This is a genomic window from Streptomyces incanus (genome assembly GCF_042656345.1).
Lineage (GTDB): Bacteria > Actinomycetota > Actinomycetes > Streptomycetales > Streptomycetaceae > Streptomyces > Streptomyces incanus.
Map to the genome: position 1 here is coordinate 1 of NZ_JBHSPC010000086.1, position 56960 is coordinate 56960.

Annotated in this window: 49 protein-coding genes, 1 tRNA gene and 3 pseudogenes (1 of these 53 running past the window's edge); 23 read left to right on the forward strand and 30 right to left on the reverse strand. The window is 69.5% G+C overall.

Translation table 11 applies throughout. The annotated features are described in order from the left end of the window. Positions 1-73: 73 nt before the first annotated feature. A complete protein-coding gene (locus tag ACFP2V_RS26070; RefSeq protein WP_055592324.1) occupies positions 74-472 on the reverse strand; it encodes a hypothetical protein in 399 nt (132 codons plus the stop codon). A 325-nt stretch (positions 473-797) separates the two neighbouring features. Beyond that, positions 798-2039 (reverse strand): hypothetical protein, encoded by a 1242-nt coding sequence (locus ACFP2V_RS26075; protein ID WP_055592325.1) that lies wholly within the window; start codon positions 2037-2039, stop codon positions 798-800. A 283-nt stretch (positions 2040-2322) separates the two neighbouring features. On the opposite strand from ACFP2V_RS26075, the gene ACFP2V_RS26080 reads away from it, so the two are divergent. The 3 genes from ACFP2V_RS26080 (at position 2323) to ACFP2V_RS26090 (ending at position 5619) form a co-directional block, all read left to right on the forward strand. After that, entirely contained in the window at positions 2323-2919 is a 597-nt protein-coding gene (locus tag ACFP2V_RS26080; RefSeq protein WP_055592326.1) for a hypothetical protein, read from the forward strand. A 481-nt stretch (positions 2920-3400) separates the two neighbouring features. Then, positions 3401-4171 carry a methyltransferase domain-containing protein gene (locus ACFP2V_RS26085; protein WP_381217316.1) on the forward strand — a complete coding sequence of 257 codons (771 nt, stop codon included), beginning with the start codon at positions 3401-3403 and terminating at the stop codon, positions 4169-4171. Between the two features lie 62 nt (positions 4172-4233). Further along, positions 4234-5619, forward strand: coding sequence for a serine hydrolase domain-containing protein (locus ACFP2V_RS26090; RefSeq protein ID WP_381217319.1), 1386 nt, complete (start codon positions 4234-4236; stop codon positions 5617-5619). A gap of 95 nt (positions 5620-5714) precedes the next feature. On the opposite strand, the gene ACFP2V_RS26095 is transcribed toward ACFP2V_RS26090, so the two are convergent. Further along, positions 5715-6167 (reverse strand): GNAT family N-acetyltransferase, encoded by a 453-nt coding sequence (locus ACFP2V_RS26095; protein WP_381217322.1) that lies wholly within the window; start codon positions 6165-6167, stop codon positions 5715-5717. Positions 6168-6205: 38 nt separating this feature from the next. Then, positions 6206-6670, reverse strand: a complete 465-nt coding sequence (locus ACFP2V_RS26100) for a MarR family winged helix-turn-helix transcriptional regulator (RefSeq protein ID WP_381217325.1) — start codon at positions 6668-6670, stop codon at positions 6206-6208. 142 nt (positions 6671-6812) lie between these two features. Between ACFP2V_RS26100 and ACFP2V_RS26105 the strand changes: the two genes are divergently transcribed. Together ACFP2V_RS26105 and ACFP2V_RS26110 are read left to right on the forward strand one after the other, a co-directional pair. Beyond that, complete coding sequence (locus ACFP2V_RS26105) at positions 6813-8021, forward strand: MFS transporter (protein WP_381217328.1); 1209 nt, start codon at positions 6813-6815, stop codon at positions 8019-8021. A 161-nt stretch (positions 8022-8182) separates the two neighbouring features. Next, the gene (locus ACFP2V_RS26110) at positions 8183-8602 is read left to right on the forward strand and encodes a GlcG/HbpS family heme-binding protein (RefSeq protein WP_381217331.1); all 420 of its coding nucleotides are present in this window, start codon (positions 8183-8185) and stop codon (positions 8600-8602) included. Between the two features lie 74 nt (positions 8603-8676). Here ACFP2V_RS26110 and ACFP2V_RS26115 read toward each other — a convergent pair whose 3' ends face one another. The 6 genes from ACFP2V_RS26115 to ACFP2V_RS26140 form a co-directional block, all read right to left on the reverse strand. After that, positions 8677-9549: a GNAT family N-acetyltransferase gene (locus ACFP2V_RS26115; RefSeq protein WP_381217334.1), complete on the reverse strand. Its 873-nt coding sequence runs from the start codon at positions 9547-9549 to the stop codon at positions 8677-8679. Positions 9550-9699: 150 nt separating this feature from the next. Beyond that, on the reverse strand, positions 9700-10182 hold the full coding sequence (locus ACFP2V_RS26120; protein WP_381217336.1) for an NUDIX domain-containing protein: 483 nt from the start codon (positions 10180-10182) through the stop codon (positions 9700-9702). A gap of 87 nt (positions 10183-10269) precedes the next feature. Next, complete coding sequence (locus tag ACFP2V_RS26125; RefSeq protein ID WP_381217339.1) at positions 10270-11172, reverse strand: LysR family transcriptional regulator; 903 nt, start codon at positions 11170-11172, stop codon at positions 10270-10272. Between the two features lie 226 nt (positions 11173-11398). Then, the gene (locus tag ACFP2V_RS26130; protein WP_381217342.1) at positions 11399-12571 is read right to left on the reverse strand and encodes a cystathionine gamma-lyase; all 1173 of its coding nucleotides are present in this window, start codon (positions 12569-12571) and stop codon (positions 11399-11401) included. Then, complete coding sequence (locus ACFP2V_RS26135; protein ID WP_381217345.1) at positions 12568-13059, reverse strand: low molecular weight protein-tyrosine-phosphatase; 492 nt, start codon at positions 13057-13059, stop codon at positions 12568-12570. The genes ACFP2V_RS26130 and ACFP2V_RS26135 overlap by 4 nt, the downstream gene beginning before the upstream one ends. A gap of 5 nt (positions 13060-13064) precedes the next feature. Then, positions 13065-13442 (reverse strand): phage holin family protein, encoded by a 378-nt coding sequence (locus tag ACFP2V_RS26140; RefSeq protein ID WP_381217348.1) that lies wholly within the window; start codon positions 13440-13442, stop codon positions 13065-13067. Positions 13443-13501: 59 nt separating this feature from the next. On the opposite strand from ACFP2V_RS26140, the gene ACFP2V_RS26145 reads away from it, so the two are divergent. From ACFP2V_RS26145 to ACFP2V_RS26160, 4 genes are all read left to right on the forward strand, one after another. After that, positions 13502-13819, forward strand: coding sequence for a cupin domain-containing protein (locus tag ACFP2V_RS26145; protein WP_381217481.1), 318 nt, complete (start codon positions 13502-13504; stop codon positions 13817-13819). 150 nt (positions 13820-13969) lie between these two features. After that, on the forward strand, positions 13970-14182 hold the full coding sequence (locus tag ACFP2V_RS26150; RefSeq protein ID WP_381217351.1) for a DUF5326 family protein: 213 nt from the start codon (positions 13970-13972) through the stop codon (positions 14180-14182). 302 nt (positions 14183-14484) lie between these two features. Further along, positions 14485-15210, forward strand: a complete 726-nt coding sequence (locus ACFP2V_RS26155; protein ID WP_381217484.1) for an IclR family transcriptional regulator domain-containing protein — start codon at positions 14485-14487, stop codon at positions 15208-15210. Between the two features lie 98 nt (positions 15211-15308). Further along, positions 15309-15743 carry an SsgA family sporulation/cell division regulator gene (locus ACFP2V_RS26160; protein ID WP_042163260.1) on the forward strand — a complete coding sequence of 145 codons (435 nt, stop codon included), beginning with the start codon at positions 15309-15311 and terminating at the stop codon, positions 15741-15743. 207 nt (positions 15744-15950) lie between these two features. Here ACFP2V_RS26160 and ACFP2V_RS26165 read toward each other — a convergent pair whose 3' ends face one another. After that, on the reverse strand, positions 15951-17306 hold the full coding sequence (locus ACFP2V_RS26165) for a YibE/F family protein (RefSeq protein WP_381217354.1): 1356 nt from the start codon (positions 17304-17306) through the stop codon (positions 15951-15953). Between the two features lie 739 nt (positions 17307-18045). Here ACFP2V_RS26165 and thiC point away from each other — a divergent pair. Both thiC and ACFP2V_RS26175 read left to right on the forward strand, forming a co-directional pair. Next, positions 18046-19860, forward strand: coding sequence for a phosphomethylpyrimidine synthase ThiC (gene thiC / locus ACFP2V_RS26170; RefSeq protein ID WP_381217357.1), 1815 nt, complete (start codon positions 18046-18048; stop codon positions 19858-19860). An 89-nt stretch (positions 19861-19949) separates the two neighbouring features. Next, a complete protein-coding gene (locus ACFP2V_RS26175; protein ID WP_381217360.1) occupies positions 19950-21461 on the forward strand; it encodes a VWA domain-containing protein in 1512 nt (503 codons plus the stop codon). A gap of 190 nt (positions 21462-21651) precedes the next feature. Here ACFP2V_RS26175 and ACFP2V_RS26180 read toward each other — a convergent pair whose 3' ends face one another. From ACFP2V_RS26180 to ACFP2V_RS26190, 3 genes are all read right to left on the reverse strand, one after another. Continuing rightward, positions 21652-22515: a hypothetical protein gene (locus ACFP2V_RS26180; RefSeq protein WP_381217363.1), complete on the reverse strand. Its 864-nt coding sequence runs from the start codon at positions 22513-22515 to the stop codon at positions 21652-21654. Positions 22516-22698: 183 nt separating this feature from the next. Continuing rightward, positions 22699-23790, reverse strand: coding sequence for a metallophosphoesterase (locus ACFP2V_RS26185; protein ID WP_381217487.1), 1092 nt, complete (start codon positions 23788-23790; stop codon positions 22699-22701). Between the two features lie 458 nt (positions 23791-24248). After that, entirely contained in the window at positions 24249-25361 is a 1113-nt protein-coding gene (locus ACFP2V_RS26190) for a LacI family DNA-binding transcriptional regulator (protein WP_381217366.1), read from the reverse strand. A 547-nt stretch (positions 25362-25908) separates the two neighbouring features. Here ACFP2V_RS26190 and hisC point away from each other — a divergent pair. From hisC to ACFP2V_RS26215, 5 genes are all read left to right on the forward strand, one after another. After that, positions 25909-26988 carry a histidinol-phosphate transaminase gene (gene hisC / locus ACFP2V_RS26195; protein ID WP_381217368.1) on the forward strand — a complete coding sequence of 360 codons (1080 nt, stop codon included), beginning with the start codon at positions 25909-25911 and terminating at the stop codon, positions 26986-26988. Between the two features lie 251 nt (positions 26989-27239). Next, positions 27240-28745: a cytochrome ubiquinol oxidase subunit I gene (locus tag ACFP2V_RS26200; RefSeq protein WP_381217371.1), complete on the forward strand. Its 1506-nt coding sequence runs from the start codon at positions 27240-27242 to the stop codon at positions 28743-28745. 21 nt (positions 28746-28766) lie between these two features. Then, positions 28767-29771, forward strand: coding sequence for a cytochrome d ubiquinol oxidase subunit II (gene cydB, locus ACFP2V_RS26205; RefSeq protein WP_381217374.1), 1005 nt, complete (start codon positions 28767-28769; stop codon positions 29769-29771). Between the two features lie 12 nt (positions 29772-29783). Beyond that, on the forward strand, positions 29784-33335 hold the full coding sequence (gene cydD, locus ACFP2V_RS26210) for a thiol reductant ABC exporter subunit CydD (RefSeq protein WP_381217377.1): 3552 nt from the start codon (positions 29784-29786) through the stop codon (positions 33333-33335). Between the two features lie 199 nt (positions 33336-33534). Then, the gene (locus tag ACFP2V_RS26215; protein ID WP_381217380.1) at positions 33535-34599 is read left to right on the forward strand and encodes a M23 family metallopeptidase; all 1065 of its coding nucleotides are present in this window, start codon (positions 33535-33537) and stop codon (positions 34597-34599) included. A 98-nt stretch (positions 34600-34697) separates the two neighbouring features. Here the strand turns inward: ACFP2V_RS26215 and ACFP2V_RS26220 are convergent, their stop codons facing one another. The 5 genes from ACFP2V_RS26220 to ACFP2V_RS26240 form a co-directional block, all read right to left on the reverse strand. After that, a complete protein-coding gene (locus ACFP2V_RS26220) occupies positions 34698-35624 on the reverse strand; it encodes an HAD hydrolase family protein (protein ID WP_381217490.1) in 927 nt (308 codons plus the stop codon). A 151-nt stretch (positions 35625-35775) separates the two neighbouring features. After that, positions 35776-36669, reverse strand: coding sequence for an LLM class flavin-dependent oxidoreductase (locus ACFP2V_RS26225; protein ID WP_381217383.1), 894 nt, complete (start codon positions 36667-36669; stop codon positions 35776-35778). A gap of 114 nt (positions 36670-36783) precedes the next feature. After that, the gene (locus ACFP2V_RS26230) at positions 36784-37146 is read right to left on the reverse strand and encodes a hypothetical protein (RefSeq protein WP_381217385.1); all 363 of its coding nucleotides are present in this window, start codon (positions 37144-37146) and stop codon (positions 36784-36786) included. Positions 37147-37226: 80 nt separating this feature from the next. Further along, positions 37227-38459 carry an SWIM zinc finger family protein gene (locus tag ACFP2V_RS26235; RefSeq protein ID WP_381217388.1) on the reverse strand — a complete coding sequence of 411 codons (1233 nt, stop codon included), beginning with the start codon at positions 38457-38459 and terminating at the stop codon, positions 37227-37229. Beyond that, positions 38456-41305 carry a DEAD/DEAH box helicase gene (locus tag ACFP2V_RS26240; protein WP_381217391.1) on the reverse strand — a complete coding sequence of 950 codons (2850 nt, stop codon included), beginning with the start codon at positions 41303-41305 and terminating at the stop codon, positions 38456-38458. The genes ACFP2V_RS26235 and ACFP2V_RS26240 overlap by 4 nt, the downstream gene beginning before the upstream one ends. A 64-nt stretch (positions 41306-41369) precedes the next feature. Here ACFP2V_RS26240 and ACFP2V_RS26245 point away from each other — a divergent pair, with 64 nt between their 5' ends. Further along, positions 41370-41777, forward strand: coding sequence for a hypothetical protein (locus tag ACFP2V_RS26245; RefSeq protein ID WP_381217394.1), 408 nt, complete (start codon positions 41370-41372; stop codon positions 41775-41777). A 162-nt stretch (positions 41778-41939) separates the two neighbouring features. On the opposite strand, the pseudogene ACFP2V_RS26250 reads toward ACFP2V_RS26245, so the two are convergent. The 6 genes and pseudogenes from ACFP2V_RS26250 to ACFP2V_RS26275 all read right to left on the reverse strand — a co-directional run. Beyond that, positions 41940-42158 (reverse strand): annotated as a pseudogene (locus ACFP2V_RS26250) (LLM class flavin-dependent oxidoreductase); the annotation flags it as partial. A gap of 10 nt (positions 42159-42168) precedes the next feature. Beyond that, a complete protein-coding gene (locus ACFP2V_RS26255; RefSeq protein ID WP_381217397.1) occupies positions 42169-43041 on the reverse strand; it encodes a DUF72 domain-containing protein in 873 nt (290 codons plus the stop codon). Between the two features lie 340 nt (positions 43042-43381). Continuing rightward, positions 43382-43618, reverse strand: a pseudogene (locus ACFP2V_RS26260) (LLM class flavin-dependent oxidoreductase); the annotation flags it as partial. A 107-nt stretch (positions 43619-43725) separates the two neighbouring features. Further along, a complete protein-coding gene (locus tag ACFP2V_RS26265; RefSeq protein WP_381217400.1) occupies positions 43726-44184 on the reverse strand; it encodes a hypothetical protein in 459 nt (152 codons plus the stop codon). A gap of 32 nt (positions 44185-44216) precedes the next feature. Next, positions 44217-44765: an RNA 2'-phosphotransferase gene (locus tag ACFP2V_RS26270; RefSeq protein WP_381217403.1), complete on the reverse strand. Its 549-nt coding sequence runs from the start codon at positions 44763-44765 to the stop codon at positions 44217-44219. Positions 44766-44976: 211 nt separating this feature from the next. Next, positions 44977-45534 (reverse strand): annotated as a pseudogene (locus ACFP2V_RS26275) (SDR family NAD(P)-dependent oxidoreductase); the annotation flags it as partial. Between the two features lie 391 nt (positions 45535-45925). Between ACFP2V_RS26275 and ACFP2V_RS26280 the strand changes: the two are divergent. The 6 genes from ACFP2V_RS26280 to ACFP2V_RS26305 all read left to right on the forward strand — a co-directional run bounded on the left by ACFP2V_RS26280 (position 45926) and on the right by ACFP2V_RS26305 (position 50436). Then, positions 45926-46945 (forward strand): ABC transporter ATP-binding protein, encoded by a 1020-nt coding sequence (locus tag ACFP2V_RS26280; RefSeq protein ID WP_381217493.1) that lies wholly within the window; start codon positions 45926-45928, stop codon positions 46943-46945. Beyond that, complete coding sequence (locus ACFP2V_RS26285) at positions 46935-47852, forward strand: ABC transporter permease (protein ID WP_381217406.1); 918 nt, start codon at positions 46935-46937, stop codon at positions 47850-47852. Before ACFP2V_RS26280 ends, ACFP2V_RS26285 begins: the two co-directional genes overlap by 11 nt. Next, entirely contained in the window at positions 47849-48760 is a 912-nt protein-coding gene (locus ACFP2V_RS26290; protein ID WP_381217409.1) for an ABC transporter ATP-binding protein, read from the forward strand. Before ACFP2V_RS26285 ends, ACFP2V_RS26290 begins: the two co-directional genes overlap by 4 nt. A gap of 11 nt (positions 48761-48771) precedes the next feature. Then, positions 48772-49491 carry an ABC transporter permease subunit gene (locus tag ACFP2V_RS26295; RefSeq protein WP_381217412.1) on the forward strand — a complete coding sequence of 240 codons (720 nt, stop codon included), beginning with the start codon at positions 48772-48774 and terminating at the stop codon, positions 49489-49491. Between the two features lie 315 nt (positions 49492-49806). Further along, positions 49807-50037: an SGM_3592 family protein gene (locus ACFP2V_RS26300; RefSeq protein ID WP_381217415.1), complete on the forward strand. Its 231-nt coding sequence runs from the start codon at positions 49807-49809 to the stop codon at positions 50035-50037. A 314-nt stretch (positions 50038-50351) separates the two neighbouring features. Continuing rightward, positions 50352-50436 (forward strand) — tRNA-Ser (locus ACFP2V_RS26305). A 65-nt stretch (positions 50437-50501) separates the two neighbouring features. Here the strand turns inward: ACFP2V_RS26305 and ACFP2V_RS26310 are convergent. The 5 genes from ACFP2V_RS26310 to ACFP2V_RS26330 form a co-directional block, all read right to left on the reverse strand. Further along, complete coding sequence (locus ACFP2V_RS26310; protein WP_381217418.1) at positions 50502-51305, reverse strand: HAD family hydrolase; 804 nt, start codon at positions 51303-51305, stop codon at positions 50502-50504. Then, entirely contained in the window at positions 51302-52579 is a 1278-nt protein-coding gene (gene serS, locus ACFP2V_RS26315; protein ID WP_381217421.1) for a serine--tRNA ligase, read from the reverse strand. Before serS ends, ACFP2V_RS26310 begins: the two co-directional genes overlap by 4 nt. Positions 52580-53176: 597 nt before the next feature. Further along, complete coding sequence (gene pheA / locus ACFP2V_RS26320; RefSeq protein WP_381217424.1) at positions 53177-54109, reverse strand: prephenate dehydratase; 933 nt, start codon at positions 54107-54109, stop codon at positions 53177-53179. A gap of 91 nt (positions 54110-54200) precedes the next feature. Next, the gene (gene efeB, locus ACFP2V_RS26325; RefSeq protein ID WP_381217427.1) at positions 54201-55493 is read right to left on the reverse strand and encodes an iron uptake transporter deferrochelatase/peroxidase subunit; all 1293 of its coding nucleotides are present in this window, start codon (positions 55491-55493) and stop codon (positions 54201-54203) included. 6 nt (positions 55494-55499) lie between these two features. After that, positions 55500-56960: the 3' portion of a copper resistance CopC/CopD family protein gene (locus ACFP2V_RS26330; RefSeq protein WP_381217430.1), read on the reverse strand. The gene runs 642 nt beyond the window's last position; only the last 1461 of its 2103 coding nucleotides appear in the window; the start codon falls outside the window, past its right edge; it ends in the stop codon at positions 55500-55502.

Below are 56960 nucleotides of genomic sequence, written 5' to 3' on the forward strand. Positions count from 1 at the left end.
GAACTACAGCTGCCGTGTCAGAAGCCCGACCCTCAGACGCCGGGCCCGCCTGTTGCGGCATCGACGCCGTCAGTCACTGAAGCTCCTCACCCGGCGGTATGAAGGCGTCGGCGCTGTCGGCGTCCTCCACATGCCCCTGAGCATCGACCGTGATGGCAGTCGCCCGGCCCTGCGAAGTGATCAACCAGGCCAGCACCTGCTCCGTGAGAGGTGATCCACCCGGCCCTTCATCCGTCCAGTGTGCCCGCCATCCCCCACCGGGTATCGCGGCAACGACCTGATCGGCCCGCTCCAAGTGGGAGAAGTCCACGTAGTCCGTGACCTGGCGCAGTGCCCCTCGCTGCGGGTCGACCACCAAGGCTGTCCCGGTTGCGGGATCCCATCCCTCCACACGCACCATGCGACCGATCTCCGTCTCAGTGCCATTGAAGATGGCGGTCCATCCGGTCTGATTGAAGTATCGGAGTTGCATGGCGTCATGATCCCGGAGGTCCGGCGACCTGCTCGACCTCCGTGTCGTGGAAGCCGTGGTTATCAAGAAACCGGCAGGCCGGTGATGCTGATGACAAAGACCCGACGGACTGTGGAAGCGGACCCAGACATTCCTGTAGGGCTCACGGAGCTTGTGACCGACCGGCGGGCAGCCGGGCCAGCGTTGCTGCCACAGATCCGTCAGAAGCACCCGCACATCTCCAGTCAGTGGAGCCGCGACTGGCTCCCCAAGCAGGGGAGGCCGCCGAGTAGGCGGGAGAGAGCGCGGTCAGTGGATTGATGCTTTTCTATGCTGGTGCCCACGTTCACTCGTTGGGGGACTCCGTTGCCAGTGGGATACCGCACCGCCAGCAGTCGTTCGCGTGGTCGTCCTGGCAGACGTAGCGGATGGCACCATCCACGCACCATTCGGCGGCCTCCTCGGACAGCAGGTCGGGCCCGGCAAGGAGTAGCCGACGAAATTCCGTGGTGTCCGCAATGTCGGCCGGGCGGTTGGTGAACCACTCGTCGAACCAAGGCTTGTCCCGGTGCATGCGCCAGTGCGCATTCTCCCGGTCGTCGACAGCCGTAAGGAACCGATCGACGATGCGCCCCCAACTCGGAGCTCCGAACCAGCCGTTGTCGGACGCGCAGAAGGATTCGATCAGGGTTCGCAGGCCGAATTCCTTCTCGTGAAGGCAGTACCTTCGCCCCCATGAGATCGCGACCTGTGCCATCTCCGCGAGTTCTTCTCGCGGATCAACCTCGTGCGCCGGGTCGTCAGCGTTGTGGCAGGCCAGCCCGAGCTCGAGCACGGACTGCCCTGTCGGTAGAACCCGAGACGGGTTGACGATCGCGAGACCGACAGCGATCCAGTCGACATGGTCGAACGACAGCATCGAGCGCACGAGTCGGGTGGTTGCCACGTTGATCCGCATCATCGTGCCGTCGTGGAGCGGACTCATACCGGCATGCCAGTTCTCGACGGGTGTGTTGCGCCACACGGCGAGCGTGATGCGGGTGGCAGCCAGCCACAGCAGGGCGTCGTCGTCAAGGTGCCCGAACCGCTTGGCACACTCCTGGGCCCCGTAGGGGATCAACTCTCCCGGTTTCGGCCACCTATGGCTGTCAGGCCCTTCAGGCGCGTACTCGTAGTCGCCGGCGTACTCGTCGAGGATCTCGCTCAACTCGGCTGCGCTGTAAGCCTCGCTGTACTCGGAGCCGTCCGGCCCCTCGACGGTGTACATGTCGTGGTCCCATGACACATACACGTCGTCCCAGAGCACGACGTCGTCGCACTCGATGGCGTTATCCGTCACAACCGGCCTGATGGTGATCGGCGCAGTACGCCCGTCGGTTCGCTCGCCGTCCTTCTTGGCGGCCCATGCGGTGATGATCCCGAGCGGCTTCGGAAGGAGAGGGCCGACCTCGGTGATGCTGAACGGCTCGTCGTCGTCATCGGTGTCGAACCGGCTGTTGACGAACGCGACCGCCTCGGAGGGCGTGCTGACGATGGACTGGGTACCACTCTGGTTGTCAACCACTCGCCACAACGCGCTGTTCTTCATGATGCTCTCCGATCGCGGTGAATGCACCCGGGGCGGGTGCGATGCACCGGGTCGCTCGATACTGACTCCGATTAGGTGCTCAAAGGGGCCGGGCTGACAGGCTGCACTCGTGGCTCTTAACGATGCCTGGACGCCGGTTGGGCCGAACCACCCCCGAGCAGACCAGGGAAGCCGCCGTTTTCCGGTGCTGGCGGTCTCGGGGCCGGCCCCGTCTCGCCGAACTCTAGGCGCAGGGTCTGACATTCGAACCGGGCAGCACGTTCATGTGGTCGACAATGAGCCCATGGACGTTCCTGAGTTGCTCGAAGCAGCTTCTCTGCTGGTTCCGGAAGAGACCGCCACCGAGAACGACATCACGGTGCGAGACATCTGGGACTACCTCGTCCACGACGAGTGGGAGATCGCCCTGGACCTGCTGGAGGAGCTCGGGGACGCCTGCTCGCTTCCTCTGGCCTTCTGGGAACAGCTCGCCGAAGCCGCTGAGCAGCTTCGGCTGGAGCGGAGCGCGAGGTGGTGCCATTGGCGATGCTCCGAACTCCGCAACGGTGCGATCAGGGCGGATCTGACGCTCCGCCCCGCCGCCGAGGCGCGACGCACGGCGCCGATCCCCGGCGCCGGTGTTCTGCGACCCATGTGGGACATCGGACACTTCTCACCCACCGGCGGACGCGCGGTGAGCATCGCTGGGCTCTGGGTTGAGAACACGCCTGTGCTGGAGCCCGGAGGACGAGCCACGGTTCGCCTTGTGCCCCTCATTCCCTCCCACTGGACGCACGTCCAGCCCGGCCAGCAGATCACCATGCACCAAAACAGAGCCGTGGCCGGCACCGCAGTCATCTTGGAGGTCCGGCGCCCTGCCACGACCATGCCCGCGCGATGACATGAGCCGCTGGTGCACGTATCTCCGTACGTAGTGGTGCACCCGGACCGGGTAGTCGGACAGGCGGTGCAGCGTGCTGGACAGCCTGAGGAAAGTGACACCGATCTGAGACAGCCGTCGGCCGACACCGCGTGAGACTGAAGAGGGACATCCAGGTCACAGCGTCGGCACATGACACCGAAAGTGAGAACCTACATTCCTGTAGGTTCTCAAATTTCGTGTCGGTGCCCCACCGCGATGTCGGATGGAAGCCGGATCCGACATCGTGGTGGGACACCGCAGTTCAGCGGATCGAGCCGCGGTCACCGATCGGTGGCGCTGTCGGCTCTCCGGCACGAAGCTGAGACGCAGGGCGTCCGACGCGTCGTGAGACTCGGGAGAAGCGGCCGGCCTCGGAGGCCGCATCCGACACGAGCTGCGAGACCCTACATCCCTTCCTGCCGAATAGCATCGCTGTCAGCCACGGTGTTGACTCTCCCGTATGTCAACGACTCTCGGTGTGTCCCGACCTGATCAGGCCGCCTACATGCTCCGAGCAGCAGCCGGCGCCGGCCGCGGCTACAAGCGGGAATTGATGAATCTGCTGGACGTCCGGCCGGGGCAGACGGCACTCGACGTGGGATGCGGCCCAGGTACCGACCTGTCGGCGCTGGCCGAACGCGTCGGCGTCAGCGGCACGGTGATCGGAGTCGACCGTGACTCGGTCATGCTCACCGAGGCCCGCCGGCGTACGAAGGATCTGTCGGCAGTGGAGATCCGGGAGGGAGACGCCCACTCCCTGCCCGTCGCGCCGGGGTCAGTGGACCGGGCCAAGATCGATCGGGTTCTCATGCATGTCGCCGAGCCCGCCGATGTCCTGGCACAACTCCGCTTGGTCACCCGGCCAGGTGCGCGGATCGGTCTCGTCGAACCTGATTGGGACACCCTGACCGTTGACGCGGAGGATCTCGACACAAGCCGCGCCTTCACGCGCTACACCACCTCGGAAGTGGTTCGTCAGGCCACCATCGGCCGCAGCCTCGCCCGGCATGCCGAGCAAGCCGGCTTCACCGTCGAGACGGTGATCGCCACGACACCGGTCTTCCTCGACTTTCAGGACGCGGATCACACACTGGGACTGGGCCGCAACATGCAGCAGGCCATCCAGGATGGTCACATCGACCAAGAACGTGGTCATCGCTGGTTCACCTCTCTTTCCGAGGGAACCTTCTTCGCTTCCTTCATGCTCGTCAGCGTGATCTGCACCCGCTGACGAGCATGAAGGACGGCCGCCGACTTCGTACGGACGGAGCCCTCACCTGGTGAACTGAGGGTATGACGACACATCAGGAAGATCTGCTGGCCGGTACGCGGCGGGCATTGCTGCACCGGATCGCCGTTGCCCAGGCGGAGGAGCGTGCTCCGTCGCTCGTCGCGACCGTGGTGCGAGGTGGAGAGGCCGTATGGACAGGGGCGCGGACGTCGGTGGAGGGGCATGCGCCGGACGAGGACGTGCAGTACCGCATCGGCTCCATCACCAAGACGTTCACCGCCGTACTGGTTCTCCAGTTGCGCGATGATGGGGTGATCGACCTCGGGGACCCGCTGGAGAAACATCTGCCGGGTACGGGCGTGGGGGAGGCGACCCTTGCCGAACTGCTCTCGCACGCCGGCGGTCTGGCGGCCGAGACGCCGGGGCCCTGGTGGGAGCGCACCCCCGGCTCACTGCGGCCCGACCTGGCCGATGTCCTGGGCGAGCAGCCCCTGGTGCACCCGGTCGGCCGGCGGTTCCACTACTCCAACCCCGGATACGCGCTGCTCGGCGCGCTCGTGGAGAAGCTGCGCGGTGCCACGTGGGAGGAGGTGCTCCGACGTGACGTGCTTGAGCCCTTGAGCCTGCGCCGGACGAGTGTGCGTCCGAAGGCGCCGCATGCGGGTGGCTGGGCGGTGAATCCATGGGCCGACGTGATGCTGCGCGAGCCGGCCGAGGACCTCGGGCGGATGGCGCCGGCGGGACAACTCTGGTCCACCACAGGTGACTTGGCGCGCTTCGCGACCTTCCTGGCCCACGGGGACGCACGCGTACTGAGTATCGAGTCGTTGCGGGAGATGAGGAGGCCTGCGGCGCCGGTGGAGGCGATGGACGTGGCGTGCGGCTATGCCTATGGCCTGGGGCTGGAGTTGCGTCACCGGGACGGGCGGGCTCTCCTCGGGCACACCGGATCACTGCCGGGCTTCCTCGCCTGTCTTGCGATCGGCATGGAGGACGACGTGGCCGCGGTGGTCCTGGCCAACTGCACTTCGGGGCCAATGCTGTTCCCGGTCGCTGCCGATCTCGTCCGGATCGTTGCCGAGGCGGAACCGCGTATCCCTGCTCCCTGGCGACCGTTGAGGGAGTGTGATTCCACGGTGCTGGAGCTGGTGGGTCAGTGGTACTGGGGGACGCAGGGCTTCGCTCTGCGGCTGCCGGCCGATGGGTTGCTGTCGTTGGAGCCGCTGTCCGGCACGGGCCGTCGTGCCCGCTTCCGCTCGAACGGCGACGGAACCTGGACCGGACTGGAGGGTTACTACGCCGGAGAGCTTCTGAGGCCCGTACGGCGGCCTGACGGATCGGTGAGCCATCTGGACCTAGGGTCCTTCGTGTTCAGCCGTCAGCCGTACGAGGACGGGGCTTCCGTGCCGGGCGGAGTGGACCCTGAGGGATGGAGAGGGATCGGTTAGGGCTCGCACATCCGGCCTGCCCGGGGTATCTCGGAGGGCTCAGAGGTCTCCGTGGGCCCAGGGCTGTTTCACGTGAAACAGCCCTCCGTCCGTCCTTACAGCGCCAGTTTGAAGCCCACATGGGAAGCCGAGAAGCCGAGCCGTTCGTAGAACTGGTGGGCATCGGTGCGGGTGTTGTCGGAGGTCAGCTGGACCAATTGGCAGCCCTGACGGCGGGATTCGCCGATGGCCCACTCGATGAGCCGGGTCCCCAGACCGCTGCCGCGCTCGTTGGCGTGGATGCGGACCCCTTCGATGATCGATCTCGTGGAGCCGCGGCGGGACAACCCGGGAACGATCGTGAGCTGGAGCGTGCCGACGACACGGTCCTTGTGGACTGCGACGACCAGGTGCTGGTTCGGATCGGCGCTGAGCCGCTCCAGCGCGGCCAGGTACGGACCGAGGTCGTCCGGAGACTCGCGCTGCGCCCCCAAGGTGTCGTCCGCGAGCATACCGACGATCGCGGGGACGTCGTGGGTGGCCGCGGCACGTATTTCAAGATCTTCCATGGCGGTACCTTACGCAGCTACGTGCCAACGCGGTTGGTTCATGTCGGTACGGACGCCTTCAGTGTCTCCACCGCGCGGACCAGCGGGGCCAGGTCGGGGTTCTTCGCCGCCGCGTCGAGCGCCTCACGCAGTGCGGAGTCGTTGGTCGGCCGTGCCCTCTCGAGAAGAGCGAGGCCGGCCTGCGTGACGTTGGTGTAGATGCCGCGCCGGTCCGTGGGGCACAGGTAACGCTCCAGCAGGCCACGGTCCTCGAGCCGGGTGACCAGGCGGGTGGTGGCGCTCTGGCTGAGTACGACCGCGTCTGCCACCTGTTTCATCTGGAGATGCCCCCCGTCGCCGTCGTGCTGTCGGCTCAGCACGTCGAGCAGGGAGTACTCCCGCACGCTCAGATCGTGCTGGGCCTGGAGAGCCCGCTCGACGTGGGCCTCGATTCTCCCGTGCAGCAGGGAGAGTGCGCACCAGCCCTGCGCAAGGGCGGTGAGTGTGGGGTCCGTGGCTGTCACTGGCGTTCCCTCCGTCCAGGAGTTGCTGGAACCAGGGTAGAGCAGTAGCGAAATAAGCCGCGCTTGCATTTAGCCCGCGTCTGCAATTATTGTCAGAGCGCGCAAAGCGATTCTGCAATCATTCGGGAAGGGCTGTCTCCTCATGCCTCTCGCGCTTCTGGCCCTCGCGATCGGGGCCTTCGGGATCGGAACGACCGAGTTTGTGATCATGGGTTTGTTGCCCGAGGTCGCCGGCGACTTCGGCGTCTCCGTCCCCACGGCCGGTCATCTGGTGACCGGCTACGCCCTGGGCGTCATGCTCGGCGCCCCGCTGATGACCGTGCTCGGCACCAAGATCTCCCGCAAGCGAATGCTGATGCTGCTGATGGGCCTGTTCATCGCCGGGAACCTGCTCTCGGCCCTGGCCCCGGTCTTCGGTCTCATGCTGCTCGGGCGGGTGATCGCCTCGCTGGCCCACGGCGCCTTCTTCGGAATCGGCTCGGTGGTAGCGGCCGGTCTGGTCGCCCCGCACAAGAAGGCCGGAGCCATCGCCCTGATGTTCACCGGGCTGACCGTGGCCAATGTCGTCGGTGTCCCTCTGGGCACCCTCGTCGGCCAGTCGGCCGGTTGGCGCATCACGTTCGGGCTCGTCGCCGTGCTCGGTGTCATCGGACTGGCCGGCATCGCCGGGCTCGTTCCCGACCTTCCCGCGCCCGGGGGCGTACGGCTGCGTCATGAACTGGCCGCCTTCAAGAACATCCAGGTACTGCTCGCCATGGCGATGACCGTCCTCGGATTCGGCGGTGTCTTCGCAGCCATCACCTACATCGCGCCGATGATGACGCAGGTCGCCGGCTTCGCGGACGGATCCGTCACCTGGCTGCTGGTCCTCTTCGGCCTGGGCATGGTCGGAGGCAACCTCGTCGGCGGCAGGTACGCGGACCGCGCCCTGATGCCCTTGCTGTACGTGTCCCTGGGCGCTCTCGCCGTCGTCCTCGCTCTCTTCACCCTGAGCGCGCACCACAAGGTCCTGGCGGCCGTCACGATCACCCTGATCGGCGGCTTGGGCTTCGCCACCGTTCCGCCTCTGCAGAAGCGTGTTCTCGACCAGGCCCACGGTGCCCCCACGCTGGCCTCTGCCGTGAACATCGGCGCCTTCAACCTCGGCAACGCCCTGTCAGCCTGGCTCGGTGGCCTGGTGATCACGGCGGGCCTCGGCTACACAGCGCCCAACTGGGTCGGCGCCGCCCTCGCCGCGAGCGCTCTGGTGCTGGCCTTCGTCGCCGCCGCCCTCGACCGTCGTGACAAGTCCCTCAGCACCGTGGACGCCGGCCAGGTGCTCGCCGAGCGGCAGGCCGCGGCCCTCCACTGACCGGGATGCCTGTGGACACGGAGGGTGCAGGGACCGACCCCCTCACCTTTACGCGGGACCCCTTGCCGCCCCAGCCGCCAGCACCTTCACCACCGGCATTACTTCCCTCACGGACCTCGCCGCTTCAAGCGGTATCACTCGTACACCGAGGAGTGTTTTTCATGAGCACCACCGCTGTCGCTTCGCTCACCACCGCTGACGCCGAAGCCCTCGTCATGGCCGCGCACCAGGCCGCCGAGGCCGCCGGGGTCACGGTGAGCGTGACCGTCCTGGACGCGGGTGGGCATCTGCTTGCCTTCCGGCGGGACGACCGTGCCGTGCTGATCTCCGGCGAGACCAGCACCCGCAAGGCATACACCGCTCTCCAACTGAACGCGCCCACCGCCGACCTCGTCGACGCCGTACAGCCGGGAGGGATCTTCCACACCCTGCCCACCGCACTGGACCGGCCGTTGCTGTTCATTGCTGGGGGCGTGCCCGTCCGGCGTGGCGGCCGTCCGATCGGCGCGATCGGCGTCGGCGGCGGTGCACCGGAGCAGGATCACTCCTTCGCCACGGCCGCCGTGGACACCCTCGTCTAGGGCCTGCGGTTCCCATGGTGTGTACGCCGGTTCCCGACGCTTCCGGGAACCGGCGTCGCCGTGCCCGGAAGGCGTCAGCCTGCCGCGACCGTCACAGGGGCGAACCTTCGAGTCCAGTCGCCGGGTAGCTCCGTGATTCCGTACGTCATCACGGCGTTGAAGGCGATGGACTCCAGACCGTGGCCCTTTGCCCAGGCCAGCAACTCTTTGTGCCGCACGTCGATGTCGGTGCGCAGCGGCCGGTCGGTGTGGGCGGCGAGCGAGGCGAGGAGCGCCGTGGCCGTGAGGGTGTCGCGGGCGATCAGCGGTCCCACGACGTGGGTGTCCATATTGGGCCACGCGGCGGTGTAGCCGACGATCCGGCCGTCCTCCTCGGCCACGCGCAACTGGTCGGCGAATGCGGGCAGCCGGGTGACGATGTGTGTGCGGTCCGTCCCGAACACCTCCTCGTCGAGTCGAAGGAGGGTGGGCAGATCCCCGGCGGTCGCGGCTCGGGTGGACACCCCCGCTACGGGTTCGCCCGCGCCCGGGACGAAGTGCCCACGGAGCATCTCCGCCCGGCCGGTGACCTTGAAACCGAGCTCTTCGTAGAGCGGGCGGCCGTTTGGCGTCGCGTGCAGTGTCAGTGGCGTGGAGTCCATCGCCGAGACCACGTGGCGCATCAGATGACGTCCGACGCCCTGCCGGGCATGCTTTTCCGCGACCAGAACCATGCCGATGGCGCCGAGTGTGGGTTGTTCCTGAGGCCCGTACTCGGTGACGACGCAGGCGGAGGTCAGCCCGCCGTCGGGATCATCGATGCCGTAGCCCTTCCCGGCGGAGAGGAGGAGTCCCCACTTGTGCTCTTCGCGTGGCCACCCCCGGTCCTCGGACAAGTCGGCACAGGCCGAAAGATCGCGGAATGTCAGGCGACGGATGGGCAGAGAAGCAGGGGGAGGTGTCGGCACGCAGGTCAGGCTGTCCGACGTCGACTGGCGGCGTCCACTTGTTTCCAAAGATCGAGGCGACCTTTCGGTCATGTAGAGGCCGGTGCGGGACATGGTCGCAGGCATGGGATGTTTCACGTGAAACGCGCGAAACCGGCGAATTGCCGGGGGTCAACCCAGGTCGGGGGCCTGCAGGGCGCGCACACCCTCGATGTTGCCGTCCAGATAGTGCCGCAGTGACAGCGGGACGAGGTGGACGGAGGCGATGCCCACGCGGGTGAACGGTACGCGGACGATCTGGTACTCGCCGGCGGGCTCGTCGACCTCTGGGCCATGCCGCAAGGACGGGTCCATGGACTCGAGGTGGCAGACGAAGAAGTGCTGCACTTTCACACCGGTGGCTCCGCCGTCCGCGCCGATGTGCTCCACCGTGTCGACGAAGCAGGGCACTACATCGGTGATCTTGGCGCCGAGTTCCTCGTACACCTCTCGGTGGAGAGCGTCGACGACGGTCGAGTCCTCCGGCTCGACACCGCCACCCGGGGTGACCCAGTAGGAATCCACGCCGGGCTTGGTGCGTTTGATCAGGATCAGGTGGTCGCCGTCCAGCAGAACGGCTCGAGCGGTGCGCTTGACCACGGGTCGAACGGTCATGGAGGAAATGTGGCCCAGCTTGTTCCACGTGAAACATCACGGCACATTACCGGCCGGATTTCCGGCGTGGGCCGCCCGGCCGGAGGGTCAGCACCAGTCGGTGGCCGCCTGCTGCAGCGCCTCATGTGCGCGTGCGACATGTGGCATGGCCAGGGTGCCGTTCCGGACCACCAGGAAGTACGTACGCAACGGCGGCACCGCAGGCTCGTGCAGGGCGGTGACCTCCCCCCGCTCGAGTGCGGCCGTACACAGATACCGGGGCAGCACAGCCAGACCGGCACCCGCGACGGTGCAGGCCAGCACCGCGCGTAGATCTGGGACGACGACAGCGCCCGCGGTGACAGGTTGGGAGTCGAAGACGGAGGCCCAGTAACGGGAGACGAGAGGGAGCGACTCGTGCACCTCGATCACCGGGATCTGTTCCAGGGCGGACACCTCGGTGGGGTGAACCCTGACGGCATCGAACCGCTCGGCCCAGCGGGGCGCGGCGACCAGGACGTGTTCCTCGTCGCAGAGCGGAGTCGCCGAGAGCAGTGCGCCGCGTGGCCGGACCGTACTGATGGCCAGATCGTTTCGCCCGGCGGCCAACCCTTCCAGCGTTTCCTCGGCGGTCCCGAAGGAGGCGCGCAGGGCGAAGCTCTGGCTGTTCCGGGTCAGTGCGGTGAGCGCGGGCACTGCCCGCTCGGACGTGAACTCCAGAGGTCCTGCCAGGTGCAGCGTCCGCGAGGAGGATTCCTCGTCGAGCCCGGTCTCGGTGATTTCCACCAGGGCGTCAAGGTGGGGCGCGGCTTTGTGGGCGAGTTCGTCCCCGATGGTCGTGGGTGTCACGCCGCGGGCCTTCCGCAGGAACAGCGGACGCCCCAGCTGCCGCTCCAGGGTCCGGATCTGGGAGGTCACGGCCGGCTGGGAGAGGCCGAGCAGGGCGGCGGCACGGGTGAAGGAACCGGCTCGGTGCACGGTCACGAAGGTCCGCAACAAGGCCAGATCCACAGCACACCCTCCCGTTTTGTCGGCCCCGCTGCCGCTCCGGCACGACTATAAATATGTCGATAGGCCGCTGTCGCTACAGTGATTGGACACTGACACTAAGTCAACTAGCCTTGGTCACGCGGTTCTTCGCACGCGTAGAACCGGGACGGTCCGAGCCACGAGGGGGGAGGCTCGGACCGTCCGTCGCCGGGATCCGGGTGCCTGACGGCCCGCCCGGGCGGACCGGTCAGCCGGCCGACTCGTCCAGTGCGCGGAGTACGTCCGCCACCAGATCGGCAGGGTCCTCGGCACCGACGGAGAAGCGGACGAAGCCCTCCGGCACCGCGTCCCCACCCCAACGACCCCGTCGCTCTGCTGTGGACCGCACACCGCCGAAGCTCGTCGCATCGTCCACGAGCCGCAGCGCGTCGAGGAAACGGTCCGCACGCGCCCGTGAGGCCAGTGTGAAGGACACCACGCATCCGTAGCGCCGCATCTGCTGCGAGGCGATCTTGTGGGAGGGATCGTCCGGCAGGCCCGGATAGCGTAGCCCCGTCACCTCGGGCCGTTCCCGCAGCGCCTGGGCGAGCGTCAGAGCCGTGGCGTTCTGCCGGTCGACCCGCAACTGGAGTGTGGCGATCGAACGGTGCGCGAGCCAGGCCTCCATGGGGCCGGTAATGGCACCGGCGATCTTGCGCCAGCGGCGTACGGCGGCCATCGCCTCGGCGTCGTGGCCTGCGACGTATCCCAGGAGGATGTCGCCGTGTCCGGTGAGCTGCTTGGTACCGCTGGCCACGGTGAAGTCGGCACCGAGCTCCAGCGGACGCTGGCCGAGCGGGGTCGCGAGAGTGTTGTCGACGGCGACCAGTGCCCCACGTGTGTGTGCCGCCTCGGCGAGCCGCCGCACGTCGCACACGTCGAGCCCGGGGTTCGACGGAGTTTCGATCCACAGCAGCCTCGCGCCGTCGAGGAGATCGAGCTGGGCGTCGCCCCCGGTCGGTGCGGTGCGCACCTCGATGCCGTACGCCTCCAGTTGGGCGCGCACCAGGGGCAGTGCCTGATAGCCGTCGTTCGGCAGGACAGCCACGTCCCCGGCGCGGAGCTGGGAGAAGAGCACCGAGGAGATCGCGGCCATGCCTGAGGGGAACACCAGGGTTTCGACGCCGTCCTGCCCCGGCGCCTCCAGCTCTCCGATGGCCCGCTCCAGCAGCGTCCAGGTCGGGTTCTCGTCCCTGCCGTAGGTGTAGGGGCCCGTGGGGTCGCCGGGCAGGTGGAAGTGGGCGGCGAAGACGGGTCCGGGCAGGGTCGGTTCGTGCTTGACCGGCTCGGGCAGCCCGGCCCGCACCGCGCGCGTGCCCTCACCGGGAGACGCTCTCCCCGCGCTCGCCCCGTAGCCGCCCGTCGTCCTCGAATCGCTCATGCCGCCCGTCCTTCCACTTGCTCACGTACCGAGGAGAGCAGTCCGACGCTCGCCGCCTCCACCATCTCAAGACATGCGTAGAAGCCGTCCGCCTCCCCGTAGTAAGGGTCCGGTACGTCCAGATCGTCGCCTGCTGCGGGGTCGTACGAGCGCAACAGGTGCACCTTGCCCGCGTCCCGTGGGGTGGGGGCCAGGCGGCGCAAAGTCCTGAGGTGGCCCGTGTCGAGGGTGATGACCAGATCGAGGCGGGCGAACCAGGAGGGGTCGAACCGCCGGGCGGTGTGGTCGGCGGCGTAGCCGTTCTCCTCAAGGACGGCCACCGTGCGTGGATCGGCGCCGTCGCCCTCGTGCCAGCCGTCGGTGCCGGCGCTGTCGGCCTTCACCACGCCGTCGAGGCCGGCCTCCGCGACGCGCGCGCGGAAGACGGACTCGGCCATCGGGGAGCGGCAGATGTTGCCGGTGCAGACAAAACAGACACGGTAGACCATGGTGCTCAGTCTCCGTCGGGCAGGACGACGTTGAGGGCCCAGGAGACGACCGAGATGACCAGACCGCCCAGCACGGCCGTCCAGAAGCCCTCCACATGGAAGCTCAGGTCGAACACGTCGGCGAGCCAGGAGGTGAGCAGCAGCATCAGAGCGTTCACCACCAGCGTGAACAGCCCGAGGGTCAGGATGAGCAGCGGGAGGCTGAGGAGCTGCACGAGCGGCTTGACCAGGAAGTTCACCACGCCGAAGATCAACGCGACGAGTATGAGGGTACCGATCTCCTTGCCCCTGCTGTCGCCGGTCAGGGTGATCTTGTCGATCAGCCACACCGCGACCGCGAGGGCCGCGGCGTTGGCGATCGTCTTGACTACGAAATTCTTCATGTGTCTGATCGTGGCAGACAGGACCGGACATGAGCAGTGAGGCAGAGGCGGACAAGGCTATGAAGGCATTCCGGCTGGACGAACTGGAGGCCGAACGCGCCGCCAACGAGGGCGCCTACCTCCAGTTCCTGCGGGAGCGGAACATGTCGGTCGGCCTGTACGCCCTGGACGCGGGCGAACAGGATCCACAGCAGCCGCACGGCCAGGACGAGGTGTACTTCGTCGTCAGCGGCAGGGCGGCGATCACCGTCGGCATGGAGACCACGCAGGTGGCCCGCGGTAGCGTCGTGTACGTGCCGGCCGGGGTCGCGCACAAATTCCACCACATCAGTGAGGACCTGAGGGTCCTGGTGGTGTTCTCTCCGCCCGAGAGCTGAGCCGCGGTCTCCGGGTTCCCTAGGGGACCGTTCAGGGGAGGACAAGGGATCAGAGGGCCCCGGCAGGGCTCCTGCAGCCCTAGCATCGAGTGCAGGACATCATTCACGCGACCCGGTACGAGACGGGCGGAGCAGGTAAGGACGAAGGCGATGCGAGAGATCTTCATGGGACTGCCGTGGTGGGTGAAGTGGATCGCGGTGCCGATCATCGCCCTGGTCGTGTTCGGCGGCCTGATAGCCAGCGTGGTCGGCTTCGTGATCGGGCTGCTCTTCAAGGTATTGGTCTTCGTCGCCTTGGTCGGCGGACTCATCTACGTCGTACGGAAGTTCACGTCGAGTTCGACGTCGCGCGGCGACTGGTGAGCCTCACGGGGAGCCGGTGAAGCGGTAACAGCCGGCGCCGGTTCCCTCGGGCGGGGGAAGTTTCCCGGACGGACCGTCTGTCTGCGGTGACAGACGGTTAGAGTCCGGAAGGCCATGCGGGGACGATCCCCGCGAGCGGCGTACACCCCCACCCGTGTTCCCCCGCACGGGCTGCCCCCTCGCTCCGGGAGTGACCCTTGGCCACGGCTGCCACCGTCCCCGCACATCTGTCCGCCGTTCCCTGCCAGCCCCATGCGCGTGCGGCGTCCGAGCCGGCGCCCACCGCGACCCTCATCGGCTCGGTGCAGCGCGCGATGCGTCTACTGGAGTCCGTCGCGGGACACGAGTGTGGGGCCCCGGCCAAACAGCTGGCCCGCGAGACCGGGCTGGCGCTTCCCACGGCCTACCACCTGCTGCGCACCCTTGTACATGAGGGCTATCTGCGCCGCGACAAGGGACTGTTCTTCCTCGGCGACGCGGCCGAGCGGCTGGCCAGCAGTGGAGCCCCGCAGAAACGTCGCAGCACGGTCGTCGCCGCGCTCGCGCGCTGGCGTGACGCGATCCGGGCTCCCGTGTACTACGCGGTGTACCGCGAGGGCGAGATCGACCTGGTGTGCGTTTCCGACACCCCGGGCAATCCCGCGGTCCAGGAATGGGCCGACTTCCGGGCGACCGGCCACGCGCACGCCATCGGACAGTGCCTGCTGTCCCAGCTCGACGAGGCCGCCCGCCGGGACCACCTCGACCGCTACCCGGTGCAGCCCGTCACGCCGTACACCGTGCGCGACGGGCACAGCCTGCTCCGGCGCCTGGAGCGGACGCGTCGCATGGAACCGGTGTTCGCGCGTCAGGAGTACGCGCTGGGGACGGTGTGCGCGGCCGTCCCGATCACGGCCGGTGCCACGGCCGCGACGATCGCCGTCTCCCTGCCGGTGCATCAGGTCCACCGGCTGCACCCTGCCGCCCAGCAGTTGCAGGCGGAAGTGGGCCGCCTGCTGGGGCCGTTGGCGCTCTCTATCAGTATCTGAAAACTCACTCCTTGTGATTCGTTGTGTACGTTGAGCAAGATTCACCCAGTGTCAGGGGTCCATTCCCGGCCGGTCCGTAGCGAATGACGGGGTAGGCGATGCGCGAGTCCGTGCAGGCAGAGGTCATGATGAGCTTTCTCGTGTCGGAGGAGCTGTCCTTCCGTATCCCGGTGGAGCTCCGCTACGACACCTGTGATCCCTACGCCGTACGGCTGACCTTCCATCTTCCCGGTGACGCGCCGGTGACCTGGGCGTTCGGCCGGGAGCTGCTGATCGACGGCGTGGGCAGACCGTGCGGCGAGGGCGACGTACGCGTTTCCCCGGTCGACCCCGATGCCCTGGGCGAAGTGCTGATCCGGCTTCAGGTCGGAGGCGACCACGCGTTGTTCCGTTCGTCGACGGCGCCGCTCGTGGCCTTCCTCGACCGCACCGACAAGCTGGTGCCGTTGGGCCAGGAGGGTGCGCTCGCCGACTTCGACGCCCATCTCGACGACGCGCTGGACCGCATTCTGGCGGAGCAGAGCGCCGGGTGAAGCGTTCCGCATCCGGGCCGCCTGTGGCGAAACGCTTCACGGTGTTCCGCCACACCGGGCAGGAGCGCTTCCGCAGTGGCGGCAGAGCGGCTCCGGTGCCGGATTGACCAGCAGTCGGTAGCCGGCAGCCGATTGCCGGAGGGCGGGTTGCCGGGAGAGCGGCCGCGGACGGTCAGAAGTCGGCGGCGCGGTCCGGCGCCGGCGGGGTCAGCGCTTCCGGCGCCTGCCCCGCCCGCCGCGTGCCGGAGCCGATCGGACGCCTTCCTCGGCCACCGCCTGCGCGGTCGGACGGTCGGCCGAGACCACCAGGGCGGCCAGCACCGTGGTGACCGGCACCGAGGCGACCAGGCCGATCGAGCCGATCAGCGTACGCACGATCTCCTCCGCCACCAGCTCGCTGTTGGCGACCGTCCCCACGCTGCTCTGCGCGATGGAGAACAGCAGCAGCAAGGGCAGCGCGGCGCCCGCGTAGGCGAGGACCAGGGTGTTGACGACGGACGCGATGTGGTCGCGGCCGATACGGATACCCGCGCGATACAGCCCGCGCCAGCCCATCGTCGGGTTGGCCTCGTGCAATTCCCACACGGCCGACGTCTGCGTGACCGTCACGTCATCGAGTACACCGAGCGATCCGATGATGATGCCGGCCAGCAGCAGACCGCTCATGTCGATATCCGGGTAAAGACCGTGGATCAGGCCGGTGTTGTCGTCGGTGTCGCCGGTCAGCGCCGCCCAGCTGATGAAGACCGAACCCAGAACGCCGATCAGCAGCAACGAGATCAGGGTGCCGAGCACAGCCACGGAGGTGCGCGCTGACAGCCCGTGGCAGAGATACAGAGCTTGCAGCATGATGGCGCTCGCCCCCACCACCGCCACGACCAGAGGGTTCGAACCCTGCAGGATCGCGGGCAGGATGAAGAAGTTCAGCACCAGGAAGCTGACCGCCAGCGCGACCAGCGCCATCACACCGCGCAGCCGTCCGACAACGACGACGGCGACCGCGAAGATGCCGGCGAGCAGGGTCAGCGGTACGCGCCGGTTCACATCCGCCACCGAGTACTGGAGGTCCTTCGGAGCGGAGGGCTCGTAGGCGACCACGACCCCCTGACCCTCACTCAGTTGCCTTGACTGGTCCGGCTGCACGATCTCGGTGAAGGTACGGCCCGCATCGTCGCCGGTGTCGACCCGGATCGTCGCTTTCTTGCACGTGCCGTCCGCCTGCTGCTGCGCGGAGGACCCCTCGGCCGTCGAGGTGTCACCGGTCGGGACGCCTCCGGACCCATTGACGGACGAACAGCTCACCTCGACCACCTTGGCGACCGTGGCCTGCTGCGTCTGCCGGTCGAAACCGACGCCGGTCCGCTCGTGGCCGGGTGTGCCGCCCGGCCACAGCACCGCGAGGCCGATCAGCACCGCCGCGCCGAACGGGATGAGGACCGCTGCGATGACCTTGCGCAGGTGCTTCGAGACGGGGGCGGCCGGGCCGTGGCTGTGACTGTGTCCGTGCGCGTGGCCGTGCCCGCCATCGGCGCTCGGACCATGTTCGTGCCTGCCGTCATCCAAAAGCGGACCGCCGTGCCCGCCGCCCGAGTTCGGACCGCTGCCGAAGTTCGGGCCACGCCCGCGGCTGCCGTCATCGGGGTCCGAACTGCGGTCATGACCCGGACCGTGATCTTGGCCGCGGACTCGACCCTGCCTTTGCCCTCCTTGCCCCTGCCCGTAGCCCTGGCCCGGGCGTCCCGCGCCGGGTCCGGGAGTCCGACCGGGAGGTCCGAAACCCTGGCTTACGGGTCCCGGACCAGCGGGCCTATCGGGACTTCTGGGGCCAGGGTCTCCAGGGCCGGGCAGATGGCTCTGTGCCGCCGGTGCCTCGCCGGGGCCGTGCCCATGCCCGAACCAGTCTCCGGAGCCGGGGCCGTCTCCCCGAACATCCCCACGGCCCCGGTCGGTGCCGGCTGCGGATCCTCTGCCACGGCCGTCGCCGATTCGGGCGCCGGAGCCACGGGATGGTTCGGGTGGCGGGTACGGAGGAGGTTGCGTCGAGGTCACCGCCTGATCATCGCAAGAACAACGAGGGCCCTCTGTTCACCGCGCCAGAATTCCCGCTAGCGTGGAGGCACCTTTTGTACACGCGGGAGCTCGGAGCACCGGGCTGAGAGGGCGCTGACCTCCGTCCCAGCGACGTTTCACATGAAACATCACTTGTCCGAGTGATGTTTCACACGGAACGCCGGTAGACGGAAGCCGCTGCGTCGACCGCTGAACCTGTTACCGGGTAATGCCGGCGTAGGGAGTAGGTCTCATGACCAACAAGGACGCACGCACGCCTGTCTCCACCCAGAATCCGACGGAAGCGTCGGTGTGGGAGGAGGCCGGGAAGCCCATCGGCTGGCACAAGGCGTACGTCGAGGGCACACGCCCCGACCTGCGGGTGCCGGTCCGCCAGGTGCACCTCACCACCGGGCAGTCGGTCACGCTGTACGACACCTCGGGCCCGTACACCGACCCCCTGGTCGACACCGATGTGCGCAGAGGGCTGGCGCCGGTGCGGGAGAGCTGGATCATCGCGCGCGGTGACACCGAGGAGTACGCGGGCCGTCCGGTCCGCCCCGAGGACGACGGGATCAGGCACATCTCGCCGCGCGGTGGACTGCGCAATCTCGACGCGGTGTTCCCGGGCCGACCCCGTCAGCCGCGCCGGGGCCGCGCGGGCGGGGCGGTCACGCAGCTGGCGTACGCACGCCGCGGTGAGATCACGCCCGAGATGGAGTACGTGGCCATCCGGGAGAACGTATCGCCGGAAGTCGTGCGTGAGGAGATCGCGGCAGGCCGCGCGGTGCTGCCCGCCAACGTCAACCACCCGGAGACCGAGCCGATGATCATTGGCAAGCGGTTCCTGGTGAAGGTCAACGCCAACATCGGCAACTCCGCGGTGACCTCCTCCATTGAGGAGGAGGTGGAGAAGATGACCTGGGCGACCCGCTGGGGCGCCGACACGGTCATGGACCTGTCCACCGGCCGCAACATCCACACCACCCGGGAGTGGGTGCTGCGCAACTCCCCCGTCCCCATCGGCACCGTGCCGCTCTACCAGGCGCTGGAGAAGGTCGACGGCAGGGCCGAGGAGCTGACCTGGGAGATCTACAAGGACACCGTCGTCGAGCAGGCCGAACAGGGCGTGGACTACATGACGGTCCACGCGGGCGTACGGCTGGCGTACGTGCCGCTCACCGCCCACCGCAAGACGGGCATCGTCTCGCGCGGCGGTTCGATCATGGCGGCGTGGTGCCTGGCGCACCACAAGGAGTCGTTCCTGTACGAGAACTTCGAGGAACTCTGCGAGATCCTCGCGGTGTACGACGTCACGTACTCGCTCGGTGACGGTCTCCGGCCGGGCTCGATAGCCGATGCCAACGACGAGGCGCAGTTCGCGGAGTTGCGCACGCTCGGGGAACTCAACCGGATCGCCAGGCGTTTGGAGGTGCAGACCATGATCGAGGGCCCGGGGCATGTCCCGATGCACAAGATCAAGGAGAACATCGACCTTCAGCAGGAGATCTGCGATGAAGCCCCGTTCTATACGCTCGGCCCGCTGACGACGGACGTCGCGCCCGCGTACGACCACATCACCTCCGGTATCGGTGCGGCGATGATCGCCTGGTGGGGTACGGCCATGCTCTGCTACGTCACGCCCAAGGAACACCTGGGCCTGCCGGACCGCGACGACGTCAAGACCGGCGTCATCACCTACAAGATCGCAGCCCATGCCGCCGACGTCGCCAAGGGGCACCCGGGGGCGCGGGAGTGGGACGACGCCCTGTCCGACGCGCGCTTCGAGTTCCGGTGGGAGGACCAGTTCAACCTGGCTCTCGACCCGGACAGGGCAAGGGAGTTCCACGACGAGACGCTTCCGGCGGAGCCCGCGAAGACAGCTCACTTCTGCTCGATGTGCGGGCCCAAGTTCTGCTCCATGAAGATCAGCCGGAGCATCACGGAGCGGTTCGGCGGGACCTCGGCGGAGGGTATATCGGCCGAGGAGATCGCTGAGGGGATGCTGCGGAAGTCGAAGGAGTTCGCTGAGGCGGGCAACCGTGTGTACCTGCCGTTGACGGACTGAACGAACAAGCGGACCGAATGAACAAGGGGGCGGGCCGTTCGGGCCCGCCCTCTCCCCTCCTGGGAGGACGGGTCGGCAGACTGGATGTCATGACAGCGAGATCAATGAGCAAGGGGTCCAACCTTCCCGTCGACGCCCGGGCGGTGCGCGTCGAGCTCGCTTGGGCCGCTGGGGCCGGTGTGCCCGACATCGACGGGTCGGCTCTGCTGCTCACGGAGAACGGGCGGGTGCGGGACGACGGTGACTTCGTCTTCTGCAACCAGCCGCGTCACACCTCCGGCGCAGTGACGCACCTGGGGAAGCAGAGCGCCGCCGGCGCCGCGACCGACACGGTCGAGGTGGACCTGTCCCTGCTGGAACCGGCCGTCGAGCGGGTCGTGCTGTGCGCGTCGTCCGAGGGCGGAACGTTCGGCCAGGTGCCGGGACTGGTGCTCAGGCTGCTCGACGCCGGTACGGGGGCCGAGATCGCGCGGTTCGACATGGTGGCCGGGACGGAGACCGCTTTCATCGGCGGCGAGCTGTACCGGCGTCAGGAAAAGTGGAAGTTCCGCGCGGTGGGGCAGGGGTACGCTTCGGGGCTCGCGGGGCTGGCCACCGACTTCGGGATCACCGTGGACGACGCTCCCCCGGCTGCAGCGGACTCCACGACGGCATCCGGCTCCACCGTGGCATCTGGCGCGACGACCCCTCCTGCCGCGACCGCAGTGCCGCCGGTCCCGCCCGCGGTACCCACCGCCCCGCCCCAGCCCTCGGTCGCGCCGGCCGCCTCGGCCCCGGCGCCCGCTGCCCCCGTCCCGTCGTCCGTCCCGTCGGCAGCCCCGCCGGCCGCTCCGCGGCTCACCAAGGGTGAGGAGCGGCTGCCGGTGGACATGCGCAAGCGGCTGTCACTGCGCAAGGAGCAGGTGGCGGTCAGCCTGCGCAAGCACGGGGCCGCCGAGGTCACCGCGCGCGTCATCCTCGTACTGGACGCCTCCGGTTCCATGTCCTTCCTGTACTCCAAGGGAGTGGTGGCGGACGTCGTCGAACGTATGGCCGCGGTTGCCGCGCAGCTGGACGACGACGGTGAGATGCAGGCCTGGGCGTTCGCCTCGAATCCGGCGAGGCTGCCGGACCTGCGGCTGGGCGAGCTGCCCGAATGGCTCCGGCTGCACATACGGGTGGGAGAGATGAGCCTCTTCCGGCGCGGGCGGAAGAAAGGGCTGGACCCGCGCCAGGTCGACATGCGGGAGGTCGGTATCCAGAACGAGGAACAGAAGGTCATCGCCGAGGTCCGCTCGTTCGTCAGGAGCAGTCCTGCGGCGGCCCCGACGCTCGTGCTGTTCTTCTCCGACGGCGGTGTCTACCGGAATGCCGAGATCGAGCGGGAGCTCCGCGAAGCGGTGGAGGAACCGATCTTCTGGCAGTTCGTGGGCCTTGGCCGGGCGAACTACGGCGTGCTGGAGCGGTTCGACACGCTGCCCGGACGCCGCGTCGACAACGTCGGGTTCTTCGCCGTCGACGACATCGGCACCGTGCCGGACCCGGAGTTGTACGACCGTCTGCTGTCCGAGTTCCCCCAGTGGATCGCCGCAGCGGACCGGGCGGGCATTTTCCGCCCCTGATGACCACTACCCAGGCCTGTACGGGCACAGGGCGGCGAGCACCGGGCACCAGGCTCACGCCCCTCGGCTCGGAGCCTCTGGGACGGGCTCCGCCGGTGAGGGAGCGCAAGCCGACGGCCGGGCCGTCGCGTGCTTCGGCGCATCTGGTGGGGCCGGCTCCGGTCGGGCCGGCTTTATTCGGTTGTTCCGGCTACTCGGGCTTGTGTTCCGGCCCTCCGAAGTCCGGGCTGCTGTAGTCCGGGCTCGAGTAGCTCGGCCGCCGGCCGCGGTTCGTACCCTCGCCGGGGCTGGTGAATCCCGGCCGGTCGTAGCCGAGATGTGGGATGCGGCCGGCCGGTTCGGACGGTGGCGCGTAGTGCAGTGCGGTCGCCCTGCCCGGGTCGGCGAGCGCGTCCCGCAGGAACGGGATGATCCCCTGTTCCCGCAGTGCCTCGTGCCAGGCTTCCCTGGCCAGGGTCAGCTCCTTGTCGGCTTCGCCGTACGGCCCGCTTCGGGCCGAGGGCTTGTTGCGCAGTGCGGTCAGCAGCAGGCCCACCGCGGCGACCAGGATGGCGACCGCGGTCACGGCACCGAATGTCCAGCCCGTGATGAGCATGGTCCGGGCGAAGGCCGCGCTGGGGCCGAGCATGCGCAGGATGTAACCGACGAGCAGGAATATCGTGGCCGCGGTTCCGGCCAGAACAGGTGCCAGAACGGCGACGATGGCGACGGCGCCCGCGCCGGCGGTCTCGGCGACCTCTCCCATGGTGGTGGCGAGCCCCGCCGTCTCCGGCTCGGAGGAGCCGGACGCCCGAGTGGACGGGGTGGACGACGCCGGTGGCCGGCGCAGTTCCTCGCGGACCTTGGTGTAGTGCTGGTACTCGGTTGCCGCGGCCGCCGTGATGGTCGCGGTGGCGTGGAGCGCCATCGTGCGCAGTTGTTCGGAGGTGAGCCGCTGTCCGACAGTGGTCAGTTCAGGGTGTTGTGGTGCGGAGCGCAGCACCTCATCGAGAATCCGCACGTAATCCTGGCGGTCCTCGGTCAACAGATGCTGCGGAACGCTGTTCATGTGCATCCCCCGATGCTCCGTAGGGCTTGTGACTCGGCATGCCGACGAGCCGTTGGGCAGAAACGGAGGGGAGCCTGCTACGGATAAGCCGATGGTAGAGCGCCAAGGGCGCGCCGTGACAGGGGGTTTACCGAAATTGGCCTCGGTTCGGTGCGGTGCCGGGCCGCGGGTGCCGGGCCCGGCACCCGCTCACTGGGCGAGCGGCAGTCGCTGGACCAGCAGCTTTCCGTCCATCGTCACGCCACCGTCCATCGCGATGGCCAGTCCCTCGGCGTAGACGTGCGGACCCTCGACGACGGGACCGTTGTCGTCCTCGCCGTCCTCGGAGCCTACTTCGCCCAGCAGATACGGAATGGGGCTGTGTCCGTGAACGACCCGGGTGCCGCCGTACGTATCCAACAGTGAGCGCACCGCTTCGGCGCCGCCCTCGTCGCGGAAGGAGAACCGCTTGGTGAACTTGCGGAACAGGTCCCAGACCTCGTCGGCGTCGTTGCGGGTGAGCGTCTCGCGGACGGTGTCGTTGACTTCCTCGATGGAACGGCCGTAGTCGAGGTAGGCGGTGGTGTCGGAATGCAGCAGCAGATGGTTGTCGACGGCCTCGACGGCGTCCAGGCGGGCCATCCACTGCAGGTGGTGGTCCTGAAGGCGGTCCATGTCGGTCTTCTGCCCACCGTTGAGCAGCCAGGCGGCCTGGAAGGTGGCGGTGCCCGCGCCGGAGTTGACGGGGGTGTCGCCGAACCGCTTGGCGCCGAGCAGCAGCAGTTCGTGATTGCCCATCAGGGCCTTGCAGTAGCCGCCGGCCGCGGCGGCCTCGGCGGACAGCCGCATCACGAGGTCGATGACGCCGATGCCGTCCGGACCGCGGTCGGTGAAGTCGCCGAGGAACCAAAGCCGCGCGGGGCCGGCGCACCACTGGCCCGCGGAGTCGATGAGGTCCTGCTCCTGGAGGGCGGCCACCAGTTCGTCGAGGTAACCGTGGACGTCACCGACCACGTACAGCGGGCCGGGTCCGGTGGCGGGCTGCGGTGCGGGTACGGACGCGGGGTCGACGGTCACCTGCACAGTGTCACCCCGATTGATGACCGGGAGGTCCCGTTGCGTGGGCGTGTATCCCTCCGGGTGGCTCGCCTCGGAGGGCGGGGCCGCGTCGCCGGGGTGCATGCTGTGGGCGTACGGACCGGTCTCGTGGACGTAAGCGGGCACCCGAAAGTCGCGCACCGTCGCCGTGCGCTCCACCGCGGGTCCCTGACCGGCCCCCTGAGTCATCGACCCCTCCACCATCAAGCCGCAACTGCACCGCGTCGGACTGCCTGGTCGCAGCGGCCCGCGGTGTCGTGGGCCCATCATAGGAATGCGGATCGCGCCGTGTGATGACCCAGGGGTGGTGAATCGGCGTACGAGTCCAGATCGCTGCGGCCTTCGTTCTGTTTTGGTCAGATCCTCGGCTTTTGTTCAGAGCCTCGGCCGCCCGGGTGCCGTCCGGAGGCGCGGGCTCCTCACGGGACCGCGGACGCTGCCTCCGGGAGGCCGCCGTTTCCGCGGAGGAGGGCTCCGAGGGGGCCGGAGGAGCGGCGAGGGGAGCCGGAAGAGCGGGGGAGGCGCCGCCTCACCCCCGCGGGGGCAATGGCTTTACCCCCGGGAGCCGCCGCCTCACCCTTTGTGAACCCTGCCGGGTCGTCCCCTCCGGGAGTCGCTGCCACGGAGTCCCCTCCGCCCCGCTGCCGAGCTCTCGCCGTCCGTCAGGTCTGTTCCGGTGACCGCGGCGGGCTGACCGTCGTGCGCGGCGGGCGGCGCTGCGACGAGGTGCGCACGATCAGCTCGGTGGGTATGACCTGCGTCACCGTGTGCTCGGGGTCGAGGCCCTCGATCGCGTCGATGAGCAGCTGAACCACGGCCGTGCCGATGCGGCGCGGTTTGAGCGAGAGCGTGGTGACGGGCGGCTCGGTGTTGGCGTAGACGGTCGACTCGCTGCAGCAGACCAGCAGCAGGTCGTCCGGGACGCGCAGGCCGTAGCGGCGGGCGGCGGCGAGCAGATCGGCGCCGTTCGGATCGAACAGGCCGTAGACGGCGTCCGGGCGGTCGGGGCGGGCGAGGAGCCGGTCGGCGGCGACGGCGCCCGCGCACGGATCGTGCGCTGGATAGGCCTCGTACACCGGATCCTGGCCGACGCGTTCGCACCAGTGCAGATATGCGGTGGTCGACAGGTGGGTGTACGTGTCGGTCGTGGTCCCGGTCAGCAGGCCGATACGGCGGGCGCCGGCGTCGGCCAGGTGGTCGAGGATCCCGAGGACCGCTGCTTCGTGGTCGTTGTCCACCCAGGCCGTGACCGGGAGCGATCCGGCCGGGCGGCCGTCGGAGACGACCGGTAAACCCTGCCGGACCAGTTCGCTGACGACCGGATCCTGGTCCGAGGGGTCGATGACGACCGTGCCGTCCAGAGCGACGTTGGACCACACGTCGTGGCGGGAGGTCGCGGGGAGGATCACAAGGGCGTAGCCGCGGGCCAGGGCGGCGGAGGTGGCGGCGCGCGCCATCTCGGCGAAGTACGCGAACTCGGTGAAGGTGAAAGGTTCTTCCCCGTACGTGGTCACGGTCAGGCCGATGAGCCCCGACTTGCCGGTGCGGAGCGTACGGGCGGCGGCCGAGGGACGGTAGCCCAGTCTGTCGGCGACCTCACGGACATGGCGCCGGGTGGCGTCCGGGAGTCTGCCCTTGCCGTTGAGGGCATCGGAGACGGTCGTGATGGATACTCCGGCTGCGGCGGCCACGTCCCTGATGCCCGCCCGGCCCGGCCTGCTGCTTCGGCGTGAGGTTTCCGCGCGGCTCACCTGGTGCTTCCCTGCTGCTGTCATGGCGAGCCGATAGTAGGGCTCATGCGGTGGGGTAGGGCGGACGCATATGCGCGCATTGACAGACACGTTTTTGCATGATCATTAAGCGGTAACCTCCTTGGAAAACAAGAGTGTTGAACGTTTCAATGCCAGGATCTGACGTGTCGGAGCGCGTGGGCCTGCTGGCGGGGTGATGTTGCGAAGAGGTCTCAACTCACCTGCACGAGGGATGCGCGCCACGGCGCGAGCCACCGGCGCGTAGATATATGTGTGGCGCGCCCCCTGCTCGGACACCCTTTGCGTGCCTTCGTAGGGTGATGCCCCTGATGCTGAAGGGGCCGATGTGGCTCGTGGGGCTGATCGCCCTGGCGGTTCCACGAGGCGGGCACGCCCCGCGACGTCCCCGCCCACGCGCATCCGCGGCCCACACCTCGGTCCGCACCGCATCAGGTCCTTCCTCGCCACTGCCGCTGTACGCGTATACGCAGTGACGCCGAATCCTCATATGGTGAGCAGTATTGGATGTCGGCGGCGGTCAAGGGCCGCCGGTCTTCGGAGGAGGACTGCGGTGAGTGAGACGAGCCCCAAGCTGCGCGCCGAGCTGGAGGGTATCCCCACGTACAAGCCGGGCAAGCCGGCGGCGGCCGGAGGGCCGGTGGCCTACAAACTGTCCTCCAACGAGAACCCCTATCCACCGCTGCCGGGGGTGATGGAGGCTGTGACGTCCACGGCGTCCTCCTTCAACCGCTACCCCGACATGGCCTGTACGTCGCTGATGGCGGAGCTGTCCGAGCGCTTCGCCGTCCCGGTCTCCCACCTGGCCACCGGCACCGGCTCGGTCGGCGTCGCCCAGCAGCTGCTGCAGGCCACCTCGGGCCCCGGCGACGAGGTGATCTACGCGTGGCGTTCGTTCGAGGCGTACCCGATCATCACCAGGATCAGCGGTGCCACCGCCGTGCAGGTGCCGCTGACGCCGGGCGATGTGCACGATCTGGACGCGATGGCCGAGGCGATCACCGAACGGACCCGGCTGATCTTCGTCTGCAACCCCAACAACCCGACCGGCACGGTGGTGCGGCGGGCGGAGTTGGAGCGTTTCCTCGACCGGGTGCCCCGTGATGTCCTGGTGGTGATCGACGAGGCGTACCGCGAATTCATCCGCGACCCCGAGGTGCCGGACGGCGTGGAGCTCTATCGGGATCGGCCCAACGTCTGCGTCCTGCGGACCTTCTCCAAGGCCTACGGTCTGGCGGGGCTGCGGATCGGCTTCGCGATCGCCCATGAACCGGTGGCCGCGGCGCTGCGCAAGACGGCGGTGCCGTTCGGTGTGAGCCAGCTCGCGCAGGACGCCGCGATCGCCTCGCTGCGCGCCGAGGACGAGCTCATCGGCCGGGTCGGTTCGCTGGTGTGTGAGCGCAACCGCGTCATGGAGACGCTGCGCGCCCAGGGCTGGAAGGTGCCCGAGAGCCAGGCCAACTTCGTGTGGCTGCGGCTGGGGGAGCGCACGACGGCGTTCGCGCAGGCGTGCGAGCAGGCGGGTGTGGTCGTCAGGCCCTTCACCGGTGAGGGCGTTCGGGTGACGGTCGGCGAGGCCGAGGCCAACGACATCTTCCTGAAGGTGACGGAAGCCTCCCGCAAGGAGCTGTAGCCGCACACGGCCAGGTGCAGGTTCAGGAGTGCCGGGCGACGGTCGACCGTCGCCCGGCACTCCTGTGCTTCGACCGTTACCCACAAGGGGTTGACCTCACAGGGGACCCCCCTTCCGGATATGAAAAGCGGTAGGTCATAATTGCTTGTGAATGTGAACGCGTTCACAAGCACGTCCTGCTTCTTCCGAGATGTGGGGGATGAACAGGATCAAGCGGTCGTTGTGACCACGGCGATGTAAGGAGCGACGACGTGGACCTGGCTTTGGCGCCGGAGACACTGGCGCGATGGCAGTTCGGTATCACCACCGTCTACCACTTCCTCTTCGTTCCCCTGACGATCTCGCTGGCCGCCCTCACTGCCGGGCTGGAGACTGCCTGGGTGCGCACCGGGAAGGAGAAGTACCTCAGGGCGACGAAGTTCTGGGGGAAGCTCTTCCTGATCAACATCGCGATGGGTGTGGTCACCGGCATCGTGCAGGAGTTCCAGTTCGGCATGAACTGGTCCGACTACTCACGGTTCGTCGGTGACGTCTTCGGTGCCCCGCTCGCCTTCGAGGCCCTGGTCGCCTTCTTCTTCGAGTCCACCTTCATCGGCCTGTGGATCTTCGGCTGGGACAAGCTGCCCAAGAAGATCCACCTGGCCTGTATCTGGATGGTCTCCCTCGGCACGCTGCTGTCGGCGTACTTCATCCTGGCAGCCAACTCCTGGATGCAGCACCCGGTCGGCTACCGGATCAACGAGGAGAAGGGCCGGGCGGAACTCACCGACTTCTGGCTGGTGCTCACCCAGAACACCACGCTCAACCAGGTCTTCCACAGCTTCTCGGCGTCCGCGCTGACCGGTGGCGCCTTCATGGTCGGCATCGCCGCCTTCCACCTGATGCGCAAGAAGCACATCTCGGTCATGCGGACGTCGCTCCGGCTCGGCCTGGTCACCATGGCGGTCGGAGGCATGTTCACCGCGATCAGCGGAGACACCCTCGGCAAGGTCATGTACGAGCAGCAGCCCATGAAGATGGCCGCCGCCGAAGCCCTGTGGGACGGCGAGAGCCCGGCGCCGTTCTCCGTGTTCGCGTACGGGGACGTCGACAAGGGGCACAACGAGGTCGCCCTGGAGGTCCCCGGGCTGCTGTCCTTCCTCGCCCACGGCGACTTCGAGTCGTACGTGCCCGGCATCAACGACACCAATGAGGCCCTGCAGGAACAGTTCGGCCCCGGTGACTACAAGCCCATCGTGCCGGTCGCCTACTGGGGCTTCCGCTGGATGATCGGCTTCGGCATGGCCTCCTTCTCGCTCGCGCTGCTGGGGCTCTGGCTGACGAGGAAGAGGTTCCTGTTGCCGGCCGCCCTGCGTACCGGGGAGGACGAGGTGCCGCATCTGGTACTGCTGAAGAAGCCGCTGGGCGCGAGGCTCAGCCGGCTGTACTGGCTCCTGTCGCTCTGGACCATGGCGTTCCCGCTGATCGCCAACGCCTGGGGGTGGATCTTCACCGAGATGGGCCGGCAGCCCTGGGTCGTCTACGGCGTGATGCAGACCCGGCACGCGGTCTCCCCCGGAGTGTCCCAGGCCGAGGTCATCACCTCGATGACCGTCTTCACCCTGCTGTACGCCGCTCTGGCCGTGGTGGAGGTCAAGCTGCTCGCCAAGTACGTCAAGGCGGGCCCGCCCGAGCTCACCGAGGCCGATCTCAACCCGCCCACGAAGATCGGTGGCGATCCCCGTGACGCCGACAAGCCGATGGCCTTCTCGTACTAGGCCCGAGGGAGCCGCAGAGTCATGGAACTGCACAACGTCTGGTTCGTTCTGATCGCCTTCCTGTGGATCGGCTACTTCTTCCTGGAGGGCTTCGACTTCGGGATCGGGATTCTCACCCGGTTGCTTGCCCGTGACCGCGCCGAGAAGCGGGTGCTGATCAACACCATCGGTCCCGTCTGGGACGGCAACGAGGTATGGCTGCTCACGGCCGGCGGCGCGACCTTCGCCGCCTTCCCCGAGTGGTACGCCACGCTCTTCTCCGGCTTCTACCTGCCGTTGCTGATCATCCTGGTCTGCCTGATCGTCCGCGGTGTCGCCTTCGAGTACCGGGTCAAGCGGCCGGAGGAGCGCTGGCAGCGCAACTGGGAGACGGCGATCTTCTGGACCTCACTCATCCCCGCGTTCCTCTGGGGCGTGGCGTTCGGCAACATCGTGCACGGAGTGAAGCTCGACGCCGAGTTCGAGTACGTGGGCAACGTCTGGGACCTGCTCAACCCGTACGCATTGCTGGGCGGTCTGGTCACGCTGACGCTCTTCACCTTCCACGGTGCCGTGTTCGCCGCGCTCAAGACCGTCGGCGACATCCGGGGCCGGGCCCGTCAGATGGCCCTGCGAGTAGGACTGGCCACTGCCGTCCTCGCTCTGGTCTTCCTGGCGTGGACGCAGATCGAGCGCGGTGACGGCGCGAGCCTGGTCGCGATGGTCGTCGCGGTCGCCTCCCTGGTGGCCGCCCTGGTGGCGAACCAGGCGGGGCGCGAGGGATGGTCGTTCTCTCTGTCCGGCGTCACCATCGTGGCCGCCGTGACGATGCTCTTCCTGACGCTCTTCCCGAACGTCATGCCGTCCACGCTCGATGCGGACTGGAGTCTCACTGTCACCAACGCCTCCTCCAGCGACTACACATTGACGATCATGACCTGGCTCACGGTTATCGCCGCGCCGCTCGTCATGCTCTACCAGGGCTGGACGTACTGGGTCTTCCGCAAGCGGATCGGCACCCAGCACATAGCCGATCCCGTGCACTGAGGTGTGTTTCACGTGAAACCAATCGACCCACGACTGCTCCGTTACACCCGTGCCACACGGTTCTTCCTGGCGGCGGTGGTCGCCCTGGGTGTCGTCGGCGCGGTGCTGGTGATCGCTCAGGCCATGCTCATCGCCGAGGTGGTGGTGGGCGCCTTCCAGCACGGCATGGCCGTGGCCGACCTCGGCACTCCCCTGGTGCTCCTGGCCTGTGTCGCGGTCGGCCGTGCCCTGGTCGGCTGGCTCACCGAGCTGGCCGCGCACCGGGCGAGCGCGGCGGTCAAGTCGGAGCTGCGGGGCCGGCTGCTGGAGCGGGCGACGGCACTCGGCCCGGGGTGGCTGACCGGGCAGCGGACCGGTTCTCTGGTCGCGCTGGCGACCCGCGGGGTCGACGCCCTCGACGGATACTTCTCGCGTTATCTGCCCCAGCTGGGACTCTCAGTGGTCGTTCCGGTGGCGGTGCTGGCACGGATCGTCACCGAGGACTGGATCTCGGCCGCGATCATCGTCGTCACCCTGCCGCTCATCCCGGCCTTCATGATGCTGATCGGCTGGGTCACCCAGTCCCGGATGGACCGGCAGTGGGAGCTGCTGTCCCGGCTGTCCGGCCACTTCCTGGACGTCGTGGCCGGGCTGCCGACGCTGAAGGTGTTCGGACGGGCCAAGGCACAGGCGGAGTCGATCCGGCGGATCACCGCCGAGTACCGCAGGGCGACCATGCGGACACTGCGGATCGCCTTCATCTCCTCCTTCGCGCTGGAACTCCTCGCCACCCTCTCGGTGGCGCTGGTCGCCGTGACGATCGGCATGCGGCTCGTGTACGGCGACTTGGACCTGTACACCGGTCTGCTCATCCTGATCCTCGCGCCCGAGGCGTATCTGCCCCTGCGGCAGGTCGGCACGCAGTACCACGCGGCGGCGGAGGGACTGGCCGCCGCAGAGGAGATCTTCGAGGTACTGGAGACACCCGTGCCGGCACCGGGGACCGGGGCGGTGCCGGCGGGCGCCCTGTCCTTCGAGGGCGTGACCGTCCGCTACCCCGGACGGTCGGCGGACGCCGTGGCCGACGTGTCCTTCTCCGTCGAACCCGGCGAGACGGTCGCGCTCGTCGGGCCGAGCGGGACGGGCAAGTCGACGCTGCTGAACGTGCTGCTGGGCTTCGTGCGGCCGGCCGAGGGGCGGGTGCGGATCGGGGGAGCGGATCTCACCGGTATCGATCCGGCCCAGTGGCACAGCCAGGTGGCCTGGGTGCCGCAGCGACCGCACTTGTACGCCGGGACGGTCGCCGAGAACGTACGCCTGGCCCGTCCCGACGCGGACGACGACGCTGTCCGCCGGGCTCTGCGGGACGCGGGCGCACTGGAGTTCGTGGACGCACTGCCCGAGGGCACCGGCACGGTACTGGGCGAGGACGGGGCGGGACTGTCCGCAGGGCAGCGGCAACGGCTCGCGCTGGCCCGTGCGTTCCTCGCGGACCGGCCTGTGCTGCTGCTCGACGAGCCGACGGCCGCGTTGGACGGCGCCACCGAGGCCGAGGTCGTGGCGGCGGTACGGCGCCTGGCGGCCGGCCGGACGGTGCTGTTGGTGGCGCACCGGCCGGCGCTGCTCGCGGTGGCGGACCGCGTGGTGCGGCTGACGGAGCCCGCGCCCGGTAACCTGCCGCTGCCCGGGCACGGGGACACCGCCCTCGGTGCCGACCGGGAACGGGCGGACATCCTGCCCGCACTCGACTGGGAACGGGTGGAGGAGGCCGAGCCCGCCGACCCCGCAGGCCCGGCGTCGGCCGAGCCGGTCGCGGGGGCCGGAGCGGGGGGCGTGCTGGCCCGCGTCCGTGCCATGTCCGGTGCCCGCCGAGGGCGGCTCGCGTTCGCACTGCTGCTCGGCAGCCTCGCGCTGGGCAGCGCCGTGGGCCTCATGGCGACGTCCGGGTATCTCATCTCCCGGGCCTCGCAGCAGCCGCCCGTGATGTACCTGATGGTCGCCGTCACGGCGACCCGGACCTTCGGTATCGGGCGGGCCGTGTTCCGGTACGCCGAGCGGCTCGTGTCGCACGAAGCGGTTCTGCGGATGCTGGCCGACACCAGGGTCGCGGTGTACCGGCGGCTGGAGCGGCTGGCGCCCGCCGGACTGCGCGGGATCCGCCGGGGAGATCTGCTCTCCCGGCTGGTCGCCGACGTGGACGAACTTCAGGACTACTGGCTGCGCTGGCTGCTGCCGGCGGGTGCGGCGGTCGTCGTCTCGGCACTGTCGGTCGGCTTCACAGCCTGGCTGCTCCCCGAGGCAGGTGCCGTCCTCGCGGTCGGGCTGCTCACGGCGGGGGCGGGTCTGCCCCTGCTCACGGGCGCCGTGGCCCGGCGTGCGGAGCGCAGGCTGGCGCCCGCCCGCGGAGTCCTCGCGACCCGTGCCACCGACCTGCTCACCGGGACCGGGGAACTGACGGTCGCCGGCGCTCTGCCCGCACGGACCGCCGAGACCCGGCGGGCCGACGGCGTGCTCACCCGGATCGCCTCGCGCGCCGCCACCGCCACCGCCCTCGGTGACGGGCTCACCGCACTCGTCTCGGGCCTGACCGTCACGGCCGCGGCCCTCGTCGGCGTCCAGGCAGTGGCCACCGGTCGGCTGGACGGAGTGGCACTGGCCGTCGTCGTCCTCACCCCGCTCGCGGCCTTCGAGGCCGTACTCGGGCTGCCGCTCGCCGTGCAGCACCGGCAGAGGGTGCGCAAGAGCGCCGAGCGCGTGTACGAGGTCCTGGACGCCCCGGTGCCCGTACAGGAGCCGGAGCAGCCCCGGCAGGCACCCGCGTCCCCGTTCCCGCTCGTGGTCAAGGGACTGGAGGCCCGACACGCCGGGCAGGAACGGGACGCCCTGGCCGGACTGGACCTGACACTGGAGCAGGGCCGCAGGATCGCGGTGGTCGGCCCGTCCGGCTCCGGCAAGACGACGCTCGCACAGGTGCTGCTGCGGTTCCTGGACCCGGGCGCCGGTTCGTACACGCTGGCCGGTGTGGACGCGTACGCCCTGGACGGCGACGACGTACGAGGGCTGGTCGGGCTGTGCGCGCAGGACGCTCACCTCTTCGACAGCTCCGTACGCGAGAACCTGCTGCTCGCGAAGCGCGAAGCCACCGAGGAAGAACTGCGCGACGCGCTCGCCCGGGCCCGGCTGCTGGAGTGGGCCGACAGCCTGCCCGACGGCCTGGACACCCTCGTCGGCGAGCACGGGGCGCGGCTCTCCGGCGGTCAGCGGCAACGCCTGGCACTGGCCAGGGCGCTGCTCGCGGACTTCCCCGTGCTGGTGCTGGACGAGCCCGCGGAGCACCTCGACCTGCCGACCGCCGACGCACTCACCGCCGACCTGCTGGCCGCCACCGAGGGCCGTACGACGCTGCTGATCACCCACCGACTGGCCGGGCTCGGGGCGGTGGACGAGGTGATCGTGCTGGACGAGGGGCGTGTGGTGCAGCGCGGTGCGTACGGGGAACTGGCCGCCGCGGCCGGGCCGTTGCGGCGGATGGTGCGACGCGAGGCGGAGTCGGACCGCTTGGTGGAGCTGGTGGAGGCGGGCTGACCGGGCACGACGGGCACGCGTGACGAGAGGGGTACGCCCGGGGACGAGCGTGCGTGACGTGAGAATGCCTGACGAGTTGTCAATCACGACTTGAGGGGCCCCTGTTCGGCGGTATTACTGGTCCATCCGGGTCGTACGGTCCCCCAGGCGTACGACATGAACAGGACCGTGGGCCGGGGCGGGGGCCAGGATCGCTGTCATGCGCCTCACCCGCCGTCACCCGCTGCTTGTCGCCGTGCCGTTGTGTGCGCTCGCCGTGCTCGCCGCCCGGCCCGCCGACGGGAAGGGCGACGGCCCGTACGCTCCGGGCCACGGTCCGGAATTCGGGACCAGCGCCCAGGTGGCGCGACTCTACGAGGAGGCGGCCGCGGCGACACTGAAGTACGAGGCGGGCCGGCGCCAGGCCGGCCGGCAGCGGACCGAGGTACGACGGCTGGAGGAACTGCTCGGCCGGGAGCGCCAGGAGTCCGAGGTCCTGCGCGATGACCTCGGCCGCATCGCACGGTCCCAGTACCGCAGTAGCGGCGGGCTGCCGCTGACCGCGCACCTGATTCTCGCGGACGACCCGGAAGAGATGATGCGTGGCCAGCACGCCTTGTGGAAGGCGAACCTGAGCCTCGACAACGCGATCGAGAAGAACGCGCGCGCCGAGGTCCGGCTCGCCCGTGACGAGGCGAAGGCAGAAGAGGCGTGGAAGGCACTGGAGAAGCGGAACAAGGAACTCGCCGACCTCAAGAGCGGCATCGAGCGGAAGCTCGAGACGGCGCGGTGGCAGCTACAGGGTCAGGCGGACGCCTCGGTGACGGCCGGTTCCTGCCGCGGGGCGGTGCGGCTCGATCAGCCGGAGACCGCGTTCACCGGGTCCTGGGTGGCGCCGGTGGAGACCTACGCGTTGTCCGCGTCCTACGGGAGCGGCGGTGCACGCTGGGCGAACCGGCACACCGGCCAGGACTTCGCGGTGCCGATCGGCACGCCGGTGCGGTCCGTGGGCATGGGCAAGGTGGTGAAGGTGTCCTGTGGAGGGGCCTTCGGTATCGAGATCGTGGTCGAGCACGTGGGCGGCTACTACACGCAGTACGCCCACCTGGCCGCCGTCGCCGTGGACCAGGGCGAGCGCGTCTCGCCCGGCCAGTGGATCGGCCAGTCCGGGACCAGCGGTAACTCCACCGGCCCGCACCTGCACTTCGAGGTGCGGGTCACACCCGAGATGGGCTCGGCAGTGAACCCGGTGTCGTGGCTGGCGCAACGGGGACTGACGCTTTGAGCGAGCACCGGGCCCGGCCCGCTCCGCCGTTCACGCCGGACCCATCCGAGGTGGCCGACCCATCCGAGGCGGTCGACCCACCAGGTGATCGGATCCGGTCACGGCCATCGGCTCAGCAACTGTTCGATCACCACGGCCACGCCGTCCTCGTTGTTGGCGACCGTGCGCCCCGAGGCGGCGGTGAGGACGTCCGGGTGGGCGTTGCCCATCGCGTAGGAACGGCCCGCCCAGGTCAGCATCTCGATGTCGTTGGGCATGTCCCCGAACGCCACGACCTCCTCGTGCGAGATCCCGCGCTCGGCGCAGCACAGGGCGAGTGTGCTGGCCTTCGACACGTCGGGACCGCTGATCTCCAGCAGGGCGCTGGGGCTGGAGCGGGTGACGTTGGCGCGGGTGCCGATGGCCAGCCGGGCCAGGGTGAGGAAGGCGTCGGGGTCGAGTCGGGGATGGTGGGCGAGGACCTTGAGCACCGGCTCGTCGTCGGCGGGGCCGCCCGGCGCCAGCAGTTCCTCGGCCGGGGCGCGGACGCCCGGTATCTCCATGTGCAGCTTCGGATACGCCGGCTCCTGGTTGAAGCCGTAGGTCTGCTCGACGGCGTACACGGTGCCTGGCGCCGCCTCTCGCAGCAGCCGCACCGCGTCCAGCGCGTTCTGCCGGGCCAGCTCGCGCACCTTCACGAAACGGTGGGCACCGGCGCCGCCGTGCAGGTCGACGACGGCGGCGCCGTTTCCGCAGATGGCGAGCCCATGGCCGTGGACATGGTCGCTGACGACGTCCATCCAGCGGGCCGGGCGGCCGGTGACGAAGAAGACCTCGATGCCCGCCTCCTCGGCGGCGGCCAGTGCGGCGACCGTGCGGGGGGACACCGACTTGTCGTCGCGCAGCAGGGTGCCGTCGAGGTCGGTGGCGATGAGCCGCGGCGGGGTGACAGGGCTGTCTCCCCGCTCGAGCGAGGTCGAGAACTGGAGGGAGCCCGGGGTCTCGGGCTGTGCGGTCGCTGAGGTCACCCCGCCATTGTCCCGTATGAGCCCGCACGGCCGTGCGGCACTCCGCACATGTGAGGGGTCACCGCTCCCGGTGAGCTGCCGAAACGGTCGAGGCGGCCGAGGTTGCGGCAGTGGCGGTGAGGATCGGCTCCGGACGTCGGTCCGGTTCGTCGGCCGGCCGGCCGCCCGCTCAGCCCAGCTGGGCCGGCGCCTCCATGGCGATCCGCTCGAAGATCTTCTGGTCCGCCGCGAAGTCCGAGTCGGGGATGGGCCAGTGGAGCACGATCTCGGTGAAGCCCAGCTCCGCATGACGGCCCGCGAAGTCGACGAACGCGTCCAGGGACTCCAACGGGCGCCCCCGGTCCGGGGTGAATCCCGTGAGCAGGATCTTGTCCAGCCCGGCCACGTTCCGCCCGATCTCGGCACAGACATCGGCCAGCTTCTCCATCTGACCGTGAAGGGCGTGCACCGACTGTGCGGGTGTGCCGTTCTCGTACAGCTTGGGGTCGCCCGTGGTCACCCACGCCTGCCCGTGATGGGCGGCGAGCCGTAGCCCGCGCGGTCCGGTGGCGGCCACGGCGAACGGCAGCCGGGGCCGCTGCACGCACCCCGGGATGCCGCGGGCCTCGTGCGCCGCGTAGAAGTCGCCCTCGTAGGACACGGAGTCCTCGGTGAGCAGCCGGTCGAGCAGCGGTACGAACTCGGCGAAGCGGTCAGCCCGCTGGCGCGGGGTCCACGGCTCCTGGCCGAGCGCGGTGGCGTCGAAACCGGAGCCGCCCGCGCCGATACCGAGGGTGACGCGTCCACCCGAGATGTCGTCGAGGGAGATCAACTCCTTGGCCAGGGTCACCGGGTGCCGGAAGTTCGGCGAGGTGACGAGGGTACCCAATCGCATACTCTGCGTAGCCATCGCTGCTGCGGTCAGCGTGGGCATCGCCCCGAACCACGGCCCGTCCCGGAAGCTGCGCCAGGACAGGTGGTCGTAGGTGTAGGCGGCGTGAAACCCGAGGTCTTCGGCGCGCCGCCAGATCTGCTGTCCCTCGCTCCAACGATGGATGGGAAGGATTACGGTGCTCAGTCGCATGCCTAGGACCCTATGCTCCCGTGACTGCGAACGAGGGGGGGAGGCAGACCTCACCGGCTGGGGCTACGTCGGTACGCGTCGAGTCCGTGCCCTCCGGAGCGGTACCGGCGCCCTTCAGTTCTCGCGGTAGCGCGCGAAGACGCGGGCGCGCTCCTGTTCCCAGGTCCAGTCCGCTGCCCTTCGGTGAAACGGGGCTCCGCTCGCCAGTTCGAAGAACTGGCCCGCCGGCCTGCCGGTCGCCTTCAGGAGCACGATGGCGGAGAGCATGGGCTCGATCCCCTCGCTGTCCCGGCGGCAGGCATCACCGAGCAGGTGGCTGATGATCAGGCCGCGGTAGTGGACGTGGTGGCCCTTCGCCTTCAGCTCTTCGCTGAGGGACTTGTACCAGCCATCGGTACGGCCTTCCCGCGCCCAGCGCCGAAGGATCTCCATCGTCTCGTTCAGCGCTGCCTCGTATTCGGCGTCGCCCTGTCTCATCCGGACCTCCCCATCCGTGGTGGCTGCCCACCGTATCCGGTATTCGGTAACGGTCGGTGCCGTGCTCGCCACCGTCGGTGTCACGTCCCGGTTTGCTGCCAGACCGCGGTCAGTGCCGCGACCGGGTCGGCGTCGGCCGGTGCCGCGGGCCACCATTCGCCGTCGTCCTGGAGGCAGGGGTACCAGCGGGCGTCGGGACCCAGGCGCAGCTGGATGCCGTGGTCGGTGAGGGTGAGGCGGTTGCGCCAGGCCCGAAGGGGGACAGGGGTGGTGGCCATCTCGGTGAGGGCCGCGGTCAGGGCGGTACGGGCGGCCGTCATCATCGCCGGGTCGGGGGTGTGCGGCTGTTCGGCGACGGTGAGGCCGGTGGGGCCGCCGTGGCGCCAGGCGCGGGTGAGGCGGGCGAACGCGGTCGGTTTGGTGCCGGTGTTCTGGATCAGGTGGTGGAACCACTCGGGTCCGGGGCTGCTCGCGGCGATGCGTACGGCGTCCTGGTGCTGGGTCAGGTGCAGGCCGGCGGTGTCGCCGGCCAGGATCCGCGCGGCGCGTGCGGCGGTGTCGGTCATGAGGCGTTCCAGGTCCGTGGTGGCCAGGCCGGTGCCGGAGGGCGGGGCGACAGGCAGCGCGGTGGCGTGGCCGGCCGGGGCGGGAGGTTCGGGCAGCCGGGCGGTGTGTTCGGCCCAGTGGGCGTATGCGGCGGCGGCCGGGATGCCGGTCGGGGCCGGTGGGGCGGCGGTCTCCTGGGCTGCCGTACGGCGTGCGCGCAGCTGGGTGAGAACCTCCTCGCGACTGCGGCCGCGCAGCGCGAAGAGCACGAACGGGTCGGCGTCGATGGTGGCGGCGATGGCGTAGCAGAGCGCGGCGGCGTGCTTGCAGGGGTATCCCCAGTCGGGGCAGGAGCAGTCCGGGTCGAGTTCGGTGGGCTGCGGGAGCAGGGGGACGCCTGCCCGGCGGGCGTCGTCGACGAGTTCGGCGGGCATCTCGCCGTCGAGGAGCGCGGCGAGATGCCCGGCGCGGGCCGCGATGGTGTCGAGCAGGGTGTCCCACCGGGTGTCGGTGAGGACGGGCAGGTGGACCGAGGAGCGGTAGGGGCGCGGCCGGCTGCCCTGGACGGCGGCCTTGACCTGGCCCGGGGCGATGGTGACCGGGCCGACCATGCCCTTGCGGGCGTAGGTGCGTCCGCGGGACAGACGCCCGGCGTCCAGGGTGGAGTCCTCCAGGGCCGCCACCCATGCCTGGCCCCACCAGGTCGCGGCGAAGGCGCGCCTGCCGCGGGCGGGCGCGCGGCGCGGGCCGGGCAGCGAGGGGCTCATGACTGCCTCCCCAGGGCGACGAGTTCGGCGAGGTCGGCGTCGGACAGTTCGGTCAGGGCGGCCTCACCGGATCCGACGACGGCGTCGGCGAGCGCGCGCTTGGATTCGAGCAGCTTGGCCACCTTGTCCTCCACGGTGCCCTCCGCGATGATCTTGTGCACCTGGACGGGCCTGTCCTGACCGATGCGGTAGGCGCGGTCGGTTGCCTGGTCCTCGACGGCCGGGTTCCACCAGCGGTCGTAGTGCACGACGTGGGTGGCGCGGGTGAGGTTGAGTCCGGTGCCCGCGGCCTTCAACGACAGCAGGAACACCGGCACTTCACCGCGCTGGAAACGTTCCACCATCTCCTCGCGCCGTACGACGGGGGTGCCGCCGTGCAGGAAGAGGGTGGGGATGCCGCGCTCGGCGAGATGTTTCTCCAGGAGGGTCGCCATCTGCTTGTACTGGGTGAAGACCAGCACCGACTCGCCCTCGGCGGTGATGGTGTCGAGCAGTTCGTCGAGCAGGTCGAGCTTGCCGGAGCGGCCGCGCAGCGGCGTGGACTGGCGCAGGCTGTGCTCCTTCAAATACTGGGCCGGGTGGTTGCAGATCTGCTTCAGCGCGGTGAGCAGCTTGAGCACCAGGCCACGGCGGGCGATGCCCTCGGATGCCGTGATCTCCGCCAGAGTCTCGCGGACCACCGCCTCGTACAGGCTGGTCTGCTCGGCCGTCAGCGAGACGACGCGGTCGGTCTCGGTCTTGGCCGGCAGTTCGGGCGCGATGCCCGGGTCGGACTTCCTGCGGCGCAGCAGGAACGGACGGACGAGACGGGACAGTCGCTCGGCGACCTCGGGATCCTCGCCCGACTCGATGGCGCGGGCGTGCCGGTCCCGGAACGCGGTGAGCGAGCCGAGGAGTCCGGGTGTGGTCCAGTCGAGGAGCGCCCACAGTTCGGAGAGGTTGTTCTCCACCGGGGTGCCGGTGAGGGCGACGCGGGCACGGGCGGGCAGGGCGCGCAGCTCGCGGGCGGTGACGGCGTAGGGGTTCTTGACGTGCTGGGCCTCGTCGGCGGCGACCAGCGACCAGGCGGCCTCGGCGAGGACTGCGCGGTCGCGGCGCAGCACCCCGTAGGTGACCAGGACGATCTCGTCGCCGGCCAGGTCGTCGAGGTGGCGGTCGCCGCCGTGGTAGCGGCGCACGGGAGTGGAGGGCGCGAACCTGGCCGCCTCGCGCTGCCAGTTGCCGAGCAAGGAGGCGGGGCAGACGACGAGCGTGGGGCCCGCGGTGGCGGGGTCGGACTGGCGGTGCAGATGCAGGGCGAGGAGAGTGATGGTCTTGCCCAGGCCCATGTCGTCGGCGAGGCAGCCGCCGAGACCGAGTCCGCACATCTCGGCCAGCCAGGCAAGGCCCCGCTTCTGGTAGTCGCGCAGTGTGGCCTTGAGCGCGGCGGGCTGTGGGGCGGGAGTACGCGACTCGGGATCGCGGATACGAGCGACGAGGCCGCCGAGCGCGCCGACCGCCTCACAGGGGATCGACTCGCCGTCCCTTTCCACCTCGCCGGTCAGCGCGGCGCTCAGCGCCTCCATGGGGGTGAGCGGCTCCATCCGGCGGCGCCGGGCGCGGGCCACCAGCTTCGGGTCGGCGACCACCCACTGGTCACGTAGCCGGACGAGGGGGCGGCGGGCCTCGGCGAGGGCGTCCATCTCGGCCTCGGTGAGCGGCTCGCCGCCGAGCGAGACCTGCCAGCGGAAGTCGAGGAGGGCGTCGGCGTCGAGGAGACCGCCCGCGCTGGAGCCAGGGGCGGTGCGCTGCCCGATCTCCGCGGTCGCGGTGAGCGCCTTGACCAGCTCGCGCGGCCAGTGCACGTCGATACCGGCCGCGCGCAACGTGTCGGTGGCATCCCCCAGCAGGTCGAAGGCTTCGTCGTCGGTCAGCCGGAGCGCGTCGGGTGCGGCGTCCTTCAGCAGCCGCTGGAGCGGTGGCCAGACACGGGCACCGCGGCGCAGTGCGAGCAGCGTCTCGGTCTCGGCGCGCGGGCCGAGCAGCCGCTCCACTTCGGCCGGCTTGCTCCACAGCCGTGCGGCCTCGACGACGAGCGCCGGATCCGCCGCGGTGTGCAACTGCAGGGCGGCCCGGAACTGTCGGCGCCGCCCCTCGGGCAGGTCGACGCGCAGGGAGACGCCGACCTCGGCGGTGAACGCGGCGGCGGTCTCCTCGGCCCACTCGCGCAGGGCGGGCACGGCACGCGTCTCGCGCCAGGCGTACGGCAGCGCTCCCATGGCGAGTGACGCGGCCGGAGTACGGACCAGGTCGTCGGCGACCGCATCGCAGAACTGGCGTACCAACGCGGCCGGTTCCGCGATCCGCAGTGGGGCGGTACCGGGCTCGGGCAGACAGTGGGCGTGGGGCGGGAAGGCGGCGGCGAGGGCGTCCAGCGTCTGCCGCTGCGCGGCGGTGAAGGGGCCCGCCCGCCAGGTGTCGTAGCCGGCGGGGGTGAGGGCGGGATGGAGTCGTCCGTCGGCGAGCAGCCGCAGCGCGAAGCGGGCGGTGGCCTGCCAGGCGATGGCGGCCGGGTGCGGCGGCCGGGAGCCGTTCAGCGCGGCGACGGCGAGGGCCGTAGGGAGCGCGTAGCCCGCGACTTCGCGGCGTCTGACCGAGCGGCCGTGCGGCAACACCAGCTCTACCGAATCGGTCTCCACGCCCGTGGGCGGCATGCCGTCCCCGCCGGTCGTCCCGGCAGGTTTCCAGAGCAGCAGCCGTCCCAGTCGGGCCGGCTCTCCGGGAAGGAAGACCGCCGCCCAGCCTTCATCGAGCAGAGCCCGTGCCCAGGCCGTCGCCTCGCTCGTGGCCAGGGGCGGCGCGCTCATGGAGGTCTTGGGCGACCTTCGTACGGTGATCTGTGCCACTCGATTCTGACCCGTCGTCTGCCCGGTGGGCGTCACAGCCCTGCTCTCCAACGGACTTCACCACGTTCCGTCACCCACCGGCAAGTTCGGGTCATGCCTTCACTCGCGGGAACCGGCCCGGTACGTCGGTGGTGCCGCGGTCTGGCTGATGCGCCGGGCAGCCGGGGCCTCGGCCATGGGCGAGGGAACCGCCGACCGGGGTGACCCGAGAGAGCGCATATCGCAGTACGCCCGTGGCAGGGCGGACACGACACGCATCACGGTGACGCTGCCGACCGGTCAGGTCGCCGAACGGCGCAAGCTCACCGACAACGCCTCCGGTTACGTCGTCGAGGCGGCGCTGCGTCAGCCGGGCCCGGTGGCCATGCTGACCTCCGATGTCGACGGCATGGCCCGGTTGTGCGGCGACCGTGTCCGGCTCATCGGCATCTGAGGACGGCCACAGCAGTCACCCGCGGTGTTCCGGTGCCTGTGGGTATCGGCCCCGGCTTCGCTGGGGTTTGTCGTCGCGCGGGGATGGCGAACGATCGCCCACCATTCGCCGTCTGGTGGGAATCCTCCCTGCTCAGGTCGCGATAGGCGAAAAAGGCTTGACTGAGGTGACGAGTGTGCCGAGCCGGAGCCGTTCGGTGGCCGTCGCGGCGGCGGTGAGCGTGGGTACCGCGCCGAACCAGGGGCCGTCCCGGAAGCTGCGCCAGGACAGGTGGCCGTAGGTGCAGGCGGCGTGGAAGCCCAGCTCCTCGGCGCGCCGCCACTTGTCGCGGCTCCCCTCGCGTCAGCGGTCGATCGGCGGAATCACAGTGCTCAGTCGCACGGGGACGAGCCTACGAGAGACCGAGCAGGTGTTGCATCGACTGCGCGGCGCGGACGGCGGCGTCACCGCAGCAGTTGTTGAACAGAACGTGGACCTCCCGCGCCTGCTCGGCCATCTCGCGGACGCGCGGTGTCCACTCGGAGAGTTCTCCGGGCGTGTACGAGTGGCGGAACCTCTCTTCTTTGGTGCCGGTCCCCCACGCGCTGTTGCGACCGTGGAAGCGCACCAGGGCGAGTTGCGGGGTGGTGACCCGTATGACCGGTGGTACGGAAGCGGGAAGCGTCTGCACCATGTCCACGGCCACGGCGGCCGTGTCCAGCTCCGTCAGCAGGGCGGTCGTCGCATCGACGTGCTCCTCGCGCCACCAGCCGGGGTGTCGGAACTCCACGGCCATCGGCCATCCCGCGGCACGCTCCCGGCACCGGCGCAGGAACTCCACCGCCGGCCTCCCCGGCACGAGCCGGTGCGGGAACTGGAAGACCAGCGTCCCCAGACGGCCGGATGCGCGCAACGGCTCGAGGGCCGCGCTGTACCGGTCCCACACATCGTCGAGCAGTCCGGGATCGATGCCTGCCCGCCCCCGCTGCCGTGCGAGGATCGGGCGTAGTTCGGCGGGTAGCGCTTCCGGCCGTGTCGGATGCCCGGTGAGCAGGGAGAACGCCTTCACGTCGAACCGGAAGCCCTCAGGGGTGCGGTCGGTCCACAGAAGGCTGTTACGGGTGCTGGGCAGCCCGTAATAGGTGGAGTCCACCTCTGCCACCGGGAACTGTGTGGCGTAGTGCCGCAGTCTGCCCTCCGCGTCGCGGTGGCCTGTCGGATACCAGCCGCTGGACACCAGCGCCTTGTCCGTCCACGAGCAGGTTCCGACCCGGATCTCTCCCATCCCGCCCGTCTTCCCCGGACACGGTGACGGATTCGTCCGGCACGTGGGGTCATCCGCCCGGCGGTCCGCAACGGACCCCGGTGGTTCCGCCGGATCCGTCGGTCAGCGAACCTTGCCGCTCCTCCAGGGCATGAGCGGGGCGCCAGGCGCGAGTTCTCGTACGTCTCATCACCGGGGAGCGGGACGACCAGCCGCCAGCCGGGCGGGAAGAGCCGCCCCTTCACATGGGTGGGTCCATCGGCGTCGACGCTCGGTACGACACCTGACCTCGTTCCGCCCCGTGCCGCACGCTGGGATTTCCGTGGGGCCGAACCAGCGGTGGTGTCTGCCCGGTTCAGCTCGTGGTGGGTGGACAAGACGTGACCGAGGTGACGAGCGTGCCGAGCCGGAGCCGTTCGGTGGCCGTCGCGGCGGCGGTGAGCGTGGGTACCGCGCCGAACCAGGGGCCGTCCCGGAAGGTCCGCCAGAACACGTGGTCGGAGGTGTGTCCCGTGTGAAAGCCGAGTTTCTCGGCGCGCTCCCACACCGAACGGCTGCCCTCGTTCCAGCGGCGGTACGGGAGGATCACGGTGCTCAGCGCAGACTCATGCCGTCGAGCCCAGGACCTGTCGTTTGGATCATGCCGGGCTCGCGGGACCCGGTGCCCAGGTGTTTCACGTGAAACGGTCGCCACGTGTCCAGCGATCACCGCACGCGCGCACTCAGCCAAGGCGTGAGGACGATCATGGGGATGAACTCCTTGTGCGTCCGGTCTCCGGGTAGCGGCACGATCAGGAAGTGGCCCGGCGGGAAGCTCCGTCTGCGGACGTGGGCGAGGCCGTCGAAGACGGAGCGGAGGAAAGCGGGCACTTCGTCGCGGGGGATGTCGGGGCACTCCACCCCCTCCACGTCGATCAGGGCGTCGTCCTCGGGATAGAGCCGCACGCCGACCCGGGGCAGGCCGCCGAACTCGACGTAGGCCTCATGGGGGAGGGAGCCGTCCGGGTCGGTGGTCACGCCCACGCCCGCCGCGGTGCGGCGTGATGTCTGGTCGGCGCCGATGTCATGGGTGACCTCGATCTCGCGCCCGTACCCGTCCGCGAGCGCCCGGAGGGCGGTGACGGCGGCCTCTGTGGTGGGCAGATGTTCCATACCGCTGATCATGCAATGCCGTCGGCCGTCGGGGAACCGCTGCGTCAGTGGCTCTCGGAGAACCGCAGATACCCAGGGGGCACGGTGTGGGTCAGCCACACGCCGTTCGCGCTCACCCGGAAGACACGGCCGTCGCGGTGCATGGCGGCCGAGTCCACGGAGAGCACCACAGGGCGGCCCCTGCGGGCACCCACGCGGGTCGCCGTCGCGCGGTCGGCGGAGAGGTGCACGTCGTGCCGGTTCATGGGCAGCAGACCTTCGGCGCGGATGGCGGCCAGGTGGCGGGCGACGGTGCCGTGGAAGAGGTACGGCGGTGGGGTGGCCGGCGGCAGTCCGAGGTCGACCTCGATGCTGTGCCCCTGGCTGGCGCGGATCCGGGTGCCTTCGACCGCGAAGCGCTGCTTGTCGTTGGCGGCGACGACGTGGTCCAGTTCCGCTCGGGTGAACCGGAAGTCGTGTGCGGCCGCCGCGGCGATCAATGCGTCGATCCCGACCCAGCCGGCCTCATCGGGGGTGAGTCCGATCGCCTCGGGCTGATGGCGCAGATGCCTGGCCATGTACTTCGACACCTTCACGGTGCGTCTTTCGTCCATCCGCTCAGCCTGCCGGGAGAGATGTGAATCACGCGATTGATTTTGCCCGGGATGTTTGATCCACAGCAAAGTCTGTTTATCCACAGCGGAGTCGGCCGACCCTGTGGACAACAGTATCGGCGGCTCCCGGATGGTCCCGTCCCGTCGGCTGACGCGGGCCTCGGGCCGGCCCTCGTCGCGGCCTTACACCGGCGGCTTCACACCAGCGGCCTCATACCGACGGCTTCACCCGAGCGATCCTGCGCAGTGCCCACGGCATCCACCGCGCCAACACGTACGCGCCGCGTGCCTCCGGGGTCACCGGTACCACCGCGTCGTCCCGCGCCACCGCGTGCAGAATCGCGGCGGCGACCTTCTCCGGAGGATAGTTGCGCAGCCCGTAGAGGCGGGCCGCCCGCCGCCTGCGGCGCTGTTGCTCCTCGGCGTCCGCGCCCGCGAAGCGCGCGCTGGAGGTGATGCCGGTGTTGACGATGCCGGGGCAGACGGCCGTCACGCCGATCCCCTGCCCCGCGAGCTCCGCGCGCAGGCACTCGCTGAGCATCAGCACCGCCGCCTTGGAAGTGCTGTAGGCGGGCAGCGCCCGGGACGGCTGGTACGCCGCGGCGGACGCCACGTTCACGATGTGACCGCCCTGCCCGCGCTCGGCCATACGCGCTCCCAAGAGCCGGCAACCGTGGATCACGCCCCACAGATTGACGTCGAGAACCCGTTTCCAGTCCTCCGGAGTGGTGTCGAAGAAGGAGCCGGCCAGGCCGACACCCGCGTTGTGACGCCGCCCGTGCGCACCCGGCGCTCACGCGCGCGCCGCAGCACTGTTCCGGACAAGCCCGTCACTCCTCCTCCGCCCCGCGCCGACGGGCGAGCCCGAACGGCTCTCCCGCGCCGTTCCCACCGGCGGACGCCGCATCACGGCTGTGCCACGCGTCCGCACCCGTCTGCTGTGCCATGCGTCCGCACCGTCGACTGCGCTCCGTGTCCGTAGCGTGACACCGGCGAATCCGGCAACTCACCGGAGGCCGGACCAAGAGGAGACTCCCGGCCGCGGACAGCTCCCGGCGGGAGGAGCCCCTACGGGCCCGTACAACCAGAGGGGGATGCCAAGACGGCTCTCCGGGCTGACGACCCGCGTGGTGCGGGTCACTAATGTCGGGGACGTGACTGTGATCGCGACCGAAAGCCTGAGCAAGCGGTTCCCCAGGGTGACCGCGCTTGACCGGCTCTCCATGGACGTCGGGCCCGGTGTGACCGGGCTCGTCGGGGCCAATGGAGCCGGCAAGTCCACATTGATCAAGATCCTTCTGGGTCTTTCCCCCGCCACGGAGGGCCGCGCCGAAGTGCTCGGCCTCGACGTCGCGACCGAGGGTGCCGCCATCAGGGAGCGGGTCGGCTACATGCCGGAACACGACTGCCTGCCGCCGGACGTCTCGGCCACCGAGTTCGTGGTCCACATGGCACGCATGTCCGGCCTGCCGCCCACCGCCGCGCGGGAGCGCACCGCGGACACCCTGCGCCATGTCGGTCTGTACGAGGAGCGCTACCGCCCCATGGGCGGCTACTCGACCGGCATGAAGCAGCGCGTGAAGCTCGCGCAGGCCCTGGTGCACGACCCGGACCTGGTCTTCCTGGACGAGCCGACCAACGGCCTCGACCCCGTCGGCCGCGACGAGATGCTCGGCCTGATCCGCCGCATCCACACCGACTTCGGCATCTCGGTCCTGGTCACCTCACACCTTCTGGGCGAACTCGAGCGCACCTGCGACCACGTGGTCGTCGTCGACGGCGGCAAACTGCTGCGCTCCAGCTCCACCACGGACTTCACGCAGAACACGACCACCCTCGCGATCGAGGTCACCGACACCGACGAGCACCCCGACGGCACCCGCGCGGTGCGCGAAGCGCTCCACGCGCGCGGGGTGACCGTCCAGGACGGCAGCGGGCTGCCGGGCTCCGGACACGTTCTCCTGCTCACCGCCCGGGGCGAGGAGACCTACGACCTGGTGCGGGACGTGATCGCCGACCTCGGACTCGGCCTGGTGCGCATGGAACAGCGCCGCCACCACATTTCCGAGGTCTTCACGAACAACACGGACACCGTCGCGGGCACGGACGCAGGTACAGGTACAAACACCGGGGCCGGCAACGGCGAGCAGCGGAAGGAGGCGGTCGGCCATGGCGGTTGAGCAGCCCTTGCAGACACCCGCACCGACGTCGGGTGACCAGACCCGGATCCACAATATCGGCTACCGCTCCTACGAGGGCCCCCGCCTCGGCCGTTCCTACGCCAGGCTCTCGCTGTACTCGCAGTCCCTGCGCGGCTCCTACGGCCTCGGCCGCTCGGCGAAGTCCAAGGTGCTGCCGATGCTGCTGTTCGTGGTGATGTGCATCCCCGCCGCCATCATGGTGGCCGTCGCCGTGGCGACCAAGGCGAAGGAACTGCCCGTCGACTACACCCGCTACGCGATCATCATGCAGGCCGTGATCAGCCTGTACATCGCCTCGCAGGCACCCCAGTCCGTCTCGCGCGACCTGCGCTTCAAGACCGTACCGTTGTACTTCTCGCGTCCCATCGAGACCGCCGACTACGTACGCGCCAAGTTCGCGGCCCTGACTTCGGCCCTGTTCATCCTGACCGCCACTCCCCTACTGGTGCTCTATGTGGGCGCGCTGCTGGCCAAACTCGATTTCACCGACCAGACCAAGGGGTTCGCGCAGGGGCTCGTCTCCGTGGCACTGCTCTCACTGCTCTTCGCCGGCATCAGCCTGGTCATCGCGGCGATCACCCCGCGTCGCGGCTTCGGCATCGCCGCCGTGATCGCCGTGCTGACCATCTCCTACGGCGCGGTCTCCACTCTCCAGGCGATCGCGCACGTCCAGGACAGCTCCCAGGCGATCGCCTGGATCGGCCTGTTCTCGCCGGTCACCCTCATCGACGGTGTGCAGTCCGCCTTCCTGGGCGCGAGCACCACCTTCCCCGGCGGAACGGGACCGTCGAACGGCGAGGGCGTGGTGTACGTCCTCATCACCCTCGGCCTGATCGCGGCCTGCTACGGCCTTCTGACGCGCCGCTACCGGAAGGTGGGCCTGTGACCACGCTCTCCATCGACCACGTCTCCCGCTGGTTCGGCAACGTGGTCGCCGTCAACGACATCACCATGACCATCGGCCCCGGCGTCACCGGCCTCCTCGGCCCCAACGGTGCCGGGAAGTCCACCCTCATCAACATGATGGGCGGCTTCCTCGCCCCCTCCACCGGCACTGTCACCCTCGACGGCCAGACCGTGTGGCGCAACGAAAAGATCTACCGGCAGATCGGCATCGTCCCCGAGCGTGAGGGGATGTACGACTTCCTCACCGGCCGCGAGTTCGTCGTCGCCAACGCCGAACTGCACGGACTGGGTGCCAAGGCGGCCCAGCAGGCCCTGGCGACGGTCGAGATGGAGTACGCGCAGGACCGCAAGATCGTCACGTACTCCAAGGGCATGCGGCAACGCGTGAAGATGGCCTCCGCACTGGTCCACGAGCCGTCCCTGCTCCTGCTGGACGAACCGTTCAACGGCATGGACCCGCGCCAGCGCATGCAGCTGATGGACCTGCTGCGGCGCATGGGCGACGAGGGCCGCACCGTGCTGTTCTCGTCCCACATCCTCGAAGAGGTCGAGCAGCTCGCCTGGCACATCGAGGTCGTCGTCGCCGGCCGGCACGCGGCCAGCGGCGACTTCCGCAAGATCCGCCGCCTGATGACGGACCGCCCGCACCGCTACCTGGTGCGTTCCAGCGACGACCGCGCCCTCGCGGCCGCGCTGATCGCCGACCCGTCCACGTCCGGCATCGAGGTCGACCACAGCGAGGGCGTCCTGCGCATCCAGGCCGTCGACTTCGCCCGCTTCACGTCCCTGCTGCCCAGGGTCGCGAAGGACCACGGCATCCGCCTGCTCACGGTCTCGCCGTCCGACGAGTCCCTCGAGTCCGTCTTCTCGTATCTCGTCGCGGCGTAGGAGGCCGAACCATGTACGACCCCACAGTCGCCCGACTCACCTACCGGGCCCTGCTCGGCCGTCGCCGGGCCCTCATCCTGGGCGCCCTGCCCCTGCTGCTGATCGCGATCTCCGTGGCGGTGCGCGCCCTCGCCGGTGCCGACGACCAGACCGCGGCCGACGTGCTCGGCGGGCTGGCACTCGCCACCATGGTGCCGATCATCGGTGTCATCGCGGGAACCGGCGCGATGGGTCCCGAGATCGACGACGGCTCGGTGGTGTACCTGCTGTCCAAGCCGATCAAGCGGCCCACGATCATCTACACCAAGCTGATCGTGGCGATCGCCGTGACGATGGTCTTCTCGGCGGTGCCCACCCTGATCGCCGGCTTCATCCTCAACGGCAACGGCCAGCAGGTCGCTGTCGCCTACACGGTGGCCGCGCTGGTCGCCTCCATCGCGTACGCGGCACTCTTCCTGCTGCTCGGCACCGTCTCCCGGCACGCGGTGGTGTTCGGGCTGGTCTACGCGCTGGTCTGGGAGGCCCTGTTCGGCTCCCTGGTGCCCGGCGCGCGCACGCTGAGCGTCCAGCAGTGGTCGCTGGCGGTGGCCCAGAAGGTCTCCGGCGGCGATCTGGTCACCTCGGACGTCAGTCTCACGACCGCGACGGTCCTGCTGGTCGTCGTCACCGTCCTGGCCACCTGGTACGCCGGTCAGAAGCTGCGCACGCTGACACTCGCCGGGGAGGAGTGACCTCACCCCGTTCCGCACCTCATTCCGCTCCGGCACACCGGGCACGGGGACACCGAGGGCTGCGGCTCACGATCCGACGGAAGGGCTGATCGCGATGGCGGGTGGGGCGGCCGGGCACGACGAACGACGGGAGCACGAGGGCGAGGGCCGACCTGCCCACCGACCCGTCCACGGGCCCGACGACCCACCCGGTCACGAGCCGGACCACGGGCCGCGGACTACCGGCCGGACCACGGGCCGGACCACCGGACCCGTGACCGGGACGCCGAGGCCGAGACCGAGGCTGCGGACAGCGGCTCCACCGTCCCGGACGACGTGGTCCTGGACGATGCCTTCATCCGTGCTGCGGAGACCGCCGAGCCGTCCGCCCGCACCCGCATGCTGACCGAACGCCGGCGGCACGAGGAGCCGGAGCCGCAGCCCTGGCGCTCCGACGAGCCGCCGGCGGGCCCGGTTCTTCCGCAAGGCATGCCGACGCGGGTGGCGCCGCCGCCGGGAGTGAGCGCGGCAGGGCGGCCGATGGTGGGCGGCCGGCCGTCCCGGTGACGACGAGGACGGCAGGGCCCTCGTGGCCCTCGCCCCGCGTCCTTGGCATGATCCAGACGGCAGACCCTAAATGAGTGGCACCCAGCTCGCCCGGCGGGCAGAGTGGTGGTGTCCGCATAGCCGGGAACGTCCGGTGTCGTGATCCGGGAGAGGAGCGGGACGATGTCCATGCACGGCAGTACGTCCAGCTCCTGCCAGGGCAGCCGACGGCGGGCTCCGGAGTAGTTCCTGCTCCTTCGCCGAGTCCGCCCCACGGGGAGCTGCCCGGGGCGGCCGCTTCGAGCACGCGCATCAGCCGCGTGGGCCGCCCACCCGGAGGATTGGCCGAGAGGTAAGGCACCGGCTTGCTAAGCCGCGGTCGGGCGAAAGCCCGCGCACGTTCGATTCGTGCATCCTCCGCAAGACGTTGAACCCGCCCACTGAGCCCTCCAGTTCCTGAACGGCTCAGTGGGGGCGTCACGTCCTCAGCCCAGCAACCGCTCCAGCACCACCGCGATCCCGTCCTCCTCATTGGAGGACGTCACCTCGTCGGCCACCGCCCGCAGTTCCTGGTGGGCGTTGGCCATGGCGACGCTGTGCGCGGCCCAGGCGAACATCGGGATGTCGTTGGGCATGTCGCCGAAGGCGATCGTCCCCGCGGCCTTCGCCCCGAGCCGACGAGCGGCCAGGGACAGCCCGGTGGCCTTGGACAGGCCGAGGGGAAGCAGTTCGACGATGCCCTCGCCCGCCATGACGACGGTGACGAAACCGCCCGCGGTGAGAGTGGCCACCCCGGCGAGCTCGTCGTCGGTGAGGGTCGGGTGCTGTATGTACAGCTTGTTCAGGGGCGCCGACCACAGATCCGACGCGTCCGTGAGCGGCGTCGAGGGCAGTCTGCCCGTCACCTCGTAGCCGGGGCCGACCAGCACCTCGCCGTCCAGACCGTCGCGGCTCGCGGCCAGGTGCAGCGGGCCGACCTCCGCCTCGATCTTGGCCAGTGCCACCCCGGCCAGCTGCCGGTCCAGCGTCACCGACGTGAGCAGCTTGTGCGCTCCGGCGTCGTACACCTGGGCGCCCTGGCCGCAGACGGCGAGGCCCTGGTAGCCGAGGTCGTCGAGGATGGGCCGGGTCCAGGGGACCGCGCGGCCGGTGACGACGATGTGGGCGGCGCCCGCCGCGGTGGCCGCGGCGAGCGCGTCCCGGGTGCGGCGGGAGACCGAGTGGTCGTCACGCAGCAGCGTGCCGTCGAGGTCGGTGGCGATGAGTTGGTACGGGAACGGCGTGCTCACCTGGCAACCGGTTCCAGGAGCTCCCGGCCGCCCAGGTACGGACGCAGCACCTCGGGGACCCGCACCGAGCCGTCGGCCTGCTGGTGGTTCTCCAGGATGGCCACGATCGTGCGCGGCACGGCGCACAGGGTGCCGTTGAGCGTGGCGAGCGGGCGCACCTGCTTGCCGTCCCTGACGCGGATCTGGAGCCGGCGGGACTGGTATTCGGTGCAGTCCGAGGTCGAGGTCAGCTCGCGGTACTTGCCCTGGGTCGGGATCCACGCCTCGCAGTCGTACTTCCGCGCGGCGGAGGACCCCAGGTCGCCCGAGGCGACGTCGATCACGCGGAACGGCAGCTCCAGCGACGTCAGCCACTGCTTCTCCCATTCCAGCAGCCGCTGGTGCTCCTCCTGCGACTCCTCCGGAGTGACGTAGGAGAACATCTCGACCTTGTCGAACTGGTGTACGCGGAAGATGCCGCGGGTGTCCTTGCCGTGCGAGCCGGCCTCGCGCCGGAAGCAGGGCGAGAAGCCCGCGTAGCGGAGCGGCAGCCGGTCGGCGTCGATGATCTCGTCCATGTGGTACGCGGCGAGCGGCACCTCGGACGTGCCGACCAGGTAGAGGTCGTCCTTCTCGAGGTGGTAGACGTCCTGGGCCGCCTGGCCGAGGAAGCCGGTGCCCGCCATGGACTGGGGCCGGACCAGGGCCGGGGTCAGCATCGGGGTGAAGCCGGCCTCGGTGGCCTGGGCGATCGCGGCGTTCACCAGAGCCAGCTCGAGCAGGGCGCCGACGCCGGTCAGGAAGTAGAAGCGCGACCCGGAGACCTTGGCGCCGCGCTCGACGTCGATGGCGCCGAGGATCTGGCCGAGCTCCAGGTGGTCCTTGGGCTCGAAGCCCTCGGCGTCGAAGTCGCGGGCGGTGCCGTGCGTCTCCAGCGTGACGAAGTCCTCCTCGCCGCCGACGGGGACGTCGGGGTGGACGAGGTTGCTCAGCCTGCCCAGAAGCTCCTGTGTCTCGGCCGCTGCCGCGTCCCGCTCCGCGTCGGCCGCCTTGACGTCGGCCGCGAGGGTGCCGGCCCTCTTCAGCAGCTCGGCCTTCTCGTCGCCGGTCGCCTTGGGGATGAGCTTGCCGAGCGCTTTCTGTTCGGCGCGCAGCTCGTCGAAGCGGACGCCGGACGACCTGCGCCGTTCGTCGGCGGACAGGAGGGAGTCGACGAGCGCGACATCCTCTCCACGGGCGCGCTGCGAAGCGCGCACACGGTCGGGGTCCTCACGGAGCAGGCGAAGGTCAATCACGCGGTCAAGGCTACCGGTGCGTGGTGACGCCCCACGACTCACTATTCCACCGGAGCCACTCACACCCCGTTATGGGTGAATTGTGCAATGTGTCCACAGAGGTTGAGCAGAAGTCGCCATGGGGCGTCCCGAGGGTCCGTTTGGCGTCGATCGGGGCCGAGGAGAGTGGCCCACTCCCTGGGAAGGGCCGGTTCGCGTGCTGCCCGTGAACTCGAATCCCTTGCGGAAAAGGGATTCGAGGTCCGGTTGTCCACAGGTGTCCACAGGGTGTGGAAAGTTATCCACAGGGTGTGAAGAAAGTCTGTGGATTTCGGAATGAGGCATTCCGGAACGTGCGACCGGAGGCGAGGATTCCCGTCACGAACTCTCCCCTACCTCCACTTTCAGGCGGAAAGCGGTCACCCCGAAGGGTTGACGAAAGGAAAAGGGTGAACGAAGGGTGTCCGCCGGGCGAGTGAACGCGATCATGGATCGCAGGGGGATTTGTCGACGGAACGGCACAACGCTGTCGACTTGTCCCCGGATCGAGAAGTTGGCCTGTGGATAACTTCTGTGGATAACGAAAATCAGAAAATAGGACTAATGGGGCCGAGGATTTCAGAACCGGCCGTCCTGGCAGCGCGCCACCCAGTCCGCCGCGGACGCGAATTCGTCGTCCGAGGTTCCGGGCCGCGGCTTCCGTACCTCAGCCGGCCCCGCATCCGCACGCGGGTACGAACCGAGGAAGCGCACCTGAAGGCAGACCCGCTTGAGACCCATCAGCGTCTCGGCCACCCTGCGGTCCGAGATATGGCCCTCGGCGTCGATGCAGAAGCAGTAATTGCCGATACCGGCACCGGTGGGCCGGGACTGGAGCAGCATCAGGTTGACGCCGCGCGTGGCGAACTCGCCCAGCAGATCGCGCAGGCCGCCGGGGTGGTCGTCGCGCTGCCACACCACGATGGACGTCTTGTCCGCCCCGGTGGGTGCGGCGGGGCGTGCGGGCCGTCCGACCAGGACGAAGCGGGTCTGGGCGTTCTCCGCGTCGTGGATCCCGGTCTCCAGGGCCTCCAGCCCGTACCGGGCCGCCGCGAACTCGCCGGCGAAGGCCGCGTCGTACCGGCCCTCCTGCACCAGCCGGGCCCCGTCCGCGTTGGAGGCGGCCGATTCCCAGACGACGTCCGGGAGGTGTTTCTTCAGCCAGTTGCGGACCTGTGGCTGGGCGGCGGGGTGGGCGGTGACGGTCTTGATCTCCGACAGTCTGGTGCCGGGGCGGACGAGCAGCGCGAAGGTGATCGACAGCAGCACCTCGCGGTAGATCGTCAGCGGGGTGCCCGCGACCAGTTCGTCGAGGGTGGTGGTGATGCCGCCCTCGACGGAGTTCTCGATGGGGACGAACGCGGCCTCGGTCTCCCCGGCGCGTACCGCGTCGAGCGCGGACTGTACGGACACGTACGGGATCAGCTCCCGGGTGGCCGCCTCCGGGAGAGTGCGCAGGGCGACTTCGGTGAAGGTGCCCTCGGGGCCGAGATACGCATAGCTCGCTGGCATGACCTCACCCTAGTGGGCCCACGCCGAGGGCATCCCCGGATGTCCTCCCGGGAGTGATGTGCGAGTGGCATGCGAGTGAGGCGGGGCCGCCTCATCCCTCCAGCAACCGCTGCCCCACATACTCGTTCTCCGCCGCGCCGCCCGGCACCGCGTACAGTCCGCTCGCCTCGTGCCGGAGGAACGGCGTCAGCGCGTCGCCCCGGTCGAGTTTGCGCTGCACCGGCACGAAGCCGCGCAGCGGGTCGGCCTGCCAACAGACGAACAGCAGACCCGCGTCGGGCACGCCGTCCGGGTCGATGCCGTCGTGGTACGAGAGCGGGCGCCGGAGCATCGCCGCGCCACCGTTCTGGTCGGGGCGGGTGATCCGGGCGTGGGCGTTGATGGGGACCACCAGATTGCCCGCGGAGTCCGTCTTCTCCAGGTCCATCTCGGAGGTCTCGGTGCCTCCGGACAACGGTGCCCCGTCGGACTTGCGGCGGCCGACCACGGCCTCCTGCTCCTTGACCGCGAGCTTCTCCCAATCGTCGAGCAGCATGCGGATACGGCGTACGACCACGTAGGAGCCGTTCGCCATCCAGGCGGGGGCGCCGTTCGCCGGTACGAAGATCCGCTGGTCGAAGTCGGATTCGGACGACTTGGGGTTACGTGTGCCGTCTATCTGGCCCATCAGGTTGCGGGCGGTCATCGGGCGGGTGGTGGTGCCGGGTGAGCGGTTGAACCCGTTCATCTGCCAGCGCACCCTGGCCGCCGAACCGGCGTCTTTCTGCACGGCGCGCAGTGCGTGGAAGGCGACCAGGGCGTCATGGGCGCCGATCTGTACCCACAGGTCGCCGTCGCTGCGGGCCTTGTCGAGGTGATCCGAGGAGAAGTCGGGCAGCGGGTCCAGAGCCGCCGGACGCTGCTTCTCCAGTCCGGTGCGGGCGAAGAAGCTGTGGCCGAAGCCGAAGGTGAGGGTCAGGGAGGAGGGGCCGGCGTCCTGTGCCACACCGGTGTCGCCGTCGGCGCTCGGCTCGCCTGCCATGAGCCGCCGAGCCGTGTCCGACCAGCGGCGCAGCAGGGCAGCCGCCTCCTTGCGCCCGGCGCCCGGCGCGAGGTCGAACGCGATGAGATGACCGCGGGCCGGAAGCCCTTCGGTGATACCGGGCTGATGCTTCCCGTGAAACATTGCCCGGCCCTCACCCACGGAGGACAGCGGGGTGGCTTCGGCCGGTGCGGCGGCGTAGCCCACGGCACCGCCCGCAGCACCGAGCACGAGCCCGGTGGCCCCGGCGGTGCCGAGCAGACGGCGCCGGGAGATGCCTTCCCGGTCGGTGGGTGCGGCGGCGCCTTCCCGGGGTTCCGGCGCCGCGGGGGTGCGGGCCTCCGAAATGGACTGGTCAGCCATGGTGGTTCAGCCGATCTGTGCGTTCTTGGAGACGGTCACCTGATCGATGTCGGAGGTCCGCACGGTCACCTCGACGGTCCAGTCGCCCGCCATGGGGATCTGCACTCCGCTCGCCGTCCAGTGTCCGGTGGCGATGCGGTCGGGGACGACGGGCAGCGGCCCGATGTCCTTCACGGAAAGGGTGAGGGCGATCTTGATCTCGGGGACGTCGAAGGCCTTGCCGTCGGTCCGCTCCGCATAGACGTGCATGTCGTTGCCACCCACGCGCGCGGGGTCCAGGTCGATGGTGACGACGCCCTTGCTGTCCTTGCCGCCGGTGTCGAACGGCATGTTCAGGGTCACCGCGCCGGTTCCCTGGGTGGACGAGGACGAGGGCGACGACGGGGCCGAGGACGACGGGGCGGCCGTCTCGGCCTCCTGCTCCGTACGCCCCGGTTCGGTCTGTGTCAGCACGGTGGTGATCGCGAGCAGGACGACGGCGATACCGGCCTCGGCGAGCACGGAGCGACGCAGCCCGAAGCGGTTCGGGTCGGAGTCCCGCAGTCGCTTCTGCCGGGCGGTCGCCACGGCGGCCCGCTGCCGGGCGAGCTGCGCGGCCCGCGCGGAGTCCCCGCCGGCCTTCGCCCCGGCCCCCGACTTCTCCGATCGGACCTCGGCAGGCCGCGTGTCGGCCGCGGGCCTCTCCCGTTCGGTGTCGGTGTCGGTGTCGGTGTCGGTGTCGGCCGAGGCTGCGGAGGCGGCCGCGGCCTTCTCCGTACCGGCCTTGGCCTTCCCGGTACCGGTGGCCCCGGCACCTTCCTGTCCTGTCCCACCCCTGGCGGCCGACGCCGCCGCCACGGTTTCCTCCTGCTCCTCCCGGAGCGTCACCGGCGCACCGGGCTCCGCCAGTCGGGCCGTCCACCTCCGGGAGGCGTACGCGATCCCGACCATGACCACTACGAGCCCGATCTTGCCGAGCAGCAACTGCCCGTACCGGGTGTCGGTGAACGCCGACCAGGAGCCGAGCTGCCGCCAGCTCTGGTAGATCCCGGTGACGACCAGCGCGACCACACTGCCGAACGCGAGCCGCGAGAACCGCTGGACGGCGGCCGTGTCGACCGCGGTGTCGGCGGGTGCGCGGTAGAGCGCGACGAGCAGGGCGGTGAGCCCGCCGAGCCAGGCGGCGACGGCCAGCAGGTGGACGACGTCGACCGGCATCGCGATGCCCGGCTGGAGTCCCTGGGAGGCGTGCTCGGACATGGCCCAGCTCGCGGCGAGCCCGGCCGCCACGACCGTTCCTCCGATGGCGAGCCCGAAGGACAGGTCCCGCTTCTCCTCGTCGTTCCGCTGATACTGGGCGGCGCCGAAGAGCACCGCGATGAACAGCGCCGCCGCGGCGAGCAGCAGCAGCCGTGACACGAGCGCCGCGCCGGTCTTGGTCTGCAGCACCTCGCTGAGCAGCGTCAGGTCGAAGATGTCGCCGACCTT

Bases quoted from the DNA above. Each gene is read 5' to 3' on its own strand.
- ACFP2V_RS26150 (WP_381217351.1), top strand. From the start codon at position 13,970: ATGCGAGAGATCTTCATGGGACTGCCGTGGTGGGTGAAGTGGATCGCG.
- ACFP2V_RS26215 (WP_381217380.1), top strand. From the start codon at position 33,535: ATGCGCCTCACCCGCCGTCACCCGCTGCTTGTCGCCGTGCCGTTGTGT.
- efeB (WP_381217427.1), bottom strand. From the start codon at position 55,493: ATGGCTGACCAGTCCATTTCGGAGGCCCGCACCCCCGCGGCGCCGGAA.
- ACFP2V_RS26265 (WP_381217400.1), bottom strand. From the start codon at position 44,184: ATGATCAGCGGTATGGAACATCTGCCCACCACAGAGGCCGCCGTCACC.
- ACFP2V_RS26270 (WP_381217403.1), bottom strand. From the start codon at position 44,765: ATGGACGAAAGACGCACCGTGAAGGTGTCGAAGTACATGGCCAGGCAT.
- ACFP2V_RS26240 (WP_381217391.1), bottom strand. From the start codon at position 41,305: ATGAGCGCGCCGCCCCTGGCCACGAGCGAGGCGACGGCCTGGGCACGG.
- ACFP2V_RS26230 (WP_381217385.1), bottom strand. From the start codon at position 37,146: ATGAGACAGGGCGACGCCGAATACGAGGCAGCGCTGAACGAGACGATG.
- ACFP2V_RS26110 (WP_381217331.1), top strand. From the start codon at position 8,183: ATGAGCACCACCGCTGTCGCTTCGCTCACCACCGCTGACGCCGAAGCC.
- ACFP2V_RS26160 (WP_042163260.1), top strand. From the start codon at position 15,309: ATGCGCGAGTCCGTGCAGGCAGAGGTCATGATGAGCTTTCTCGTGTCG.
- ACFP2V_RS26285 (WP_381217406.1), top strand. From the start codon at position 46,935: ATGGCGGTTGAGCAGCCCTTGCAGACACCCGCACCGACGTCGGGTGAC.
- ACFP2V_RS26255 (WP_381217397.1), bottom strand. From the start codon at position 43,041: ATGGGAGAGATCCGGGTCGGAACCTGCTCGTGGACGGACAAGGCGCTG.
- ACFP2V_RS26235 (WP_381217388.1), bottom strand. From the start codon at position 38,459: ATGAGCCCCTCGCTGCCCGGCCCGCGCCGCGCGCCCGCCCGCGGCAGG.
- ACFP2V_RS26090 (WP_381217319.1), top strand. From the start codon at position 4,234: ATGACGACACATCAGGAAGATCTGCTGGCCGGTACGCGGCGGGCATTG.
- ACFP2V_RS26075 (WP_055592325.1), bottom strand. From the start codon at position 2,039: ATGAAGAACAGCGCGTTGTGGCGAGTGGTTGACAACCAGAGTGGTACC.
- ACFP2V_RS26185 (WP_381217487.1), bottom strand. From the start codon at position 23,790: ATGGTGGAGGGGTCGATGACTCAGGGGGCCGGTCAGGGACCCGCGGTG.
- ACFP2V_RS26175 (WP_381217360.1), top strand. From the start codon at position 19,950: ATGACAGCGAGATCAATGAGCAAGGGGTCCAACCTTCCCGTCGACGCC.
- ACFP2V_RS26130 (WP_381217342.1), bottom strand. From the start codon at position 12,571: ATGAGCGATTCGAGGACGACGGGCGGCTACGGGGCGAGCGCGGGGAGA.
- ACFP2V_RS26080 (WP_055592326.1), top strand. From the start codon at position 2,323: ATGGACGTTCCTGAGTTGCTCGAAGCAGCTTCTCTGCTGGTTCCGGAA.
- ACFP2V_RS26295 (WP_381217412.1), top strand. From the start codon at position 48,772: ATGTACGACCCCACAGTCGCCCGACTCACCTACCGGGCCCTGCTCGGC.
- ACFP2V_RS26180 (WP_381217363.1), bottom strand. From the start codon at position 22,515: ATGCACATGAACAGCGTTCCGCAGCATCTGTTGACCGAGGACCGCCAG.
- ACFP2V_RS26135 (WP_381217345.1), bottom strand. From the start codon at position 13,059: ATGGTCTACCGTGTCTGTTTTGTCTGCACCGGCAACATCTGCCGCTCC.
- ACFP2V_RS26145 (WP_381217481.1), top strand. From the start codon at position 13,502: ATGAAGGCATTCCGGCTGGACGAACTGGAGGCCGAACGCGCCGCCAAC.
- cydB (WP_381217374.1), top strand. From the start codon at position 28,767: ATGGAACTGCACAACGTCTGGTTCGTTCTGATCGCCTTCCTGTGGATC.
- ACFP2V_RS26120 (WP_381217336.1), bottom strand. From the start codon at position 10,182: ATGACCGTTCGACCCGTGGTCAAGCGCACCGCTCGAGCCGTTCTGCTG.
- ACFP2V_RS26140 (WP_381217348.1), bottom strand. From the start codon at position 13,442: ATGAAGAATTTCGTAGTCAAGACGATCGCCAACGCCGCGGCCCTCGCG.
- ACFP2V_RS26070 (WP_055592324.1), bottom strand. From the start codon at position 472: ATGCAACTCCGATACTTCAATCAGACCGGATGGACCGCCATCTTCAAT.
- ACFP2V_RS26095 (WP_381217322.1), bottom strand. From the start codon at position 6,167: ATGGAAGATCTTGAAATACGTGCCGCGGCCACCCACGACGTCCCCGCG.
- ACFP2V_RS26085 (WP_381217316.1), top strand. From the start codon at position 3,401: ATGTCAACGACTCTCGGTGTGTCCCGACCTGATCAGGCCGCCTACATG.
- ACFP2V_RS26105 (WP_381217328.1), top strand. From the start codon at position 6,813: ATGCCTCTCGCGCTTCTGGCCCTCGCGATCGGGGCCTTCGGGATCGGA.
- ACFP2V_RS26190 (WP_381217366.1), bottom strand. From the start codon at position 25,361: ATGACAGCAGCAGGGAAGCACCAGGTGAGCCGCGCGGAAACCTCACGC.
- thiC (WP_381217357.1), top strand. From the start codon at position 18,046: ATGACCAACAAGGACGCACGCACGCCTGTCTCCACCCAGAATCCGACG.
- ACFP2V_RS26225 (WP_381217383.1), bottom strand. From the start codon at position 36,669: ATGCGACTGAGCACCGTAATCCTTCCCATCCATCGTTGGAGCGAGGGA.
- pheA (WP_381217424.1), bottom strand. From the start codon at position 54,109: ATGCCAGCGAGCTATGCGTATCTCGGCCCCGAGGGCACCTTCACCGAA.